General features: G+C 70.1%; 57 protein-coding genes and 1 tRNA gene (1 of these 58 running past the window's edge). 28 read left to right on the forward strand and 30 right to left on the reverse strand.

Features of this window, described 5'->3' with window-relative positions:
- On the forward strand, positions 1-613 hold the 3' portion of the coding sequence (locus J2847_RS15025; protein WP_209779748.1) for an amino acid ABC transporter substrate-binding protein. Its footprint begins 422 nt before the window's first position; the window shows 613 of its 1,035 coding nt (coding positions 423-1,035); the start codon falls outside the window, past its left edge; it ends in the stop codon at positions 611-613.
- 34 nt (positions 614-647) lie between these two features.
- Here the strand turns inward: J2847_RS15025 and dut are convergent, their stop codons facing one another.
- Together dut and coaBC are read right to left on the reverse strand one after the other, a co-directional pair.
- Positions 648-1,109: a dUTP diphosphatase gene (gene dut / locus J2847_RS15030; protein WP_209779749.1), complete on the reverse strand. Its 462-nt coding sequence runs from the start codon at positions 1,107-1,109 to the stop codon at positions 648-650.
- Between the two features lie 56 nt (positions 1,110-1,165).
- The gene (gene coaBC, locus J2847_RS15035; RefSeq protein WP_209779750.1) at positions 1,166-2,443 is read right to left on the reverse strand and encodes a bifunctional phosphopantothenoylcysteine decarboxylase/phosphopantothenate--cysteine ligase CoaBC; all 1,278 of its coding nucleotides are present in this window, start codon (positions 2,441-2,443) and stop codon (positions 1,166-1,168) included.
- Positions 2,444-2,675: 232 nt separating this feature from the next.
- Between coaBC and J2847_RS15040 the strand changes: the two genes are divergently transcribed.
- Both J2847_RS15040 and J2847_RS15045 read left to right on the forward strand, forming a co-directional pair.
- Positions 2,676-4,106 (forward strand): sigma-54-dependent transcriptional regulator, encoded by a 1,431-nt coding sequence (locus tag J2847_RS15040; protein ID WP_209779751.1) that lies wholly within the window; start codon positions 2,676-2,678, stop codon positions 4,104-4,106.
- A 240-nt stretch (positions 4,107-4,346) separates the two neighbouring features.
- Positions 4,347-4,556: a cold-shock protein gene (locus J2847_RS15045; protein WP_085555459.1), complete on the forward strand. Its 210-nt coding sequence runs from the start codon at positions 4,347-4,349 to the stop codon at positions 4,554-4,556.
- A gap of 15 nt (positions 4,557-4,571) precedes the next feature.
- On the opposite strand, the gene J2847_RS15050 is transcribed toward J2847_RS15045, so the two are convergent.
- A complete protein-coding gene (locus J2847_RS15050; protein WP_209779752.1) occupies positions 4,572-5,369 on the reverse strand; it encodes a response regulator in 798 nt (265 codons plus the stop codon).
- 272 nt (positions 5,370-5,641) lie between these two features.
- Between J2847_RS15050 and trpB the strand changes: the two genes are divergently transcribed.
- The 4 genes from trpB to J2847_RS15070 all read left to right on the forward strand — a co-directional run bounded on the left by trpB (position 5,642) and on the right by J2847_RS15070 (position 10,257).
- The gene (gene trpB / locus J2847_RS15055; protein WP_209779753.1) at positions 5,642-6,859 is read left to right on the forward strand and encodes a tryptophan synthase subunit beta; all 1,218 of its coding nucleotides are present in this window, start codon (positions 5,642-5,644) and stop codon (positions 6,857-6,859) included.
- Complete coding sequence (gene trpA / locus J2847_RS15060) at positions 6,856-7,713, forward strand: tryptophan synthase subunit alpha (protein WP_209779754.1); 858 nt, start codon at positions 6,856-6,858, stop codon at positions 7,711-7,713. Before trpB ends, trpA begins: the two co-directional genes overlap by 4 nt.
- A gap of 193 nt (positions 7,714-7,906) precedes the next feature.
- Positions 7,907-8,857: an acetyl-CoA carboxylase, carboxyltransferase subunit beta gene (gene accD / locus J2847_RS15065; protein ID WP_209779755.1), complete on the forward strand. Its 951-nt coding sequence runs from the start codon at positions 7,907-7,909 to the stop codon at positions 8,855-8,857.
- A 32-nt stretch (positions 8,858-8,889) separates the two neighbouring features.
- A complete protein-coding gene (locus tag J2847_RS15070; protein WP_209779756.1) occupies positions 8,890-10,257 on the forward strand; it encodes a bifunctional folylpolyglutamate synthase/dihydrofolate synthase in 1,368 nt (455 codons plus the stop codon).
- A 9-nt stretch (positions 10,258-10,266) separates the two neighbouring features.
- Here J2847_RS15070 and J2847_RS15075 read toward each other — a convergent pair whose 3' ends face one another.
- A complete protein-coding gene (locus J2847_RS15075) occupies positions 10,267-11,955 on the reverse strand; it encodes a hypothetical protein (protein WP_209779757.1) in 1,689 nt (562 codons plus the stop codon).
- Positions 11,956-12,094: 139 nt separating this feature from the next.
- On the opposite strand from J2847_RS15075, the gene J2847_RS15080 reads away from it, so the two are divergent.
- A complete protein-coding gene (locus J2847_RS15080) occupies positions 12,095-12,316 on the forward strand; it encodes a DUF1289 domain-containing protein (protein WP_209779758.1) in 222 nt (73 codons plus the stop codon).
- Here J2847_RS15080 and J2847_RS15085 read toward each other — a convergent pair.
- From J2847_RS15085 to J2847_RS15100, 4 genes are all read right to left on the reverse strand, one after another.
- Positions 12,300-12,509 (reverse strand): hypothetical protein, encoded by a 210-nt coding sequence (locus tag J2847_RS15085; RefSeq protein ID WP_209779759.1) that lies wholly within the window; start codon positions 12,507-12,509, stop codon positions 12,300-12,302. The two genes, J2847_RS15080 and J2847_RS15085, sit on opposite strands and share 17 nt — an antisense overlap.
- A gap of 84 nt (positions 12,510-12,593) precedes the next feature.
- A complete protein-coding gene (locus tag J2847_RS15090; protein WP_209779760.1) occupies positions 12,594-13,037 on the reverse strand; it encodes a PA2169 family four-helix-bundle protein in 444 nt (147 codons plus the stop codon).
- Positions 13,038-13,150: 113 nt separating this feature from the next.
- Positions 13,151-13,741, reverse strand: a complete 591-nt coding sequence (locus tag J2847_RS15095) for a YgjV family protein (RefSeq protein ID WP_209779761.1) — start codon at positions 13,739-13,741, stop codon at positions 13,151-13,153.
- A gap of 701 nt (positions 13,742-14,442) precedes the next feature.
- Complete coding sequence (locus tag J2847_RS15100) at positions 14,443-14,760, reverse strand: hypothetical protein (RefSeq protein WP_209779762.1); 318 nt, start codon at positions 14,758-14,760, stop codon at positions 14,443-14,445.
- A gap of 180 nt (positions 14,761-14,940) precedes the next feature.
- Between J2847_RS15100 and J2847_RS15105 the strand changes: the two genes are divergently transcribed.
- A complete protein-coding gene (locus J2847_RS15105; protein ID WP_209779763.1) occupies positions 14,941-15,129 on the forward strand; it encodes a hypothetical protein in 189 nt (62 codons plus the stop codon).
- A 110-nt stretch (positions 15,130-15,239) separates the two neighbouring features.
- Positions 15,240-15,803 carry a glutathione peroxidase gene (locus J2847_RS15110; protein WP_209779764.1) on the forward strand — a complete coding sequence of 188 codons (564 nt, stop codon included), beginning with the start codon at positions 15,240-15,242 and terminating at the stop codon, positions 15,801-15,803.
- Positions 15,804-15,824: 21 nt separating this feature from the next.
- On the opposite strand, the gene ccmB is transcribed toward J2847_RS15110, so the two are convergent.
- A complete protein-coding gene (gene ccmB / locus J2847_RS15115; protein WP_085555473.1) occupies positions 15,825-16,490 on the reverse strand; it encodes a heme exporter protein CcmB in 666 nt (221 codons plus the stop codon).
- Positions 16,487-17,185, reverse strand: coding sequence for a heme ABC exporter ATP-binding protein CcmA (ccmA, locus tag J2847_RS15120; RefSeq protein WP_209779765.1), 699 nt, complete (start codon positions 17,183-17,185; stop codon positions 16,487-16,489). The genes ccmB and ccmA overlap by 4 nt, the downstream gene beginning before the upstream one ends.
- A gap of 440 nt (positions 17,186-17,625) precedes the next feature.
- Between ccmA and J2847_RS15125 the strand changes: the two genes are divergently transcribed.
- The 13 genes from J2847_RS15125 to J2847_RS15185 all read left to right on the forward strand — a co-directional run bounded on the left by J2847_RS15125 (position 17,626) and on the right by J2847_RS15185 (position 29,835).
- The gene (locus J2847_RS15125) at positions 17,626-19,308 is read left to right on the forward strand and encodes a putative transporter (RefSeq protein ID WP_209779766.1); all 1,683 of its coding nucleotides are present in this window, start codon (positions 17,626-17,628) and stop codon (positions 19,306-19,308) included.
- A 94-nt stretch (positions 19,309-19,402) separates the two neighbouring features.
- A complete protein-coding gene (locus tag J2847_RS15130; protein ID WP_209779767.1) occupies positions 19,403-20,212 on the forward strand; it encodes an ABC transporter ATP-binding protein in 810 nt (269 codons plus the stop codon).
- Between the two features lie 119 nt (positions 20,213-20,331).
- Entirely contained in the window at positions 20,332-21,174 is an 843-nt protein-coding gene (locus tag J2847_RS15135; protein WP_209779768.1) for a lysine/arginine/ornithine ABC transporter substrate-binding protein, read from the forward strand.
- 177 nt (positions 21,175-21,351) lie between these two features.
- The gene (locus J2847_RS15140) at positions 21,352-22,056 is read left to right on the forward strand and encodes an ABC transporter permease (RefSeq protein ID WP_209779769.1); all 705 of its coding nucleotides are present in this window, start codon (positions 21,352-21,354) and stop codon (positions 22,054-22,056) included.
- Positions 22,057-22,059: 3 nt separating this feature from the next.
- Positions 22,060-22,749: an ABC transporter permease gene (locus J2847_RS15145; protein ID WP_209779770.1), complete on the forward strand. Its 690-nt coding sequence runs from the start codon at positions 22,060-22,062 to the stop codon at positions 22,747-22,749.
- A gap of 246 nt (positions 22,750-22,995) precedes the next feature.
- Positions 22,996-23,727 carry a heme ABC transporter permease gene (locus tag J2847_RS15150; protein ID WP_209779771.1) on the forward strand — a complete coding sequence of 244 codons (732 nt, stop codon included), beginning with the start codon at positions 22,996-22,998 and terminating at the stop codon, positions 23,725-23,727.
- A gap of 4 nt (positions 23,728-23,731) precedes the next feature.
- Positions 23,732-23,965, forward strand: a complete 234-nt coding sequence (gene ccmD / locus J2847_RS15155) for a heme exporter protein CcmD (RefSeq protein WP_085555480.1) — start codon at positions 23,732-23,734, stop codon at positions 23,963-23,965.
- The gene (gene ccmE, locus J2847_RS15160; RefSeq protein WP_209779772.1) at positions 23,962-24,459 is read left to right on the forward strand and encodes a cytochrome c maturation protein CcmE; all 498 of its coding nucleotides are present in this window, start codon (positions 23,962-23,964) and stop codon (positions 24,457-24,459) included. Before ccmD ends, ccmE begins: the two co-directional genes overlap by 4 nt.
- Positions 24,460-24,516: 57 nt before the next feature.
- Positions 24,517-26,508, forward strand: coding sequence for a heme lyase CcmF/NrfE family subunit (locus J2847_RS15165; protein ID WP_209779773.1), 1,992 nt, complete (start codon positions 24,517-24,519; stop codon positions 26,506-26,508).
- Between the two features lie 25 nt (positions 26,509-26,533).
- A complete protein-coding gene (locus J2847_RS15170) occupies positions 26,534-27,070 on the forward strand; it encodes a DsbE family thiol:disulfide interchange protein (RefSeq protein WP_085555483.1) in 537 nt (178 codons plus the stop codon).
- Positions 27,067-27,552: a cytochrome c-type biogenesis protein gene (locus J2847_RS15175; protein ID WP_209779774.1), complete on the forward strand. Its 486-nt coding sequence runs from the start codon at positions 27,067-27,069 to the stop codon at positions 27,550-27,552. The genes J2847_RS15170 and J2847_RS15175 overlap by 4 nt, the downstream gene beginning before the upstream one ends.
- Positions 27,552-28,949, forward strand: coding sequence for a c-type cytochrome biogenesis protein CcmI (ccmI, locus tag J2847_RS15180; protein WP_209779775.1), 1,398 nt, complete (start codon positions 27,552-27,554; stop codon positions 28,947-28,949). Before J2847_RS15175 ends, ccmI begins: the two co-directional genes overlap by 1 nt.
- Before the next feature lie 70 nt (positions 28,950-29,019).
- Entirely contained in the window at positions 29,020-29,835 is an 816-nt protein-coding gene (locus J2847_RS15185) for an SAM hydrolase/SAM-dependent halogenase family protein (RefSeq protein WP_209779776.1), read from the forward strand.
- Here J2847_RS15185 and J2847_RS34150 read toward each other — a convergent pair.
- The gene (locus tag J2847_RS34150) at positions 29,789-31,027 is read right to left on the reverse strand and encodes an adenylate/guanylate cyclase domain-containing protein (RefSeq protein WP_325169418.1); all 1,239 of its coding nucleotides are present in this window, start codon (positions 31,025-31,027) and stop codon (positions 29,789-29,791) included. The two genes, J2847_RS15185 and J2847_RS34150, sit on opposite strands and share 47 nt — an antisense overlap.
- 116 nt (positions 31,028-31,143) lie before the next feature.
- On the opposite strand from J2847_RS34150, the gene J2847_RS15195 reads away from it, so the two are divergent.
- On the forward strand, positions 31,144-31,698 hold the full coding sequence (locus tag J2847_RS15195) for a NifU family protein (RefSeq protein ID WP_209779777.1): 555 nt from the start codon (positions 31,144-31,146) through the stop codon (positions 31,696-31,698).
- A gap of 152 nt (positions 31,699-31,850) precedes the next feature.
- Here J2847_RS15195 and pnp read toward each other — a convergent pair whose 3' ends face one another.
- From pnp to rimP, 8 genes are all read right to left on the reverse strand, one after another.
- Complete coding sequence (gene pnp / locus J2847_RS15200; protein WP_209779778.1) at positions 31,851-33,962, reverse strand: polyribonucleotide nucleotidyltransferase; 2,112 nt, start codon at positions 33,960-33,962, stop codon at positions 31,851-31,853.
- Between the two features lie 319 nt (positions 33,963-34,281).
- Positions 34,282-34,551, reverse strand: a complete 270-nt coding sequence (gene rpsO, locus J2847_RS15205) for a 30S ribosomal protein S15 (protein ID WP_085555489.1) — start codon at positions 34,549-34,551, stop codon at positions 34,282-34,284.
- Between the two features lie 17 nt (positions 34,552-34,568).
- Positions 34,569-35,507 (reverse strand): tRNA pseudouridine(55) synthase TruB, encoded by a 939-nt coding sequence (gene truB, locus J2847_RS15210; RefSeq protein ID WP_209779779.1) that lies wholly within the window; start codon positions 35,505-35,507, stop codon positions 34,569-34,571.
- The gene (rbfA, locus tag J2847_RS15215; RefSeq protein ID WP_209779780.1) at positions 35,497-36,048 is read right to left on the reverse strand and encodes a 30S ribosome-binding factor RbfA; all 552 of its coding nucleotides are present in this window, start codon (positions 36,046-36,048) and stop codon (positions 35,497-35,499) included. The genes truB and rbfA overlap by 11 nt, the downstream gene beginning before the upstream one ends.
- Positions 36,049-36,326: 278 nt before the next feature.
- Entirely contained in the window at positions 36,327-39,134 is a 2,808-nt protein-coding gene (gene infB / locus J2847_RS15220) for a translation initiation factor IF-2 (protein WP_209779781.1), read from the reverse strand.
- A gap of 21 nt (positions 39,135-39,155) precedes the next feature.
- Entirely contained in the window at positions 39,156-39,956 is an 801-nt protein-coding gene (locus tag J2847_RS15225) for an RNA-binding protein (protein ID WP_209779782.1), read from the reverse strand.
- A gap of 58 nt (positions 39,957-40,014) precedes the next feature.
- Complete coding sequence (nusA, locus tag J2847_RS15230) at positions 40,015-41,553, reverse strand: transcription termination factor NusA (protein WP_209779783.1); 1,539 nt, start codon at positions 41,551-41,553, stop codon at positions 40,015-40,017.
- A gap of 50 nt (positions 41,554-41,603) precedes the next feature.
- The gene (gene rimP, locus J2847_RS15235) at positions 41,604-42,095 is read right to left on the reverse strand and encodes a ribosome maturation factor RimP (RefSeq protein WP_085555495.1); all 492 of its coding nucleotides are present in this window, start codon (positions 42,093-42,095) and stop codon (positions 41,604-41,606) included.
- Positions 42,096-42,345: 250 nt separating this feature from the next.
- Here rimP and J2847_RS15240 point away from each other — a divergent pair, with 250 nt between their 5' ends.
- Complete coding sequence (locus J2847_RS15240) at positions 42,346-42,663, forward strand: antibiotic biosynthesis monooxygenase family protein (RefSeq protein WP_209779784.1); 318 nt, start codon at positions 42,346-42,348, stop codon at positions 42,661-42,663.
- 106 nt (positions 42,664-42,769) lie between these two features.
- Here J2847_RS15240 and trmB read toward each other — a convergent pair whose 3' ends face one another.
- From trmB to J2847_RS15285, 9 genes are all read right to left on the reverse strand, one after another.
- Positions 42,770-43,501 carry a tRNA (guanine(46)-N(7))-methyltransferase TrmB gene (gene trmB / locus J2847_RS15245; protein WP_209779785.1) on the reverse strand — a complete coding sequence of 244 codons (732 nt, stop codon included), beginning with the start codon at positions 43,499-43,501 and terminating at the stop codon, positions 42,770-42,772.
- Between the two features lie 121 nt (positions 43,502-43,622).
- The gene (gene metK / locus J2847_RS15250; protein ID WP_209779786.1) at positions 43,623-44,792 is read right to left on the reverse strand and encodes a methionine adenosyltransferase; all 1,170 of its coding nucleotides are present in this window, start codon (positions 44,790-44,792) and stop codon (positions 43,623-43,625) included.
- 235 nt (positions 44,793-45,027) lie between these two features.
- Positions 45,028-45,522: a helix-turn-helix domain-containing protein gene (locus tag J2847_RS15255; protein ID WP_085555499.1), complete on the reverse strand. Its 495-nt coding sequence runs from the start codon at positions 45,520-45,522 to the stop codon at positions 45,028-45,030.
- Between the two features lie 124 nt (positions 45,523-45,646).
- Complete coding sequence (gene lnt, locus J2847_RS15260) at positions 45,647-47,230, reverse strand: apolipoprotein N-acyltransferase (protein WP_325169423.1); 1,584 nt, start codon at positions 47,228-47,230, stop codon at positions 45,647-45,649.
- Positions 47,231-47,408: 178 nt separating this feature from the next.
- Positions 47,409-48,344, reverse strand: a complete 936-nt coding sequence (locus tag J2847_RS15265) for a hemolysin family protein (RefSeq protein ID WP_209779788.1) — start codon at positions 48,342-48,344, stop codon at positions 47,409-47,411.
- Positions 48,341-48,883, reverse strand: coding sequence for an rRNA maturation RNase YbeY (gene ybeY / locus J2847_RS15270; protein WP_209779789.1), 543 nt, complete (start codon positions 48,881-48,883; stop codon positions 48,341-48,343). The genes J2847_RS15265 and ybeY overlap by 4 nt, the downstream gene beginning before the upstream one ends.
- Entirely contained in the window at positions 48,883-49,872 is a 990-nt protein-coding gene (locus J2847_RS15275) for a PhoH family protein (protein WP_411800588.1), read from the reverse strand. The genes ybeY and J2847_RS15275 overlap by 1 nt, the downstream gene beginning before the upstream one ends.
- 56 nt (positions 49,873-49,928) lie before the next feature.
- Entirely contained in the window at positions 49,929-51,344 is a 1,416-nt protein-coding gene (gene miaB / locus J2847_RS15280; RefSeq protein WP_209779791.1) for a tRNA (N6-isopentenyl adenosine(37)-C2)-methylthiotransferase MiaB, read from the reverse strand.
- 177 nt (positions 51,345-51,521) lie between these two features.
- Positions 51,522-52,136: a GNAT family N-acetyltransferase gene (locus J2847_RS15285; RefSeq protein ID WP_209779792.1), complete on the reverse strand. Its 615-nt coding sequence runs from the start codon at positions 52,134-52,136 to the stop codon at positions 51,522-51,524.
- Positions 52,137-52,564: 428 nt separating this feature from the next.
- Between J2847_RS15285 and apaG the strand changes: the two genes are divergently transcribed.
- The 3 genes from apaG (at position 52,565) to ybaK (ending at position 54,392) form a co-directional block, all read left to right on the forward strand.
- Positions 52,565-52,957, forward strand: coding sequence for a Co2+/Mg2+ efflux protein ApaG (gene apaG, locus J2847_RS15290; RefSeq protein WP_209779793.1), 393 nt, complete (start codon positions 52,565-52,567; stop codon positions 52,955-52,957).
- 238 nt (positions 52,958-53,195) lie between these two features.
- Positions 53,196-53,828 (forward strand): GTP cyclohydrolase I FolE, encoded by a 633-nt coding sequence (gene folE, locus J2847_RS15295; RefSeq protein ID WP_085557246.1) that lies wholly within the window; start codon positions 53,196-53,198, stop codon positions 53,826-53,828.
- An 81-nt stretch (positions 53,829-53,909) separates the two neighbouring features.
- On the forward strand, positions 53,910-54,392 hold the full coding sequence (gene ybaK / locus J2847_RS15300) for a Cys-tRNA(Pro) deacylase (RefSeq protein WP_209779794.1): 483 nt from the start codon (positions 53,910-53,912) through the stop codon (positions 54,390-54,392).
- A 42-nt stretch (positions 54,393-54,434) separates the two neighbouring features.
- Here ybaK and J2847_RS15305 read toward each other — a convergent pair.
- Positions 54,435-54,511 (reverse strand) — tRNA-Arg (locus tag J2847_RS15305).
- Positions 54,512-54,579: 68 nt separating this feature from the next.
- Entirely contained in the window at positions 54,580-55,296 is a 717-nt protein-coding gene (locus tag J2847_RS15310) for a sulfite oxidase-like oxidoreductase (RefSeq protein ID WP_209779795.1), read from the reverse strand.
- Positions 55,297-55,384: the final 88 nt, after the last annotated feature.

Raw genomic sequence — 55,384 nt, forward strand, 5'->3', positions numbered from 1 at the left:
GACGCTGGCGGAGGCCGGGACCGCCAGCGTCTGCGTCGTCGACGGCACCACCACCGTCCGCAACCTGGAGAACTGGATCGCCCGCCAGGGGGCAAGGCTGACCATCCGGCGGATGCGGTCGGCGGACGGCGCGATCACCGCCTTCTTCAACCACCATTGCGACCTCTACACCGGCGACCGGGTGGCGCTGCACGGCCAGCGGGCGCAGAACGCGCCCGCCCGCGACGACTACCGCATCCTGCCGGACATCATCGCCAAGGAGCCGTTGTCCCCGGTGGTGCGCAACGACGATCCCAACTGGCGGGACGTGGTGCGCTGGGTCGTGCTGGCCCTGCTGACGGCGGAGGAGAAGGGCGTCACCGCCGCCAACGCCGCCGCCCGCAAGACCACCGGCGACGCCGAGACCCGCCGCCTGCTCGGCGCCTTGCCCGGCCTGGGGCAGGGGCTGGGGCTCGACGACGACTGGGGGCTGCGGGTGGTCATGCAGCTTGGGAACTACGGCGAGATCTACGACCGCACGCTCGGCCGGCTGTCGCCGCTCGCCATCGAGCGCGGGATGAACGCGCTGTGGACCGACGGCGGGCTGCTCTACGCCCCGCCGCTGGGCGGGTGACCGCCCATTTGCATATGGTGGCGGTGAGGGCGCCTTACGCCACCCCGGTGGAGCCGAAGCCGCCGCTGCCGCGCGCCGTCTCGTCGAGATCCGCCGCCTCGACCAGCGCCGCCTGCGGCGCGCGGGCGATCACCGCCTGGGCGATGCGGTCGCCGCGCGCGATGGTGAAGGGCTCCTCGCCGAGGTTGATCAGGCAGACGGCGACCGGGCCGCGATAGTCGCAATCGACCGTGCCCGGCGTGTTCAGCACCGTCACCCCGTTCTTCACCGCCAGCCCGGAGCGCGGGCGGATCTGCATCTCCCAGCCGACGGGCAGGCCGACCGCGAAGCCGGTCGGCACCAGCAGGCGCCGGCCGGGCGCCAGCGTCACCGTTTCCCCGGCCGGGACGGCGGCGCGCAAATCGAAGCCGGCGGCTCCGGCGGTGGCGTAGGACGGCAGCGGCAGGTCGTCGTTGCCGGCGAGCCGCAGGAACTTCACGACGGGGGCGTCGGTCATGGGGAAGCTTTCTGTGAGGTTTGGACGCGTCGGGGGCGGGAGCGAATGCAGGCCCCTCACTCCCGGAAACGCTCCGCGATGGCGTCGGCCAGCCGGGCGGCGACGGCATCCTTGCCCATGGTCGGCCAGGATTCCACCCCGCCCTCGCGGATCAGGTGCACGGTGTTGTCGGCCCCGCCGAAGGTCGTGGTGCCGAGCGACACGTCGTTGGCGACGATCCAGTCGCAGCCCTTGCGGGCGCGCTTGGCGGTGGCGTAGGCGATCACGTCGCCGGTCTCGGCGGCGAAGCCGACGACCAGCGCCGGACGCCGTTCCCCCGCCTGCGACAGGGTCGCCAGGATGTCGGGATTCTCGGTCAGCGCCAGGGTCGGCGGGCCGCCGCCGTCCTTCTTCAGCTTGCGGTCGGACAGGCCGGCGACGCGCCAGTCGGCGACCGCCGCCGCGCACACCGCGATGTCGGCGGGGAGCGCCGCCTCGCAGGCCGCCAGCATCTCGCGCGCCGTCTCGATCGCGACCACCGTGCAGCCGGGCGGGTCGGCCAGCCGGGTCGGGCCGCTGACCAGCGTCACCGCCGCGCCCAGCTGGGCGAGCGCCTTGGCGATGGCGTGGCCCTGCTTGCCGGACGAGCGGTTGGCGATGTAGCGCACCGGGTCGATCGGCTCGTGGGTCGGGCCGCTGGTGACGATCGCGCGCTTGCCGGCCAGCGGCTTCGGCGCCGCGTCCGCTGTGGCGGGCGCGGCGCTTTTGTCGGCCGCGAAATGCGCGGTGCTTTTGTCGGCCGCGAAATGCGCGGCGATGGCGTCGATGATCTCCATCGGCTCGGCCATGCGGCCGGGGCCGAACTCGTTGCAGGCCATCACCCCGTCGTTGGGGCCGACCCGCAGCACGCCGCGCCGCTCCAGCAGCTCCATGTTCGCCTGCGTCGCCGGGTGCAGCCACATCCGCACGTTCATCGCGGGCGCCACCAGCACCGGCTTGTCGGTCGCCAGCAGCACCGTCGCCGCCAGATCGTCGGCCATGCCCGCCGCCATCCGCGCCAGCAGGTCCGCGGTGGCCGGCGCCACGACGACGAGGTCGGCGGCGCGCGAGAGCTGGATGTGGCCCATCTCCGACTCGTCGGTCAGCGACCACAGATCCTGGTAGACGGTGTTCTCGGTCAGCGCCTGCACCGACAGCGGCGTGACGAAGCGCGCCCCCGCCGCGGTCAGCACGGCGCGCACCGACACCCCGCGCTCACGCAGGCGGCGGATCAGATCCAGGCACTTGTAGGCGGCGATGCCCCCCGCGATCACCAGCAGCACGCGCTTGCCGGACAGAATGGCGTGATCGGCCAAGGCCGCCTCCGTTGCCGGGTTGGATCGGGGGGGCCCTCCCCCCACCGGCTGCTGATAGTCCATCGCGCCGGCCGCGACAAGCGCCGTCCCGGCGCGCAATTTTGCTACGCGGGAAGTTTTTGTTCGTTTCTCGCGGCATCGGTGTTTGCACGGGCTGAGATTTCGGGAAAGATCTGCTAGAGAGGAAGACACCGAGCTTCCCGCTCATCCATTCACAGCGTGCCGCTCCCGCATGCCCGTCGGTTCCATTCCCGTCCTTCTGATCGAAGACACCCCGTCGCTGGCCCGCGTCTACGCGGAGTTCCTGAAGAAGGAATCGCACACCGTCATCGCGGTGGAGACCGGGGCCGACGCGCTGGCGCAGCTGGAGGACGGCGCGCCGAAGGTGGTGCTGCTCGACCTCCAGCTTCCCGACATGAACGGGATGGAGGTGCTGAAGCGCATCAACGCCCAGGCACTGCCCTGCGCCGTCATCGTCATCACCGCCCACGGGTCGGTGAAGGCGGCGGTCGAGGCGATGCGCTACGGCGCCTACGATTTCCTGGTCAAGCCCTTCTCCGCCGACCGGCTGGTCGTCACCGTGCGCAACGCGGTGGAGCGGCTGCGGCTGGCCCAGATCGTCGACAGCTTCGAGAAGGATCTCGGGCGCGCCCGCTACCACGGCTTCATCGGCTCCTCGCTGGCGATGCAGGCGGTCTACCGCATCGTCGACAGCGCGGCCTCGTCGCGCGCCACCGTCTTCATCACCGGCGAATCCGGCACCGGCAAGGAGGTCTGCGCCGAGGCGATCCACCGGCAGAGCCAGCGCGCCTCGCGGCCCTTCATCGCCATCAACTGCGGCGCCATCCCGAAGGATCTCATGGAAAGCGAGATCTTCGGCCACGTGAAGGGCTCCTTCACCGGCGCCGTCGCCGACCGCGAGGGGGCGGCCGCCCGCGCCGACGGCGGCACCCTGTTCCTCGACGAGATCTGCGAGCTCGCCCCCGACCTCCAGACCAAGCTGCTGCGCTTCATCCAGACCGGCACCTTCACGCCGGTCGGCGGCTCGAAGCTGGAGAAGGTCGATCTGCGCATCGTCTGCGCCACCAACCGCGACCCCCTGCGCGAGGTCGAGGAGGGGCGCTTCCGCGAGGACCTCTATTACCGCCTGCACGTCATCCCCATCCACCTGCCGCCGCTGCGCGAGCGCGAGGACGACGTGCTGGAGATCGCCCGCCATTACCTGGCGGACTTCGCGGCCGAGGAGAAGAAGGGCTTCCTCCAGTTCTCCCCCGAGGCCGAGCAGGCGCTGCGCCATTACCACTGGCCGGGCAACGTCCGCCAGTTGCAGAACGTCGTGCGCATCGTCGCGGTCCTGCACGACGGCGACACGGTACGGCTGGACATGCTGCCGGCGCCGCTGGGAAGCCTGGCGCCGGCCCCGGGATCTCCAGGAACGCCGGCCGCCACCCCGGCTCCCGGCCCGGCGGCCCCGGCCGCGCGTCCCCCCGCCCCGCTGACCCCCGACGCGATCAAGCCGCTGTGGGAGGTCGAGAAGGACGCCATCGAGGACGCCATCGCCGCGTGCGACGGCAACATCCCGCGCGCCGCCGCCCTGTTGCAGATCAGCGCCTCGACCATCTACCGCAAGCGCCTGGCCTGGCAAGCGGAAGGCAAGCTCTGACCGCCCTTTTCTGGCGGTGCAGCACAATAGTGGAAAGACCACCAACAGCACCGATGGGTCGAGCCGGGTCGCAATCGGCTTATTTCCCGTGCGCCGTCCACCGTCGATAGGCCTATGTCGTGAGACGGAATTGCCCGCAACCGCAGCCTGCGGCTAGCTTCCCCGCACATTGTCTTGGTTTCGCTTGTCCGACGCGTGCTTTGCCGGCGGTCAGCGACCGATCATCCAGGGAGAAGCCCAATGACCACCGGCACCGTGAAATGGTTCAACACCACCAAGGGTTATGGATTCATCGCCCCGGAGGCCGGGGCCAAGGACGTGTTCGTCCACATCACCGCCGTCCAGCGGTCCGGCCTGCACGCGCTGTCGGAAGGCCAGCGGGTGCAGTTCGAGGTGTCGCGCGGCAACAACGGCAAGGATTCCGCCGTCAACATCAGCGTCGTCGAGTGAGCGGCGGCTGACGCCTCAATCGAGATAGCCGGCGGCGCGGTAGGCGGCGATGGCCTCGCCGGCAAGGTGGGGAATGTCGCCGCGCAGCGCCTCCGCCGGGGCCGCGGCGCCGTCGCGGCAGGCCATCTCCAGGGCGCGGGCGGCGGCGCAGAGGGAGCGGGCCCCGAAGGTCCCCGCCGTGCTTTTCAGGGTGTGCGCCTCGCGCGTCAGCAGGGCGAGGTCGGACAGGCCGGCGATGCGCTCCACCCGTTCCCGCGTCTCGGCGACGAACTGCCGCAGCACCTCCCCCAGCAGCTCCGCCCCCAGATCCTGGGCGAGTTGCGTCAACACCTCCGGATCGAGCACCCCGCCGTCCTCGTCCGCCGCCGCCGCCGCGCAGGGCGCCGGGATCTCCCGCTCGGCCGCCGGCCTCAGCCAGCGCGCCACGGTGTCGAGAAGCTGCGCGCGGTCGATCGGCTTGCCGACATGGTCGTTCATCCCGGCCTCGCGGCAGCGGGCGCGGTCGCCGTCGCCGACATCGGCGGTCATGGCGACCACCGGCACCCTCCCCGCCGCCCCCGGCAGGCCGCGCAGCAGGCGGGTGGCGGTCAGCCCGTCCATCTCCGGCATCGACACGTCCATCAGGATCAGGTCGAAGCCGCCGTCCTGCGCCGCCATCACCGCCTCCAGCCCGTTGCCGGCCGTCTCGATCCGGTAGCCGGCGGGGGCCAGGATGGCGGTGACCAGCGTCTGGTTCAGCGGGCTGTCCTCGACGACCAGGATGCGGCGCGGCGCGGCCGGCTCCGGTTCCGTGGGGAGAAGCGGCGAAGGCATGGAACGGGCTTTCCGGAAAGGCGGACGGACGGATTCACTGTAGGATCGCCGGAGCGGCGCGTCCACGCCGCTCCGGCCGGGATCCGCCCTCCCGCACCGGATTTCCGATCGTCATCGCCGCCGAACGGGGTAGCGGGTGGCGAATTCCCGCGCCGCATGGCCCCGATGCCATGGGCGGACGCTTCAAATCGGCGCGCCGCGCCGGTATGGTGGCGCCCTTGGCGGCGTGCGCCCCTCGCTCCAGCCCTTCGCTTCAGGCGGTTTCGCAGACGATGACCATACCCAACAGCTACCGTTCCGGTCCCGACGAACGCGGGCATTTCGGCGTCTATGGCGGCCGCTTCGTCGCCGAGACGCTGATGCCGCTGATCCTCGACGTGGAGAAGGCCTACCGCGAGGCCCGCGCCGACCCCGCCTTCGAAGGCGAGATGCGCCAGCAGCTCAAGCAGTATGTCGGCCGCCCCAACCCGCTCTATTACGCGGAGCGCCTGACGCAGCATCTCGGCGGCGCCAAGATCTACTTCAAGCGCGAGGAGCTGAACCACACCGGCGCGCACAAGATCAACAACTGCATCGGCCAGATCCTGCTGGCCCGGCGCATGGGCAAGACCCGCATCATCGCCGAGACGGGCGCCGGCCAGCACGGCGTGGCGACCGCGACGGTCTGCGCGCTCTACGACATGCCCTGCGTCATCTACATGGGCGAGACCGACATCGCCCGCCAGGCGCCCAACGTCTTCCGCATGAAGCTGCTGGGGGCCGAGGTGCGCGCCGTCACCTCCGGCGCCAAGACGCTGAAGGACGCGATGAACGAGGCGCTGCGCGACTGGGTCACCAACGTCGCCGACACCTTCTACATCATCGGCACCGCCGCCGGCCCGCACCCCTACCCGACCATCGTCCGCGACTTCCAGTCGATCATCGGCGACGAGGTGCGCAGCCAGATGCAGGAGCTGGAGGGCCGGCTGCCCGACTCGCTGATCGCCTGCGTCGGCGGCGGCTCGAACGCCATCGGCCTGTTCCACCCCTTCCTCGACGAGCCGACGGTCAAGATGGTCGGCGTCGAGGCCGCCGGGCGCGGCATCGACAAGGGGCCGCTCGACCACGCCGCCTCGATCAACGGCGGCCGGCCGGGCGTGCTGCACGGCAACCGCACCTACCTGCTCCAGGACGAGGACGGCCAGATCCTGGAGGGCCACTCCATCTCCGCCGGCCTCGACTATCCCGGCGTCGGGCCGGAGCACAGCTGGCTGCACGATTCCGGCCGGGTCGAGTATTCGGCCGCCACCGACGCCGAGGCGCTGGAGGCCTTCCAGCTCTGCGCGCGCACCGAGGGCATCATCCCGGCGCTGGAATCCGCCCACGGCCTCGCCGAGGTCATCAAGCGCGCGCCGACCCTGCCGAAGGACCATCTGATGGTGCTGTGCCTGTCCGGCCGCGGCGACAAGGACATCTTCTCCGTGGCCCAGCATCTGGGAGTCTCCCTGTGAGCGCCGATTTGAGTGCCGATCCGATCTCCGATGGCCGCATCGCCCGCCGCTTCGCCTCGCTGAAGGCGGAGGGGCGCGCCGGCCTGATCACCTTCATCACCGCCGGGGATCCCGACGCCGCCACCGGACAGGCCCTGCTCGACGGGCTGCCGGCGGCCGGCGCCGACCTGATCGAACTGGGCATGCCCTTCACCGACCCGATGGCGGACGGCCCGGCGATCCAGGCCTCCTCTCTGCGGGCGCTGGCCGGCGGCATGTCGGTGCGCCGGACGCTGGAGCTGGTGCGCGGCTTCCGAACCAAGGACGCCGACACCCCGATCATCCTGATGGGCTATTACAACCCCATCGACTCCTACGGGGTCGACCGTTTCCTGGCCGACGCCAAGGCGGCCGGGGTCGACGGTCTGATCGTCGTCGACCTGCCCCCCGAGGAGGACGACGAGCTGTGCATCCCGGCGCTGAAGGCCGGGGTCAGCTTCGTCCGGCTGACGACGCCGACCACCGACGACCAGCGGCTGCCGGCGGTGCTGACCAACAATTCCGGCTTCATCTACTATGTGTCGATCGCCGGCATCACCGGGACGGCCAGCGCCGCCAACACCGCCGTCGACGCGGCGGTGGCGCGGCTGAAGCGCCACACCGCCCTGCCGGTCGCCGTCGGCTTCGGCATCAAGACGCCGGCGCAGGCGGCGGAGGTCGCCCGCGTCGCCGACGCGGCGGTGGTCGGCTCGGCCATCGTCACCCGTCTGGCCGATGGGCTGGATGCCGGCGGCAAGGTCCGGCCGGGCACGGTCGAGGACGTGCTGGGCTTCGTCCGCGAACTGGCCGGCGGCGTGCGCGGGGCGCGCGGCTGAGGAAAGCCGCGCCGGGCCGTTCCGCCCCTTGACTCGGGCGGGACGGTGCGGCGGAACGGTTTACAAGCGCCGGAAAGAGCATTACGACACCGGCAACACGATCGCTCACGGCGACCGTCCGGCCGACTCGCCCGACGCGGCGACCATCGCCGGGGGGGATTGGGTGCATCGCCGTGCCGTTGAAAGGCGTTCCATGAACTGGCTCACCAACTACGTCCGTCCCAAGATCCGCGCCCTCTACGCCCGCAAGGAGGTTCCCGACAACCTCTGGCACAAGTGCCCGAGCTGCGAGGCGATGCTGTTCCACCGCGAGCTGGAAGAGAACCTGCACGTCTGCCAGCATTGCGGCTTCCACATGCGGCTCGACCCGATCAAGCGGCTGGAATCGATCTTCGACGACGGCGCCTATGAGGGCGTGGAGCTGCCCAAGTCGGTCGCCGACCCGCTGAAGTTCCGCGACCAGAAGCGCTACACCGACCGCCTGAAGGAAGCCCAGACCAAGACCGGCCGCACCGACGCCATCGTCGTCGGCGACGGGCGGATCGGCGGCCAGCCGGCCGTGGTCGCCGCCTTCGACTTCGGCTTCATGGGCGGCTCGATGGGCATCGCCGTCGGCGAGGGGCTGCTGACCGCCGCCAAGCTGGCGGTGGCGAAGAACGCGCCGCTGGTCGTCGTCCCGGCGTCGGGCGGGGCGCGCATGCAGGAAGGCATCCTGTCGCTGATGCAGATGCCGCGCACCACCATCGCGGTGGAGATGGTCAAGGAAGCCGGCCTGCCCTACATCGTCGTGCTGACCGACCCGACGACCGGCGGCGTCACCGCCTCCTTCGCCATGCTGGGCGACATCCACATCGCCGAGAAGGGCGCGCAGATCGGCTTCGCCGGCGCCCGCGTGATCGAGAGCACGATCCGCGAGACCCTGCCGGAAGGCTTCCAGCGCTCCGAATACCTGCTGGAGCACGGCATGGTCGACATGGTCGTCCACCGCCGCGACCTGCGCGGCACGCTGGCCCGCGTCATCGACCTGCTGACCCGCCGCAAGCGGTCCGAGCCGGACGACACCGACTTCGTCGCCGCCCAGGCGGTGGAGGCCGAGATCATCCCGCCCGCGCACCCCGCCGCGATCCAGGCCGGCGACGACTGATCCCGACACGCCTTCCAGCCCCGGCGACCGCCATGACCGATCCGACCAAGGCTCCGACCAAGGCTCCAACCACGGGCCCGACCCGTTCCGACCCCGTGCTGGAGCGCCTGAAGGGGTTGCACCCCAAGGTCATCGACCTGTCGCTGGACCGCGTGCACCGGCTGCTGGCGGCGCTCGGCCATCCCGAACGGCGGCTGCCGCCGGTGGTCCATGTCGCCGGCACCAACGGCAAGGGCTCGACCATCGCCTTTCTGCGCGCGATGCTGGAGGCGGCGGGCCACCGGGTCCATGTCTACACCTCGCCGCATCTGGTGCGCTTCCACGAGCGCATCCGGCTGGCCGGCGCCCTGATCGACGACGACCATCTGGCGGCCCTGCTGGAGGAGTGCGAGCGGGCCAACGCCGGCGGCCCGATCACCTTCTTCGAGGTGACGACGGTCGCCGCCTTCCTCGCCTTCTCCCGCGTGCCGGCCGACGTCGTGCTGCTGGAGACCGGGCTGGGCGGGCGGCTCGACGCCACCAACGTCGTCGACCGGCCGGCGGTGACGGCGATCACCCGCATCTCCTACGATCACCGCCAGTTCCTCGGCAACTCGCTGATGGAGATCGCCGGCGAGAAGGCCGGCATCTTCAAGCCCAGCGTCCCGGTGGTGCTGGCCGAGCAGCCGGCCGCCGACGCGCTGAGGACGCTGAGCCTGCGGGCCGGCGCCATCGGCGCGCCGATCCAGGGCTGGAGCGCCACGCCGCAACCCGGCGGCTTCCGTTTCGAGAGCGCGAAGCGCCGCGTCGACCTGCCGATGCCCGGCCTGCCCGGCGCGCACCAGATCGGCAACGCCGGGCTGGCGCTGGCCTGCCTCGACCATCTGCCGCTGGCGGTGGACGACGCGGCGGTCGTCACGGGGCTGGCCGCCGTGGAATGGCCGGCGCGGCTGCAACGTCTGCGGCGCGGTCCGCTGGCCGAGGCCCTGCCGCCGGGCTGGGAGCTGTGGCTGGACGGCGGCCACAACGATTCGGCCGGCGAGGTTCTGGCCCGGCAGGCGGTCGATTGGGCGGCCGGCGCGGACGCTTCCGGAGACTCTTCCGGGGCGGCCGGCGAAGCGCCCCGCCCGCTGCTGCTGATCTACGGCATGCTGGCGAGCAAGGATCCTTACGAGTTCCTCGCCCCGCTGGCCCCCTTCGCCCACGCCATGCGCACCGTCGCGATTCCCGGCGAGGAAGCCTCGCTGACCGCCGAGGAGTCGGCCGAGGCCGGACGGACCTGCGGCATCCAGGACACCGCCGCCGCCGCCGGCGTCGCCGAAGCGCTGGCCAGCCTGACGGAGGGGCGCGACGGCCCGGCCCGCGTGCTGATCTGCGGATCCCTCTATCTCGCCGGGGCGGTTCTGGCGGAGAACGGCTGAGGCCGCCGCTCAGCGCTTGCGGCGCCCGTCCAGCTCCAGCATGCCCCGCAGGGCCGCGATGGTCTTGCTGAGCGGGCTGGAGTCGCCGTCCGCCTCCGCGCGCTTCTTCCCGGCGGGCGGCGCGGGTTTCTCGGGCGAAAGCTCCATCGGAGCCTCCTCCGCGGAGTCTGCGGCCGGAAACTCCTCCGCGCGGCCGAAGGACGGCCGGACGACGACCGCCGGCTTGGCGGGAAGCGGCTTGACGGGAAGCGGTTTGGAGAGGGGCGGGTCGTCGTCCTCGACCAGATCGCGCAAGGCCCTCATCGCCTCCTCGATCTCCCGCTCCTGGGCCGAGCGCTTGGGGCTTCCCCCCGCCTTCGCCGCCCGGCCCGCCTTGCCCGGAGCCTTGACGGCGGGCGGCTCGTCCGGAACGGCGACGTCGGGACCGTCGGATTCGGCGCCGGCATGGCCGGGATCCTTCGGTTCGTCCGGCGGCGCGGGGGGTTCGGCGGACGGACGGGTCTTGCGGCGGATGGGCACCGGCGCCGGCTCGACCGCCGCGTCCTCGATCATCGAGCGCAGCGCCGCCAGGGTCCTGTCGAATCCGTCGCCGTCGTTGGCCGGCACCGGCTTCGCCGCGCGCTCGGCCTTGGGAGGCGCCGCCGGCCGTTCGGGATCGCGGATGGCGAAGGCGACGATGTCCTCGTCGGCGGGCTCCTCCTCGCCGGTTTCCGCGCCGGCCTCGTCCGCCCCCCATCCGGCCTCGTCACCGGACACATCGACCTCGTCCCACTCCTCGTCGGAATCGTCGAAGTCGGTGCGCGCGAACACCTTGTGCGAAAAGACCGGCGGCAAAGCGGAATCGTCGTCCCCGTCCTTGTCGTCATCCACCGGGGCGGGTTTCAGCGCGGCCGGCCGGCCGGTCTCCTCCTCCGGATCGGCATCGGCCAGATCGGCATCGGCGAAGAAACGGCGCATGGCGGCCAGGGTTTCGTCGAGCGGCCCCTCGTCCGCCCCGGCGGCCGCCGCATCCCGCCCGGCGGGGTCGACGTCGGCCTCGCCGGCCGGCTCCCCCCGATGGCTGTCCAGGCGGGCGGCCATGTCGGCCAGCGACACCGGTTCCCACAGCGGTCGCGCGTCCGCGTCGGCGGGGCCGTCGGCCGCAAGCTCCTCAAGGTCCCGCGTGGCCTTGCCGAAGGCGGGAGACCGGACAGGGGGCGGTTCGTCCCAATCGGTTTCGCCCCAATCGGTTTCGGCCACATCGTTCGCGGCCAGCTCGACCGCGGCCGGCCCCGTCGCGGCCACCAGCGGTTTCGGCGCCACGAACGGCTTGAAGGCCGGCAGGGAATCCTCGGGATCCTCCAGCCCGCTCCAGGGTGGCGGGGAAGCGGGCGGCGGGGAAGCGGCGGCCCTGGCGGCGGCCGGCTTCTCCGAACCGCGGACCGAGGCCAGCAAGCCCTGGAGGGCGGCCAAGGGAGCGTCGAAGGAGACATCGTCCGAGGGAGGCGCCGCGTCCCCGGCGAAACGGTCCGGCACCGCCGGCCGGCTTTCGGTGTCTCGGGCCTCGCAGCGCGAGCAGCGGTAGTGCGGCGCGATGGACAGCACGGGATAGTTCGGGCCGAAACGCCGTTCCAGGATGGAACGCGGCAGGATGCCGCCATGCCCGCAGGCACGGCAGCGCAACTGCACGTCGACGTCGATGTCGCGGAGGAACAGCATGCGGGCCATGGCCGCAGTATAGCCAAGCGGCCAAGCCTTTCCCAAGGGTTTCGGGCGCTTGGAGGGGCGGCGCTTGTGACCTCGGGCGGCGGCTGGCATGGTGGCCGGCGGAGCGGAGGCGACGCGCGAAGGAACCGGCATGGCCGTGGACGAGAATCATGTCCCGTCGCCCTGCGTGCGGCTGTGCACGCTGGACGGGGCCGACATCTGCCTGGGCTGCTTCCGCAGCATCGGGGAGATCAAGGCGTGGGGCGGGCTGGACGCCGACGGACGGCGTGCCGTCCTCGCCGGGGCGGAGCGGCGCCGCGCGCGGGCGGCGCCATCCCCTTGGAAGCTGGCGGCCGTCAGGCCGCGCGGGTGACCGTCAGGCCGAGGCCGGCGAGGCTGGCGCTGAAATCCTGGAACTTGCGCAGGTAGCGCGGCTTGTAGGCGTCGAAGTCGGCGGCGATGGCCGCGTCGGCGTCGGCGGCCTTGGCGAACTCCGCGACGCGGTGCGGGTTTTCCGCCCGGTACAGCGCGAAGGCGCCCTGGGTGACCAGATCGTCGGCAATCATGGATGCGTCCTCGAAGGAGACGGTGGAACGTGAGGCGACCAGCCTACGCCCGCCCATCCCCCTCGGCAATGCTGCGTCGCAGCATCACACCACGACGCCACGCAACGCCGCCATGCGGTCACGGTCGACCCGGATGCGGTCGAGATGCTGGGCGACCACCGCCGTGATCGGCAGCGGCAGATCCTTGGCCAGCGCCACGTCGTAGAGGCGGATGCACTCGTCCTCGCCGCGCTCCACCTCGCTGATGATGGCGGCGCGGTCGTGTCCCATCACGGCGGCCTTCAGCTCCAGGAAGAAGCGGTGGGCGCCGCCCAGCATGGTGCCGCCCATGTCCGGGGCCCCGCCCTGCTCGGCGACGAGGCGCTGAAGCTCGCGGACGATGGCGCCGCGCTGGGCCGCCAGATCGTTGAACAGGGCCTTGAGGTCGTCGGCGTCGGCGCTTTCGGCGGCCTGCCGGTAGCCCTCGTGGCTGTCCTCGACGATGCGGATGAGGTCGTTGAGCGTGTCGACGATCTCGTTCTTTTCCATGACGGCTGCCCTCCCATGCGCGCTGCCCCACCGCAGCACAACCTCCGGCCCCGCCAAAGGTTCCCGGACCGGCCGGGGTCGCCCATCGGACTCCCCCGCCGCGCTCCGGACCGTCAGGCCGCGGCCAGCGAGGCCGGCGGGGAGACGGCCGCCACGGGCCGCCGGGCACGGGCGGCGCGCCACAGGCTCCAGCCATGGCCGGCCAGCGCCATGGCGTCCGATCCCAGGCCGAAGACCGAGCCGGCCAGGGCGTTGTGCCCCGCCCCGACCAGCGTCGCCGACAAGAAGAACAGGCGCATCGCCGCCACCTCGGTCTGCCAGCGCCCCAGCGTCGCCAGGATGAAGCCGCCGGCCGACAGCGCCGACATCGGCCCCTGCCACGTCAGGGCGGCCACCGCCAGCGCCGCCGGCAGGGTCGCGGCGAACAGCGCGTTCAGCCGCCAGGACCGCCGACGCGGGTAGGAGGCGGCCATCTGGACCAGACCGAGCACGCACATCAGCGTGCCGGTGCGGGCGCCCAGACACAGGAAATGGATGACGAACAGGAAGGAGGCCGCCGCCTGCGCCGCCAGGATCGCCCGGCGGTCGGTCATCAGGGTCGACAGAGTGCCGAGCGCCAGCCCGGCGAAACCCGTCACCGTCACCAGGGACAGCGCCTGGATCAGATCGGACAGGGACGGCAGGTGATGAAGCAGGAACACCATGATCGGGTCGCTTTCGCCTTGTGGTCATGCCGCGTTGCAGCAAAGGCGTCGGACCCTAGGCGCCGGTGGTTAACCGGATCTGAAACGGGGCGTGATCAAGTCCGGGCGGAAATGCGCCGCCCTTGTGACACACCTCCGGCCCTACCCTCCGATGGGAGAGGCGTGAGCGCGGCCGCATCGCCGCCTGTTGCCGGACCGTCACGCCGCGCATGGCCACGGGCGCCCCGCCGCGTGGCGGTTTCCCTCCGCTCGCGGGCCATTCGGGGCGGGACGGAGCGGCGGCGGGACCGGCGCTGTGTTCCTCCCGCCACAGGGGAGGACGGACTTTCGGCGGGCCGTCCGGTTATCGGAGGCGACACTGGTGAAAAGCTTCGGTTTTCCCCGAGGAGGCACCTCTCACGGCATACCCCCAGGGGTCAGGAGACGGGTTTTCCTATCCCTTCGTGACGTTGGTTTTGCCGCACCGCACCGTCATTCTCCGCCCCGTCATCGCCGGGGGACGGCGGCACAAGGGGAATTCGACATGACGCTCACCACGCACCGGCCACCGCTCACGCGATCCGAAGACAGAAGCGCGGGCAGCGGCGGCGACACGCCGGTCTGCTGCTCCTGCGGGCAACCGATCCGCAGCGGGGAACCGCACTGGGCCGGCGACGCCCAGAACCGCGCCTGGCATTACGGCTGCGCCGAACGGGCGGGCGTCACGCTGACGTGGAGCCGGATTCGCCAGCGGATGGCCGCGGGAGCGTCGCGGTGAGGGGCAGGCCGTCCTCCCGCTGACCCTCCCGCGACGCGGCGGCGGTCTGGCCGAGGGCAGTCTGGCCGAGGGCAGTCTGGCCGAGGGCAGTCTGGCCGAGGACCGAATCGCGGCCACGCTGGAAGGCGGTCCGCTCGGCGGCGAGGATGGCGTCGGTCAGGTGGCGTTCGAAATCCCGCTCGACCAGCGTCGAGAACAGGTCGATGCGGAAGCGCGCCTGAAGGGCGCGGCTCAGCCGTCGGGCGCGTTCGGTGGGCGGCATGGCGGCGTCTCCCCTGGCGATGGACAACGGAAGCGTCAGGGTACGGCCCGGCGCGGTCCGGGCAACGGCGCAACGGAGAATTTCGCGGGTGCGAAAGATGTGGACCGTTCGGCGCGTCCGTCTGTTGGACAGGCAGTCCGAATGTCCAGCCCCGACGCCAGCCCCAACGGAGGACCCACGATGAAAGGCAGCCCGCGCAGCCTCTGGCTGTCCATGACCAACCGGATGGCCAATCAGGCGATCGGCTATTGGAGCGGCCTGTTCGCCAGCGCGGCGAAGCGCAACCAGTCCGCCTTCCTGAAAAGCCTGACGGTCCCGCCGAAACCGCCGTCCAAACCGAAGAGGGCCGGTAAGGCGAGGCACGGCTGAACGGGGGCGGCTGAACGGCGCGCGCATCGCTCCGCGCGAGGCGCCGTGATCCGGCAGGGCGGCCCCGCCGTAGAAGGGACATGTCCCTCCCCACCAACGGACCGCCCGCGATGAGTTCCCGCTCTTCCTTCCGCGCCGCCGCGCTCGCGGCGGTGCTCGTCCTGGCGGGGCCGGTCGCCGCCCTGGCCGCCAGCGCCCACGACTTCGCCTTCAAGGGCATCGACGGCCAGCCGCTGCCGCTGGCGCAATTCGCCGGCAAGGCCGTCCTGGTGGTGAACACCGCCTCGCAATGCGGCTTCACCCCGCAATACAAGGGTCTGGAGGCGCTGTGGCAGCGCTACCGCGACCGTGGGCTGGTGGTGGTCGGCGTGCCGTCCGACGATTTCGGCGGGCAGGAGCCGGGCAACGCCGCGACCATCAAGGATTTCTGCGAGGTCAACTACAGCATCGACTTCCCACTGGCCGACAAGACGGTGGTGTCGGGCGACGGCGCCCACCCCTTCTATCGCTGGGCCGGCGACGAGCTGGGCTTCCTCGCCAAGCCGCGCTGGAACTTCCACAAATATCTGGTCGGGCCGGACGGCCGGCTGGTGTCCTGGTTCTCCACCGTCACCGACCCCGAGTCCGACCGCGTGCGCGAGGCGATCGAGGCGCTGCTGCCGCCGAAATCCTGACCCGCCGGCTCCGGACCGCCCCTATTCCACCGCCTGCCGCAGCGCCGCCGCCCCCGCCCAGGGGGCGAGCGGCAGCGCCGCCGCCAGGATGCCGGCGAGCAGCAGCAGATGCGGGCGCGGCGTCAGGCTGTTGATGGCGGCGTCGATGGCGCCGGCCCCGAAGATCAGCACCGGGATGTAGAGCGGCAGGATCAGCAGCGACAGCAGCACCCCGCCGCGCCGGGCGCCCAGCGTCAGCGCGGCGCCGATCGCCCCGATCAGGCTGAGGATCGGCGTGCCGATCAGCAGAGTCAGCACCAGCGCCCCGAAACCGGCCGCGTCCATGTTCAGCAGCACCGCCAGCAGCGGGGCGGCGACGATCAGCGGCACGCCGGTCACCAGCCAGTGCGCCAGCGTCTTGGCGACCACCACCGCTTCCAGCGGCAGCGACGACAGCGACAGCAGCTCCAGCGAGCCGTCCTCGTAGTCGGTCAGGAACAGCCGTTCCAGCGACAAGAGCGAGGCGAGCAGCGCCGCCACCCAGATGACGCCGGCCGCGATGCGGGCGAGGATGTTCGGCTCCGGCCCGACGCCGAAGGGGAACAGCACCACGCACAGCACGAAGAACATCACGGCGATGGTGGCGTCCGACCCCTGGCGCAGCGCCAGCCTCAGGTCGCGCCCGACCAGTCGCAGAAAGCGGTTCACGCCGCGTCCTCCCTTTCCTCGTCCCCATCGACGCCATCGCCATCGTCGCCGTCATCATCGTCGTCCGCGTAGGGCGCGAAATCGTCCAGATGCAGCTCCTCGCCGCCGGGGGTCGCGATGTCGGTGTGGGTCGACAGCACGACCATGCCGCCGCCGGCGCGATGCTCGGCGATCAGCCCCTCGAACAGCGCGATGGCGGCGCGGTCGAGCGCCACGGTCGGCTCGTCGAGCAGCCACAGCGGCTTGGGCGCCGCCAGCAGGCGGGCCAGATTGAGCCGCCGCTTCTGCCCGGCCGACAGGTAGCGCCCCGGCACGGCGGCGATGTGCGGCACGCCCAGCCGTTCCAGCGCTTCCCTCGCGTTGGCGTCGGGATCGGCGGCGCCGCCCAGCGCGGCCCAGAAGGCGAGATTCTCGGCCGCCGTCAGCACCGGCTTCACCGCGTCGAGATGCCCGACATACTGGATCTTCGCGCGGTGCTGCTCGGGCTCGTCGGCGACGGCGACCCCGTCCCAGCTCAAGCGCCCGCGGATCGGCTTCAGCAGGCCGGCCATCACCCGCAGCAGGCTGGACTTGCCGCTGCCGTTGGGGCCGAGCAGCACCAGGGCGCCGCCGGGGGCGAGGCTGAACTCCAGCCCGGTGAAGACCAGCCGGTCGCCGCGCAGGCAGCTCAGCTCGGATCCGGCGAAAACAGGCATGGCGGCTATCGGGGGTCGCTGTGGCGGGGCGGAGGCGCTGCTATAGCACAGCCCGCCCGCGGGACCGGAGAAAGAAAGCCGCAAAAAAGAAACGGCCATCGCGAGGGGGTTCTCGCGATGGCCGCGCGTCCAGCCGGGGTCTGGCTGGGAACTGCTCGGCCGGCAACTCGCCGGTGCGGCGGCGTCAGGGGGAACGCCGGGTCGCGCTCCTGGCTTGCACCCTTGCGGGCTCATGCCTTGGCGGCTGCCGATTGGTTGCCCTTACGACTAATCCAAGAAAATGGCAAAATTTTGATCGATTGTGGCGGCTTGCCACGGCACGGTGACTTTTCTCGGGCTTCGCCCCAGGCTTTGTTCTGAATCAATGGCCTCGCCCCGTGGTTGCGCCATGGTTCCGCCAGCTTTCCAGCCAACCGTCTCAGCCGGCCCGGACCCGTCCCATGACCACGCTCGCCATATTGTTCAACGGCCTGCCCGACATCGCGCGGGTGATGCTGATTCTCAGCCTGATCGCCGCCGCCGGTCTGGCGCTGGGGCAGATCAAGGCGCGCGGCGTCGGGCTCGGCATCGGCGGCGTGCTGTTCGCCGGCATCGCCGGCGGCCATTTCGCCTCGGTCGCCGGGCTGAAAATCGACGCCCATGTCCTGCATTTCCTGCGCGAGTTCGGGCTGATCCTGTTCGTCTACACCATCGGCGTGCAGGTCGGGCCGGGCTTCTTCGCCGCGCTGAAGCGGTCGGGGCTGACGCTGAACCTGCTGGCGGCGACGCTGGTGCTGCTCGGCGTCGCGGTGACGGTGTGCATCCATCTGGTCGCCGGGGTGCCGCTGCCGGCGGTGCTCGGCCTGTTTTCCGGGGCGGTCACCAACACCCCGTCGCTGGGGGCCGCCCAGCAGATCCTGGCGGAGGTCGGGGCGCCGCTCGCCGACCAGGAGACGCCGAGCCTCGGCTACGCCGTCGCCTACCCGTTCGGCATCATCGGCATCCTGATCGCCATGCTGACGGTCCGCACCGTCTTCCGGCTCGACCCCGTCGCCGAGGCGAGGATCTTCGACGAGCGCCGGCGCGCCGAGGTCGAGAATCTGGAGACGCTGGACGTCGCGGTGCGCAACCCGTCGGTGTTCGGCACCGCCCTGCGCGACATCCACCTGTTCGGCGATTCCGGCCTCGTCGCCTCGCGGATGATGCGCGGCGGACGGCTGTGCGTGCCGCACCCCGGCACCATCGTGCAGCCGGGCGACGTCTTCCACCTCGTCGGCCCGCGCGCCAGGCTGGAGAGCGCCCGCGCCTTCCTCGGCGAGCTGTCGGAGGTGACGCTGACCACCAAGGGCACCGACGTGCGCTGGGACCGGCTGGTCGTCACCAGCAACCATGTGCTGGGCAAGACCATCGCCCAGCTCAACCTCGCCGACGCCTACGACGTGGTGGTCAGCCGGGTGAACCGGGCGGGGGTGGAGCTGGTGCCCTCCCCCGCCCTGCGCCTCCAGTTCGGCGACATCGTGACCGCCATCGGCAAGCCCGACGACCTCGCCCGCACCGCCGGGCTGGTCGGCAACGCGCCGCGCCGGCTCCAGCAGGTCGACTTCATCCCGGTCTTCATCGGCATCGCGCTCGGCGTGCTGCTGGGCTCGCTGCCGGTCTACATTCCGGGCATGCCGGCGCCGCTGAAGCTGGGGCTGGCCGGCGGGCCGCTGGTGGTGGCGATCCTGCTGGCGCGGCTCGGCCATCTCGGGCCGCTGGTGTGGTTCATGCCGCCGGCCGCCAACCTCGCGCTGCGCGAGATCGGCATCGTGCTGTTCCTGGCGGTGGTGGGGTTCCTGTCGGGCGACCGTTTCCTGGAGACGCTGCTGCACGGCGACGGGCTGGCCTGGATCGGCTACGGCGCCGCCATCACCCTGATCCCGCTGCTGATCGTCGGGCTGATCGCCCGCGCGGTGTTCAAGCTGAACTATCTGACCGTCTGCGGCCTGCTGTCCGGCAGCATGACCGACCCGCCGGCGCTGGCCTTCGCCAACGCCATGAGCCCGTCGGAGGCGCCGGCGCTGGCCTACGCCACCGTCTACCCGCTGGTGATGTTCCTGCGCATCCTGGCGCCCCAGCTCATCGTCCTGTTTCTGTGGATATGACCGTGAAGAGTGTGAAATCCGCGTTGCGGAACCCACACGCGGCGGTCTAGCCTGTGCCGCATTGGTAAGCCCACAACCACGACCGGTTTCCCGCATGCACCGACACCCGCCCGTCAGCGACACCGCCCCCGCCGCCGTCGTCGTGGAGGATCTTCACAAGCGGTTCGGCGAGCTGGAGGTGCTGAAGGGGGTGTCGCTGACCGCGCGGGAAGGCGACGTCATCACGCTGATCGGCTCGTCGGGATCGGGCAAGAGCACGCTTTTGCGCTGCATCAACATGCTGGAGATCCCCGACGACGGCCGCATCGTCATCGGCGGCGAAGCCATCGGCCTGAAGAAGATCCGCAACGGCCGCGTCACCGTCCCCGCCGACGCCCGGCAGGTGGAGCGGATGCGCACCCGGCTCGGCATGGTGTTCCAGAGCTTCAACCTGTGGACCCACATGACGATCCTCCAGAACGTCATCGAGGCGCCGGTCCATGTGCTGGGCGTGCCGAAGGCCGAGGCCGTCGACCGCGCCCGCAAGCTGCTCGACAAGGTCGGCATCCTGTCCAAGGCCGACTCCTACCCGATCCAGCTCTCCGGCGGGCAGCAGCAGCGCGCCGCCATCGCGCGGGCGCTGGCGATGCAGCCCAAGGTGATGCTGTTCGACGAGCCGACCTCGGCGCTCGACCCCGAGCTGGTCGGCGAGGTGCTGCGCGTCATCCGCCAGCTGGCGGACGAGGGCAGCACCATGATCCTGGTGACGCACGAGATGGGCTTCGCCCGCGAGGTGGCGTCCAAGGTCGTCTTCCTGCACCAGGGCCGCATCGAGGAGGAGGGGGCGCCGGACAAGGTGCTGACCAACCCCGATTCGGACCGCGTGCGGCAGTTCCTCTCCCGCCACCTGTCCGGGGCGGCGTGAGGCATCCTTTCGCTTGAAACTTTTCCAGGAAATCGTGACGCTCGAAGACGCGCACGAACCGAACGGCCCGTGTTGAAGCCCGTATCGAACAAGGGCAACCGAACAGAGGAGTATTTCCCGTGAAGAAGATCGTTGCGGCTTTGGCGCTCGGCGCCCTGATGGCGGTCACCGGCGGCGCCGCCGAGGCCAAGGACTGGAAGAAGGTCCGCATCGCCACCGAGGGCGCCTACGCCCCGTGGAACGCCACCGACCCGTCGGGCAAGCTGGTCGGCTTCGAGATCGACCTCGCCAAGGAACTCTGCAAGCGCATGGAGGCCGAGTGCGAGATCGTCGCCCAGGATTGGGACGGCATCATCCCGGCGCTCCAGCAGGGCAAGTACGACGGCATCATGGCCGCCATGTCGATCACCGACGAGCGCAAGAAGGTCATCGACTTCACCAACCCCTACGGCACCGAGCCGTCGATGTTCGGCATCCTGAAGACCTCGCCGCTGGCCGGGACCAAGTTCGACGTCGAGCGCTACGACCTGACCAAGGAGACGCCCGAGGGCAAGGCCGCCATCGCCAAGCTGGACGAGGTGCTGAAGGGCAAGACGGTCGGCGTCCAGACCTCCACCATCCAGGCCAACTTCATGGAGAAGCTGCTGCCGAAGGTGACGGTCCGCACCTACGACAAGCTGGACAACGCCGGCATCGACATGGCCGCCGGCCGCGTCGACGCGATCTTCGGCGACCGGTCGGCCGTCGCCGCCATCCTCGACGCCGACACGGCCAAGAACATGACCCTGTGGGCCCCGGCCTTCTCGCGCGGCGTGCTGGGCGAGGGTGTGGGCGTCGGCCTGCGCAAGGCCGACAAGGACCTCAAGGAGAAGCTCAACAAGGCGATCGCCGAGGCCAACAAGGACGGCACGATCACCAAGCTGAGCACCCAGCATTTCGGCTACGACATCGCGATCAAGTAAGGATACGAGCGAACACGGCCCCTCCATCCGCACCGTCCGTCATGACCGGGCCTGCCCCGGTCATCCACGCGGAACCTTGGGATTCGCCCGTGGATGCCCGTGCCGAGCACGGGCATGACGCGTCGGACGGAAGGCGGAGCGGCTGTCCACCCACCCCGATCCTTACCTGAGCGGCCCATGCTCGAACTTCTCTCCTTCGGACCGAACGGCTGGGGCGGACAGCTCCTGACCGGGCTGGCGATGACCATCGCCGTGTCGGTGTCGTCCTTCGCGCTGGGCATCCTGTTCGGATCGGCGGGCGCCGCCGCCAAGCTCAGCCACAGCCTGGTCCTCAACGGCATCGCCGAAATCTACACCACCGTCGTGCGCGGCGTGCCGGAGCTGCTGGTCATCTACCTGCTGTTCTTCGGCGGCAGCGGCATGATCATGGCGGTCGCCGGGGTGTTCGGCTACGAGGGCTACATCGAGATCAACGCCTTCAGCATCGGCGTCGCCGCCGTCGGGCTGATCTCCGGCGCCTATTCGACCGAGGTCATCCGCGGCGCGGTGCAGTCGGTGCCGGTCGGCCAGATCGAGGCGGCGCGCGCCTGCGGGATGAGCCGCTGGCTGATCCTGCGCCGCGTGCTGGTGCCGCAGACCCTGCGCTACGCCCTGCCCGGCCTCGGCAACGTCTGGCAGCTCACGCTGAAGGACACGGCGCTGATCTCGGTGACGGCGCTGGCCGAAATCATGCGCGTCGCCCATGTCGCCGCCGGCTCGACCCGGCAGCCGTTCCTGTTCTACACCACCGCGGCGGTGCTCTACCTGCTGCTCACCACCGTGTCGACCGCGCTGTTCGAGCGGGCGGAGCGGCACGCCAACCGCGGCGTCCGGAGGGCCTGAGCCATGGATTGGGAACTGATGTGGGACAGCCTGCCCAAGCTGCTCGCCGCCCTGCCGGTGACGCTGGAGCTGGTCGGCGGGTCGCTGCTGCTGGGCGCCGTGGTCGCCTTCGTCACGGCGCTGCTGCGCCTGTCGGGCAACCGCGTTGCGGAAATCCTCACCACGGCCTACGTCTTCGTGTTCCGAGGCACGCCGCTGCTGGTGCAGATCTTCCTGATCTACTACGGGCTCGGCCAGTTCGAGTTCGTGCGCGACAGCGTTCTGTGGCCCTTCCTGCGCGAGCCGATGTGGTGCGCGATCCTGGCGCTGACGCTGAACACCGGCGCCTACACCAGCGAGATCCTGCGCGGCGCCATCCTGTCGGTGCCGCTGGGGCAGGTCGAGGCGGCGCGCGCCTGCGGCATGTCGCGGGCGCTGGCCTTTCGTCGCATCGTGCTGCCGGTGGCGGTCCGCCAGATGCTGCCGGCCTACGGCAACGAGGTGATCCTGATGGTCAAGGCCAGTTCGCTGGCCAGCACCATCACCCTGCTGGAGGTCACCGGGCTGGCCCGCAAGATCATCTCGCAGAGCTTTGCGGTGTTCGAGATCTTCATCCTGGCCGGCGCCATCTACCTGCTGCTGAACTTCCTCGCCTCCCGCCTGATCAAATACGCGGAATGGCGGCTGACGCCCTACCTGCGGGCGCGGGCCTGACGGCGCCTTCCCGCAAGGGCGCCTCCTGCGACAAAACAGCACCGGCCGCGCAGCGCCGGCCCATCCCCGCCACCCGCGGAAAGGGCCGGAAGCGGGCCGCCGCGCCGTGTTGTGACAATCTCTCATACCATGGTCTGACGGCCCCAACTTCCTGACTAAGATCAAGGCGAAACCCCTCGCGCTCCGGCATACATGCGCCTATATCCTCGCCAAGCGCGACCGAAGGTCATGTCCTGGGGCCAGTCAATGCATCGTTTCGCCAACCCCGCCCGCTTCCTGCGCCTGTCGGCCGCATTGCTGCCGTGGAGCGCCGGTGCGGCCGTGATCCTGACGATCGTCGGGCTCTATCTCAGCCTGTTCGGCTCGCCGCCCGACTACCAGCAGGGCGAGACGGTGCGGATCATGTACATCCATGTGCCCGCCGCCTGGATGAGCCTGTTCGTCTACACCAACATGGCCGTCGCCGCCGGCGCCGGGCTGGTGTGGAAGCACCCGCTGGCCGACCTGTTCGCCAAGGCCGCGGCACCCATCGGCGCCGGCTTCACCTTCGTGTGCCTCGTCACCGGCTCGCTGTGGGGCGCGCCGATGTGGGGGACCTGGTGGGTGTGGGACGCCCGGCTGACCAGCGTGCTGATCCTCTTCTTCCTCTATCTCGGCTACATGGCCCTGGTGAACGCCTTCGACGATCCGCAGCGCGGGCTGCGGGCCGGCAACGTCCTGCTGCTGGTCGGCATCGTCAACGTGCCGATCATCAAGTTCTCGGTCGACTGGTGGAACACGCTGCACCAGCCGGCCAGCGTGGTGAAGATGGGCGGTCCCAGCATCGACCCCACCATGCTGCTGCCGCTGCTGGTGATGGCCGGGGCCTTCACCGCCTACTTCGTCGCGGTGGTCCTGCTGCGCCTGCGCGCCGAGATCACGCAACGCCGGATCCAGACGCTGCGCCTGAGCGCGGCCGGCGAGGGAGCGCAGGGATAACGCCATGACAGACTTTCTCTCGATGGGTGGTTACGCCGCCTTCGTCTGGCCCGCCTACGCCATCGCGGCGCTGGTGCTGCTGGGCCTGCTGCTGGCCACCTGGAAGGGGTTGCGCGACGCCGAGACGACGCTGAAGGCGCTGGAAAGCGCCCGTCCGGCGCGTCGCCGCACCCGCCCACGGGCCGATGGAAAGCCCGACACGGCCGCCGGAACGCCGGCGGGAGCGAGTGAAGGATGACCAGGAAAAAGCGCCGCCTCTACATGCTTGGCCTCGCCCTGCTCGGGCTGGGCAGCGCCACCGCCCTGACGCTGACCGCGTTCCAGGACAACATCGTCTTCTTCTACAGCCCGACCCAGTTGCAGACCCAGCAGGTCGGCGACCGCAGCTTCCGCCTCGGCGGGCTGGTCGAGGAGGGCAGCGTCCGCAAATCGACCGACGGGCTCGTCACCGAGTTCCGCGTGACCGACACCGCCCACACCATCGACGTGAGCTACCGCGGGCAGCTGCCCGACCTGTTCCGCGAGGGCCAGGGCGTCGTCGCGGAAGGCAAGCTGACCAAGGGCGTCTTCGTCGCCCGCGAGGTGCTGGCCAAGCACGACGAGAACTACATGCCGCCGGAGGTCTCGGAGGCGCTGAAGCAGGCCGGCGTCTACAAGGACGCCAACAGCGCCCATCCCGGCGCGGCCCCCTCCGGCGCGCCCGGCACGGCCCAGGCCGCCACGGCGAAATAGTCCGCGTCCGCCCGTCAGGGACGGTTTCGAGGTCGACATTCAAGGAGCAGCGGGACCGTGATCCCCGAACTTGGCCATTACGCGCTGGTGCTGGCGCTGTTCGTGGCGCTGGTGCAGGCCGGCCCGCCGCTGGTCGGCGCCGCCACCCGCAACAGCGCCTGGATGAACGTCGCCGGCCCCGCCGCCGTCGCCCAGATGCTGCTGGTGCTGGTCGCCTACGGCGCGCTGACCTGGGCCCATGTGGTGTCCGATTTCAGCGTGCAGAACGTGGTGCAGAACAGCCACTCGCTGAAGCCGATGCTCTACAAGGTGTCGGGCGTCTGGGGCAACCACGAGGGCTCGATGATCCTGTGGATCGTCATGCTCTCGGTCTTCGGCGCCGCCGTCGCGGTGTTCGGCCGCAACCTGCCGCCGACGCTCAAGGCGCGCGTGCTGGCGGTGCAGGGCCTGATCGGCATCGGCTTCCTGCTCTTCATCCTGGCGACCTCCAACCCCTTCATCCGGGTGATCCCGCCGCCGCTCGACGGCAACGACCTGAATCCGCTGTTGCAGGATCCCGGCCTCGCCTTCCACCCGCCCTTCCTCTACGCCGGCTATGTCGGCTTCTCGATGGCCTTCTCCTTCGCGGTCGCGGCCCTGATCGAGGGGCGGGTCGACCCCGCCTGGGCGCGCTGGGTGCGGCCCTGGACGCTGGCGGCCTGGTCCACCCTGACCATGGGCATCGCCATGGGCTCCTGGTGGGCCTATTACGAGCTGGGCTGGGGCGGCTGGTGGTACTGGGACCCGGTCGAGAACGCCTCCTTCATGCCGTGGCTGGCCGGCACCGCGCTGCTGCACTCCGCCATCGTCGTGGAGAAGCGCGACGCGCTGAAGAGCTGGACCATCCTGCTGGCCATCGTCACCTTCTCGCTGTCGCTGATGGGCACCTTCCTGGTGCGCTCGGGCATCCTGACCTCGGTCCACGCCTTCGCGGTGGACCCGGCGCGCGGCGTCTTCATCCTGGTGCTGCTGGCGATCGCCACCGGCGGTTCGCTGCTGCTCTACAGCCTGCGGGCGCCGACGCTGAAGGCCGGCGGCCTGTTCGCCCCGGTCAGCCGCGAGGGGGCGCTGGTGCTGAACAACCTGCTGCTGTCCACCGCGACGGCGACGGTGTTCATCGGCACCCTCTACCCACTGTTCCTCGACGTGCTGAATCTGGGCAAGGTCTCGGTCGGCCCGCCCTTCTTCAACGCGACCTTCCTGCCGGTGGCGATCCCGATGGTCGCCACCATGGTGGTCGGTCCCTTCCTGTCCTGGAAGCGGGCGGATCTGGGCGCGGCGCTGACCCGGCTGTGGGTGGCCGGCATCGCCGTGGTCGTCATGGTCGCCGTCGCCGCCTATCTGACGGCCGGCGGCGGGCCGCTGCTGGCGCTGGTCGGCATCGCGCTGGGGGCCTGGGCCTTCGTCGGCGCGCTGGTCGAGTTCGCCGAGCGCATCCGCCTGTTCCGCATCCCGGTGAGGGACAGCTGGAACCGCGCGGTGCATCTGCCGCGCAGCGCCTGGGGCATGACCATCGCGCACGCCTGCGTCGGGCTCGCCATCTTCGGAATGACCGGCACCTCGGCGTGGCAGACCGAGTCGATCTCGGCCATGAAGCCGGGCGACACCGCGCGTCTCGCCGGCTACGAGTTCCGCTTCGACAGCATCGGCACGGTGCCGGGGGCCAACTACCGCGCCGACCGCGCCGTCTTCACGGTCAGCAGGGACGGCGTTCCCTTCGCCACCCTGACGCCGGAGCGCCGCAGCTACCCGGTCACCCGGATGACGACCACCGAATCCGCCATCCACACGACGGTCTTCTCCGACCTCTACGTGGCGCTGGGCGACCCGACGCAGAACGGCACCGCCTGGATCGTCCGCATCTACCACCACCCGCTGGTGCCGTGGATCTGGATCGGCGGCGTGGGAATGATGCTGGGCGGCTTCGTCAGCCTGACCGACCGGCGGTTCCGCATCGGCGCGCCGGAGCGCCGCCGCGCGGCCAAGCCCGCCGTCCAGCCCGCCGAGTGACGCGGCCAAGTAAGGATACACCCCCATGCGCCGCCTGCTCTACCTGCTGCCCTTCCTGCTGTTCATCGGCGTGGGCGTGGCTTTTTACCTGGGATTTCAAAGGGATCCCCGCGACATCCCGTCGGCCCTGATCGACAAGCCGGTGCCGTCCTTCGAGCTGCCGCCCTTACCCGGCCGTCCCGAGGGGCTGTCGGCGGAGCGGCTGAAGGGCGACGTGACGCTGGTCAACGTCTTCGCCTCCTGGTGCATCCCCTGCAAGGCGGAGCACCCGATCATCACCCGGCTGGCCCGCGAGCAGGGCGTCACCGTCCGCGCCATCAACCACAAGGACAAGGCCGAGGACGCGCTGGCCTGGCTGGCCCGCAACGGCGATCCTTACGCCAGCATCGGCGCCGACCTCGACGGGCGGGTGTCGATCGACTGGGGAGTCTATGGCGTGCCGGAGACCTTCCTGGTCGACCGCCAGGGCCGCATCCGCTTCAAGCATGTCGGGCCGCTCACCCCGCAGGTGGTGGACGAGCAGATCCTCCCGATGGTCAAGCATCTGCGGGGGCAGGGATGAAACGGCTCCTTCTCGCCGCCGTCCTGGCGCTGTCGGCTCCCATCCCGGCCGCCGTCCCGGCGCTCGCGGTGCAGCCGGACGAGGTGCTGCCCGACCCGGCGCTGGAATCCCGCGCGCGGGAGATCAGCAAGGAGCTGCGCTGCCTCGTCTGCCAGAACCAGTCGATCGACGACAGCAACGCGCCGCTGGCCCGCGACCTGCGCGTGCTGGTGCGCGAGCGGCTGAAGGCGGGCGACAGCGACGCCGGCGTGCTGGGCTACGTCACCGACCGCTACGGCGATTACGTGCTGCTGCGCCCGCCCTTCAAGGCGACGACGCTGCTGCTGTGGGTGGGGCCTTTCGCGATCCTGCTGCTGGGCGGGGCGGCGACCGCGCTGTTCCTGCGCGGCCGGCGCGGGGTGGCCGCCGGGGCGGACACCGTGCCCCTGAGCGATGACGAACGGCGGCGGCTCGACGCGCTGCTGCGGAAAGACGACGCGTGATGCTGTTCTGGATTCTCGCCGCCGCGCTGACGGTGGCCGTTCTGCTGCTGATCCTCCCGCCGCTGCTGAAGCCGGCGGACGCGGCGCCCGCCCGCGACGACTACGACCGCGAGGTCTACCGCGACCAGCTCGACGAGCTGGAGCGCGACCTCGCCCGCGGCGTCATCAGCCCGGCCCAGGCCGAGGCGGCGAAGGCCGAGATCGGCCGCCGCATGCTGGCGACCGCCCAGCCCGCTCCGCAGCCGGCCGCCCGGCCCGCCCGCTCGGCGAAGGCGCTGGCGATGGTGCTGGCCCTGACGGTGCCGGTGGGGGCGCTGGCGGTCTACGGCGCGGTCGGACGTCCGGACCAGCCGGCCCGGCCGCTCGCCTCGCGCAACCTGGAGCAGGAACGCGGCGGCCCGCCGAAGAGCGTGCTCGCCGCCATCGACAAGCTGAAGCAGCAGTTGGCCGAAAGCCCGGACGACGCCCAGGGCTGGGCCATCCTGGGCCAGGCCTACGTCAAGATGAACCGTCCCGCCGAGGCGGCCGACGCCCTGCGCCGCGCGGTGGCGCTGAACAAGGACGACCTCGAGCTGCTCGGCCTGTTCGCCGAGACGCTGACCGAGGCCAACGACGGCACCGTCCCGGAAGAAGCGCGCGCCGCCTTCGACGGCGTGCTGGCCAGGGATCCGAAGGACGCCCGCGCCCGCTTCTTCGCGGCGCTGGCCCGCCATCAGGCCGGCGACCAGCGCGACGCGCTGGAACGCTGGCGCGCCCTGCTCGCGGAATCGCCGGCCAACGCGGCGTGGGTGCCCACCGTGCGGGCGCATATCCGCGAGGCGGCCATCGCCCTCAACCTCGACCCCGCCGCCGTGACGCCGAACCCGCTGCCCGCCCAGGAGGAGGCTCCGGCAACCGCGCAGGCGACGCAGGGACAGCCGCAGCAGCAGCCTTCCGCCGAGGAGCGCGAGCAGATGGTGCGCGGCATGGTCGACGGCCTCGCGGCGCGGCTGGCGGCCGACCCGTCGGACATCGACGGCTGGGTCCGGCTCGTCCGCTCCTACAACGTGCTGGGCGAGCCGGCCAAGGCCCTGGAAGCCGCCCGCAAGGCGCGGGAACAGGCGCCCGACCGGCCCGACGTGCTGGTCGTCTACGCCAGCTCCATCCTGCAGAACCAGCCGCGCAGCGACCCGCCCGCCCCGATGCCCGAGGAGGCGACCGCCGCCCTGCGCAAGGCGCTAGCCGGCGACGCCACCAACCGCGACGCGCTGTGGCTGCTCGGCCTCGACGCGATGACGGTGGGCCGCAAGGCGGAAGCCACCGACTACTGGACCCGGCTGATGGCCCAGTTCACGCCGAACGACCCGGAATACGCGCTGCTGAAGACGCGCCTGGAGTCGTTGAAGACGGGAAGCTGAGCGGCTTTCCCGCATCGGGTTCCTTCCGATCGGATTTCCAGCGGATCATGGCCGCGCTACACTGGCGGCCATGATCGTGCTCTTCACGGATTTCGGCCTGTCCGGCCCCTACACCGGGCAGGTCAAGGCGGTGCTGGCGCAGCAGGCGCCGGGCGTGCCGGTGATCGACCTGTTCGCCGACGCCCCCGTCTTCGACCCGCAGCTCTCCGCCTATCTGCTGGCCGCCTACGCCCCCGCCTTTCCGGCGGGCGGCGTCTTCGTGTGCGTCGTCGATCCCGGCGTCGGCACCGACCGCCGTCCGCTGGTCGTCGAAGCCGACGGTCGGTTCTTCGTCGGTCCCGACAACGGCCTGTTCGAGCTGGTCCGCCGCCGCGCCGCCAGCTTCCGCGCCTGGAGCATCGACTGGCAGCCGGAGCGGCTGTCCGCCAGCTTCCACGGCCGCGACCTGTTCGCCCCCGTCGCGGCGCGTCTGGCAACCGGCCGGGAGGTGGCGCGCACGGCCCTGCCGGACGCCGCCGTCGCCCGCCCGGACTGGCCGGACGAACTGCCGCGCATCGTCTATGTCGACGTCTACGGCAACGCCATGACCGGCCTGCGCGCCGCCACGCTGGCCGAGGATGCGGTCCTGACGGCCGGTGGGTGGGCGGTGCTCCGGGGCCGCACCTTCGCCGACGCCGCGCCGGGCGAGGCGCTGTGGTACGGGAACTCCAACGGGCTGGCCGAGATCGCCGTCAACCGTGGCCGCGCCGACGTCGGTCTTGGACTGCGGGTCGGTGCGGATGTGACGGTCACATCGCGCTCAATCCCCTCTCCCCGGGGGGGAGAGGGGGAAGGAAGCGTCACACCCTCAACTCATAGACCGCGACCGCATCCGCCAACCCCTTGACCGTGTGGTGCCCGATGGAATGGAGCTGGTGGCGCCCCTCCCCGTCCCCCTCGACCAGTGCCGCGAAGGCGGCCGAGGTCAGCACCGTGCGCTCCAGCCGGCCGCACAGCCCCTCGATCCGGCTGACCAGATTGACCGCCGGGCCGATCACCGTGAAGTCCAGCCGCTCGGTCGAGCCGATGTTGCCGTACATCACCTCGCCGACATGAAGCGCGATGCCGCAGCGCAGGGTCGGCTGGCCCCAGGCGGCGCGCTCGGCGTTCTGCGCCGCCATGGTGGCGAGCGCGTCGGCCGCCGCGTTCAGCGCCTTGACCGCGGCGGCGGTGTCGCCTCCGTCCTCATCGCCGGCCAGGGGAAAGATCGCCAGCATGGCGTCGCCGATGAATTTCAGGATCTCGCCGCCATGGCGCTCCACCGCGTCGCCCATCGATTCGAAATAGCCGTTCAGCAGCGCGATCAGCTCCTCGCGCGGCAGCCGGTCGGCCAGCGGGGTGAAGCCGCGCAGGTCGCAGTACCACAGCACGGCGCGGACATCGGCCCCGGTGCCGCGCCGGATGTCGCCGGACAGGATGCGGGCGCCGGTCTTGCGGCCGACATAGGTGTCCAGCACCGTCGCCGCCAGCCGCCGCAGCGCCAGCGTCTCCAGCACCGTGCCCAGCGCCGGCAGCAGGGCGTCGAGCAGCGCGAGGTCGGCCGTTGAGAAACCGCCCGGCCGGTCGGTGGCGAAGGTGACCGCGTTGCGCCGCCCGCCGGCGAACAGCACCGCCATCGCCGCGTAGTCGGTCAGGCCCGCCGCGCGCAGCTCCCCCAGCACCGGGTAGGGCCAGGGCGCCTCCATCCGCTCCAGCGGGTAGCGCATGCCGTCCGCCCCCTCGTCGATCAGGGCGGCGAAGGTGCTGGTCCGGTAGGGCTCCAGCAGCTCGGTGCCGTGCGCGGCGGTGACGACCTCGATCGCCGGATCGCCCCGGCGCCAGAAATAGACCATGGAGCGGATCTGCGGGTGCAGGAGCTGCAAGGCCAGCACGCAGCGCGCCAGCGGCACGCCGGCGGCGATCAGCCGGGCGCAGAAATCCTCCACCAGCGACTCGGCGTCGGGCGCGTGGCGGCCCTCCCGCAGCAGCCAGCCGACGACCGAGGCGGCGTCATGGGACGGCGCGGGCGGGGCGGCGTGGTCGGTCGGCGAAATCGTCACAACGAAATAGCCCCAAAGGAATAACCGGACCAATCCGGTGCTTGATCCGGCCGGCGATTCTGCCCAAATTTCAGGAGCGCCGCCAGCCCAGTTCGGCGCCGATGGAGGATAGCACCATGTTCATTCAGACCGAGCAGACGCCCAACCCGGCGACTCTCAAGTTCCTGCCGGGGCGTGACGTGCTCGGACGCGGCACCGCCGACTTCACCAGCCGCGAGGACGCCGCCCGCTCGCCGCTCGCCCAGCGCCTGTTCGAGATCGACGGCATCGCCGGGGTGTTCCTGGGCGCCGATTTCGTCACCATCACCAAGACCGACGCCAAGGACTGGTTCCTGCTGAAGCCGTCGATCCTCGGCGTCATCATGGAACATTTCACCGCCGACCGCCCGGTCCTGCTGAGCGACGCCGGCGACGGCCACGCGGCCGGCAGCGGCGACGACGACGAGATCGTCGAGCAGATCAAGGAGCTGCTGGACACCCGCGTCCGCCCGTCGGTGGCGCAGGACGGCGGCGACATCACCTTCCAGGGCTTCGACAAGGGCGTCGTCTATCTGGCGATGAAGGGAGCCTGCTCCGGCTGCCCCAGCTCGACCGCGACGCTGAAGCACGGCATCGAGAACATGCTGCGCCACTACATCCCGGAAGTGGTCGAGGTCCGCGCCGTCCAGTGACACTGGACAGCGTCATGACCAGGTAAGGATAGAACGGAAAAAGGGGCGCTCCCGCGTGGGAAGCGCCCCTTTTTCGTGGCCTTGAGCCCCGGCTTCCTTACCCGCCCCCGCCCCGCCAAGACGGGAAAGGAGCGGATGGGAAGCCGTCGCGGTCAGTCGGCCTTCTTGGTCAGGTCCTCGCCGGTGGCCTGGTCGACCTGCTTCATCGACAGCTTGACCTTGCCGCGATCGTCGAAGCCGATGACCTTCACCTTCACGGCGTCACCCTGCGACACCACGTCCGCCACCTTGCCGACGCGCTGCTGCGCCAGCTCGGAGATGTGGACGAGGCCGTCGCGCGAGCCCAGGAAGTTCACGAAGGCGCCGAAATCGACGACCTTCACGACCTTGCCGGTGTAGATCACGCCCATCTCCGGCTCGGCGACGATGCCCTTGATCCACTCGATGGCGGCGTCCGACTTCTTCTGGTCGACCGCCGAGACCTTGACGGTGCCGTCGTCGTCGATGTCGATCTTGGCGCCGGTCTGCTCGACGATCTCGCGGATCACCTTGCCGCCGGAGCCGATCACGTCGCGGATCTTCTCCTTCGGGATGTTGATCACGGTGATGCGCGGGGCGTTCTCGTTGACGCCGTCGCGGGCGCCGGTCAGCGCCTTCGACATCTCGCCGAGGATGTGCAGGCGGCCGTCCTTGGCCTGGGCCAGGGCGATCTTCATGATCTCCTCGGTGATCGAGGTGATCTTGATGTCCATCTGGAGGGCGGTGACGCCAACTTCCGTCCCGGCCACCTTGAAGTCCATGTCGCCGAGGTGATCCTCGTCGCCCAGGATGTCCGAGAGGACCGCGAAGCCGCTGTCCTCCTTGATCAGGCCCATGGCGATGCCGGCGACCGGACGCACCAGCGGCGCGCCGGCGTCCATCAGCGACAGCGAGGTGCCGCAGACGGTGGCCATCGAGGAGGAGCCGTTCGACTCGGTGACTTCCGACACCACGCGGAGCGTGTAGGGGAAGTCCTCCTTCTTCGGCAGCAGCGGGTGGATGGCGCGCCACGCCAGCTTGCCGTGGCCGATCTCGCGGCGGCCCGGCGAGCCCATGCGGCCGGCCTCACCCACCGAATACGGAGGGAAGTTGTAGTGCAGCATGAAGTGCTCGCGGTACTCGCCCTCGAGCGCGTCGATGATCTGCTCGTCCTGGCTGGTGCCGAGCGTGGTCACGACCAGCGCCTGGGTCTCGCCGCGGGTGAACAGCGCCGACCCGTGGGCGCGCGGCAGAACGCCGACCTCCGAGACGATCGGGCGGACGGTCTTGGTGTCGCGACCGTCGATGCGGCGGCCGGTCTTCAGCACCGCCCCGCGCAGGATGTCGGCCTCGAGCTCCTTGAACTCGGTGCCGATCTGCTGGGCCTCGTACTCGGCGGCCAGCGTCTCCAGGGCCTTGGCCTTGGCGGCGCCGACCTTCTCGTAGCGCGACTGCTTGACGGTCTCGGTGTAGGCGGCCTCGACGTCGGCGCCGACGGTCTCGCGCAGGCGGGCCTTCAGGGCCTTGCGATCGTAGGCCGGCTCCGGCAGATCCCACGGCTCCTTGGCGGCCAGCTCGGCGAGGTCGATGATCGCCTCGATGACCGGCTGGAAGCCGCTGTGGCCGAACATCACGGCGCCGAGCATGACCTCTTCGGTCAGCTCCTTGGCCTCCGACTCGACCATCAGCACGCCTTCGGTGGTGCCGGCGACGACGAGGTTGAGATCGGTGTCCTCGACCTGGTCGGCGGTCGGGTTCAGGATGTACTGACCGTTCTTGTAGCCGACGCGGGCGGCGCCGATCGGACCGAGGAACGGAATGCCCGAGATCGTCAGCGCGGCGGACGCGCCGACCATCGCGACGATGTCGGGATCATTCTCGAGGTCGTGGCTGAGGACGGTGCAGACGACCTGGGTTTCGTTGCGGAAACCCTCGGCGAACAGCGGGCGGATGGGACGGTCGATCAGGCGGCTGACCAGCGTCTCCTTCTCCGTCGGGCGGCCTTCACGCTTGAAGAAGCCACCGGGGATCTTGCCGGCCGCGAAGGCCTTTTCCTGGTAATTGACCGTCAGCGGGAAGAAATCGACGCCCGGCTTCGGCGCCTTGGCGGCGACGGCGGTGCAGAGGACGGTGGTGTCGCCGTAGGTGACGAGGACGGCGCCATTGGCCTGACGGGCGATCTTGCCGGTCTCCAGGACCAGCTTGCGCCCACCCCATTCGATTTCTTTACGATGCACAGTGAACATGATTTTTTCCTTCCATCCGACGCCCAGGACGGCCGGATTGCCGCCCGAGACCGGGGCCGCCAGTCGTAAGGCCCCGCAGAGATTAAAAGCGTTGGAAACGACAACAGAGATTGATGCGAAAAAGGCCGGTCCCCCGATCAAGGATCGGGGCCGGCCTGTCCATCACAAAGCTCTAAAGATCAATCGCGTCGCAACAGGAAGAGGTGCTGAAAAACGCGACGCCCCAACCGGCGCGCCGCACCCGCCGGAACCCGAGGGTGCGGCGAGGCGGCGGCTGGCTGGGGCGTCGTATCCGGTCACGGTCTGGACGGCGCGCCGATCAGCGACGCAGGCCCAGGCGCTCGATGAGCGTGGCGTAACGGGAATTGTCCTTCTTCTTGAGATAGTCAAGAAGACGACGGCGCTGACCGACCATCACCAGCAGACCACGGCGGGAGTGGAAGTCCTTCTTGTGGCTCTTCAGGTGTTCGGTCAGGTTGCTGATCCGCTCGGTCAGGATCGAAACCTGGACTTCGGGCGAGCCAGTGTCAGCCTGGCCGCGCGAATATTCCTTGATCAGCTCCTGCTTGCGCTCGGGCGTAATCGACATCGGGGTCTCCTAAATCGTCAAAGGTTGAGGACGCGCACCGGACGGACTTCCGCCCCCTCGACACGGGCCAGCGCCACCGGCTTTCCGCCGAAAAGCGCAATGACGGTGCCATCCCCAGCGGCAGCCCCGCGAAGCGCTTCAAGGCGTTCGCGATCCTGCCGGGTGAGGAGAGCCACCGTCTGGCCATGTCTCAGTCGGTGCGCTTCCGCTTCGGTCAGGGCCAGCGCCGGGATGTCGTCCAGCGCGGTCTCGATCGGCAGCAGAAGTCGTTCGACGGCGGCACCTTGCTCCAAGGTTGCCAGTTCGTCCAGGGAAATCGCGCCGTCCAGCGTGAAAGGACCGACGCGCAAACGGCGTAGCAGATGGACGTGACCGACCGTTCCCAACGCCACGGCGAGGTCGCGGGCCAGCGAGCGGACGTAGGTGCCCTTGCCGCAATCGACCTCGAAGACGGCGTGGTCGTCGTCCGGCCGCTCGACTAGGTCGAAGCGGTCGATGCGGACGCGGCGGGTGGCCAACTCGACGGTGCCGCCCTCGCGGGCGATGTCGTAGGCGCGCTCGCCGTCGATCTTGATGGCGGAGAATTGCGGCGGCATCTGGTCGATCTCGCCGAGGAAGGCCGGCAGCGCCGCCCGGATCGCCTCGTCCGAGGGGCGGATTTCGGAACGCTCGACCACCGGGCCCTCGCGGTCGTCGGTGGTGGTCCGCTCGCCCCAGCGGACGCCGAAGCGGTAGGTCTTGGCACCGTCCATGGCGTAGGAGACGGTCTTGGTCGCCTCGCCCAGCGCGATCGGCAGGATGCCGCTGGCCAGCGGGTCGAGCGTGCCGCCATGGCCACCCTTGTCGGCGTTCAGCAGGCGCCGCACCTTGGACAGCGCCTGCGTCGAGCCCATGCCTTCGGGCTTGTCGAGGACGATCCAGCCATGGATCGGCTCGCCCTTGCGCTTACGAGCCACGACGCCCGCCCTTGCCGGCCTCGTCCGCGTCGCTCTCGCTGGAGTCGTCCTCGTCGTCGAGGTCGTCACCCTCGTCGCCCTCCTCCTCGTCCCAGGAATCGTCCTCGTCATCCTCGTCGTGGTCGTCGTCGCCGTTGACGCGGCCGAGGTCGCGGGCGACCGCCGGGCTGTGCAGGATGGTGTCGATGTGCTGGGCGTAGTCGAAGGAGGTGTCGCCCTCGAAGGTCAGGGTCGGGGCGTGGCGCAGGTTGACCATGCGGGCGACCTGCCCGCGCAGGAAGGCGGCGGCGCGGCGCAGCGCCGTGTGCGCCTCGTCCATCCGGCCGCCGCCCAGCGTGGTGAAGAACACCGTCGCGTTGCTGAGGTCGGGGCTGATCCGCACCTCGGTCACGGTGATGTTCAGCCCGGAAAGCTCCGGATCGTGGAAATCGCCGCGGCGGAACAGATCGGCCAATGCGTGGCGCAGTTCCTCGCCGACGCGCAGTTGCCGCTGGGACGGGGGTTTGCCGGCGTTGATCGCGCCGCGATTCTTGCTCGCCATGGTCGCTGTCTTTCGTGAATGTCTTGCCCGCCGGATGGCCCGGAACCGGGATTTCTGGCCGGAAGGCCCTGGAATTCTAGAGGTCGGTCGGCGGCGACCGTGGTCAAGCCGCCCGGACGGTTTCCCAAGCCGGGACGGCTGTCCGGACCCGCGTCCGACGGAAGACGGAAACGCGTCCCCCGCGTCCGAGGGGGAGAAGCGGAAAGCCCGCCCATCCCCGGCAGGACACCGGGAATGGACGGGCGATCCGAACAACCACCGCTCGCTTGGAAGACGCCTTACAGCTCGCGGGCGATTTCCTCGATCTCGAAGGCTTCGATCTGATCGCCCGGCAGGATGTTGTCGTAATTCTCGAAGGCCATGCCGCACTCGTAACCCTCGCGGACCTCCTTGACCTCGTCCTTGAAGCGCTTGAGCGTCTTGAGCGTGCCTTCGTGGATGACGACGTTATCGCGCAGCAGGCGCACGCCGGCGCCGCGCTTGACGGTGCCCTGGGTGACCATGCAGCCGGCGACCTTGCCGACCTTCGTGATGTTGAACACCTCGCGGATGGTCGCGTAGCCGATGAAGCGCTCGCGCAGCGTCGGGGACAGCAGACCGGTCAGCGCCGCCTTCACGTCGTCGATCACGTTGTAGATGATCGAGTAGTAGCGGATCTCGACGCCGTCGCGCTTGGCCAGATCGCGGGCCTGCGGGTTGGCGCGGACGTTGAAGCCGATGATCATCGCGTTCGACGCGTTGGCGAGCGTGATGTCGGATTCGTTGATCGCACCGACCGAGTTGTGCAGGACGCGGACCTTGACCTCGGTGTTGGTGGCCGTGAGCTTCTCCAGCGAGCTGGCGATGGCCTCGATCGAGCCCTGCACGTCGCCCTTGATGACGACCGGCAGTTCCTTGGCCTCGCCGGCCTGGATGCGGCTGAACATGTCCTGGAGCGAACCGCGCGCCGTGGCCGCGTTGCTCGCCTCGCGCTTCTTGCGCTGACGGAACTCGGCGATCTCGCGGGCACGGGCTTCCGATTCCACCACGGTGAAGTCGTCGCCGGCCAGCGGGGTGCCGTTCAGGCCCAGCACCTCGACGGGGACGGCGGGGCCGGCCTCGTTGACGTTCTGGCCACGGTCGTTGATGAGCGCGCGGACACGGCCCCACTCGGCGCCGGTCACGAACACGTCGCCGACCTTCAGCGTGCCGCGCTGGACCAGCACGGTGGCGACCGAACCACGGCCGCGCTCCAGCTTCGCCTCGATGACGACGCCTTCGGCGGTGCGGTTGGCGTTGGCGCGCAGCTCCAGGATTTCGGCCTGGAGGAGGATCGCCTCCTCCAGCTTGTTCAGGTTGCGCTTGGCCTTGGCCGACACCTCGACGTCGAGCACGTCGCCGCCCATCTCCTCGACCACCAGCTCGTGCTGGAGCAGCTCCTGGCGGACGCGCTCCGGCTTGGCGTCCGGCAGGTCGCACTTGTTGATGGCGACGATGATCGGAACCTTGGCGGCCTTGGCGTGACGGATCGCCTCGATGGTCTGCGGCATGACGCCGTCGTTGGCGGCGACCACCAGCACGACCACGTCCGTGACGTTGGCGCCGCGGGCGCGCATCTCGGTGAAGGCCGCGTGGCCCGGCGTGTCGATGAAGGTGATCTTCGCGCCCGACTCCAGCTGCACCTGATAGGCGCCGATGTGCTGGGTGATGCCGCCGGCCTCGCCCGACACCACGTCGGTCTGGCGCAGCGCGTCGAGCAGCGAGGTCTTGCCGTGGTCGACGTGGCCCATGATGGTGACCACCGGCGGACGCGACACCAGGACGGCGCCCTCCTCCTCGGTCGCCCGCAGGCCGATCTCGACGTCCGACTCGGACACGCGGCGCACGCGGTGGCCGAACTCGGTGATCAGCAGCTCGGCGGTGTCGGCGTCGATCGTCTGGTTGATCGTCGCCATGACGCCCATGCGCATCAGCGCCTTGATGACGTCCGCGCCGCGCTCGGCCATGCGGTTGGCGAGTTCCTGGACCGTGATGACTTCCGGCAGCACGACGTCGCGGGTGACCTTGGCGGTCTCCTGGCGGCTCATCAGGCGCAGACGCTCGCGTTCGCGGGCACGGCGGACGGCGGCCAGCGACCGGGTGCGGTCGCCGCCATCGTCGCTGAGCGCCTGCGACACGGTCATCTTGGCGCCCTTGCGGCGGTCGGCGCCGACGGGAGCCTTGGCGGCGGGACGCGCCGGCGCGGCCTTGGCCGGGCCGGGGCCGCCACGGCCGCCCTTGCGGCGGTTGTCGTCCTCCTCCTCGGCGCGGGCCGGAGCCGCGGCGCCGGGCAGGCTGCGGCCGGGAGCGGCGTCCGAACCCGGACGGGCCGGAGCCGCCGACGAGCCGGGGCGCGACTCGCCCGAGCGGGACGGGCCGGCACCGGCGGTGCGGGGACCCGCGCCGTCGCGGGCGCCGTCACGGCGCGGAGCGGCGGCCTCGGCCTCGCGACGCTTGGCCTCCTCGGCCTCCTTGCGCCGGGCTTCCTCTTCCTTGCGGCGGGCCTCGGCCGCCTCGGCGACCTTGCGCTCCTCCTCCTGGATGGCGCGCATCTCGGCCATCTCGCGCTCGCGGAGGGTCTCGGCGTCCAGGATGACGGGCGGGGCTTCCTCGACCGGGGCCGGCGGCGGGGCGAGCGCGGCGGCGGCGGCCGCCTCGGCGGCGGCGGCCTCGGCGCGGGCGGCCTCCTCCTCGGCGTCGATGCGGCGCTGCTCGTCGGCCTGCGCGGCGCCCTGTAGGGCGCGCATGCGGGACGCCAGCTCCTCGCTGGTCAGCTTGCGGCCGGCGGTCGGTGCGCCCCCACGGGGGCGCTGTCCGGCTCCGCCGCGGATGGGGAGACCCTGGGCGGCCTGGCGCGCGGCGGCACCGCCGTCGGCGATGCCGGGCACGGCGCCCTTTTCAACATGACGCTTGCGCTTGACCTCGACGGTCACCGGTTTGGACCGGCCATGGGAGAAGCTCTGCCGGACCTGGGTCTCGACCGGCTTCTTCGACTCCAGCTTCCCTTTGCCGGCGCCGGAGTTGAGGTGCAAGACTTTCTTCTGGTCCTGGTCGTTGCTGTCGGTCATCGGTTCCCGAATGGTCAGACGTTACATCGCAGGCCGGCCGGCGCCATCGCCGACTCCCAAGCCCTTATCAGACATCCCCTGCTCACGGTGTTCGCAAGGGCCCTTCAGTCCTCTGAGGCGCGCCGCGTCACGAGCCAGCCCCTTGGCCAGCCTGCCCCGCGCCACCACCGCGTGCACCGCGTGATCGCGCCCCAGCGCGGCGGCCAGATCGGCCGACGCGAAGAGATCGATCACCGGCAGCGACGGCGCGAGCGCCGTCACCTTGCCGCGCTGGTCGAGCGAGCCGTCGGCGGCCTCGACCAGAAGGGCTGGCGGGGGACCCGCGCGACCGACCTGGTTGACCTTCAACGCCTCGCGCACCTTCTCGTACCCGGCGAGAACGTGGCCTGCACGGCGGGCAAGGCCCAGACCGTTCAGACACCGCCGTTCCAGCAGCCGTTCCAGCCTCTCGGCCAGATCCGGCGGCACCTTCACCGCCCGGCGGGCGGCCTTGGCGAAGACGGACTTCCCCATGGCCTTCGCCAGAACCGCCCGATCCGCCGTGACCCACAGGCCCCGGCCGGGCAGCGATTCCTCAAGATCGGGGACCACCTCGCCGTCCGGCGCGATCACGAAGCGGATCATGCCGTCCTTGGGCTGCACGGCGTGGCTGACGATGCAGCGGCGCAAAGGCCCCTTCTCGTCATCGGCCGGCAGGTGTTCCCCCGTTGCTTCCTCAACGAACCCGTCTCCGAGCCCGTCCATCGTCTCCGGCACCGCGCCCTCCCCCGTCTCCGGGGTGTCGGCGGCGTCCGGTGCCTGTGCGTCGTTCCGCGCGGTCATCCGTTCGTCATCCGCCTTTCGCGGTCCCAAACCGATCAATCCTTGCACGCCAGACCAATCAGGCCTGGGCGCCCTGCCCGTCCGTCGCGGACGCGCCGCCGGCCGGAGCCTCGCCGCCCTCGCCATCGAACCAGTGGGCGCGCGCGGCCATGATGATCTCGTTGGCCTCTTCCTCGGTCGGGCCGTCCTTGCCGAGAATCTCGACCAGCTCGTCGCCCGCCAGATCGGCCAGATCGTCCAGCGTCTTCACGCCGGCCTCGCCCAGCTTCACGAGCTGCGACGCGGAGCAGCCGGTCAGCTCGGCCACCACGTCCTCGACGCCCAGCTCCAGCCGGCGGTCGTTGGCCTCGCTCTCGCGCACGTCCAGGAAGGCGAGCGCGCGCTGCTTCAGCTCGTCGGCGACCGACTCGTCGAAGCCCTCGATCTCGGCCAGCTCCTCGGTCTCGACGTAGGCGATCTCCTCGACCGAGGTGAAGCCTTCGGCGACCAGCAGATGCGCGATCACGTCGTCGACGTCCAGCGCCTGCATGAACAGGCCGGAGCGGTTGTGGATCTCCTCGGAGCGGCGCTCCGATTCCTCGTTCTCCGTCAGGATGTCGATGTCCCAGCCGGTCAGCATCGAGGCGAGGCGGACATTCTGGCCGCGGCGGCCGATGGCCAGCGACAGCTGGTCGTCGGGCACCACCACCTCGATGCGGCGGTTCTCGTCGTCGAGCACGACCTTGGCGACCTCGGCCGGGGCCAGCGCGTTGACGACGAAGGTCGCGGCCTCGCTCGCCCACGGGATGATGTCGATCTTCTCGCCCTGCAACTCGCCGACGACCGCCTGGACGCGGCTGCCGCGCATGCCGACGCAGGCGCCGACCGGATCGATCGAGCTGTCGTGGCTCAGCACCGCGATCTTGGCGCGCGAGCCCGGGTCGCGGGCGACCGCCTTGATCTCGATGATGCCGTCGTAGATCTCCGGCACTTCCTGGGCGAACAGCTTCGCCATGAACATGGGATGCGTGCGCGACAGGAAGATCTGCGGGCCGCGGGCTTCCTCGCGGACGTCGTAGATGTAGGCGCGCACACGGTCGCCGTTCTTGAAATGCTCGCGCGGCAGCAGCTCGTCGCGGCGCAGGATCGCCTCGGCGCGGCCGAGGTCGACCGTGACGTTGCCGTACTCGACGCGCTTGACCAGACCGTTGACGATCTCGCCGTTGCGGTCCTTGTACTCGTTGAACTGGCGCTTGCGCTCGGCGTCGCGCACCTTCTGCACGATGACCTGCTTGGCGGTCTGCGCGGCGATGCGGCCGAAATCGATGGGCGGCAGCGGATCGACCAGGAAGTCGCCGACCTTGGCCCCGGCCTTGCGGCGCTGGGCGTAGGGCAGGGTGACCTGCGTCGCCTCGTTCTCCACCGTCTCGACCACCTCCAGGTGGCGGGTCAGGTGGATGTCGCCGGTCTTGCGGTCGATGCGGGCGCGGATGTCGTGCTCATGGCCGTACTTGGAGCGACCGGCCTTCTGAATCGCCTGTTCCATCGCCTCCAGGACTTCGTCCCGGTCGATGTTCTTTTCGCGGGCGACCGCGTCAGCGACTTGCAGCAGTTCCATCCGTTACACTTCCTGGCGGCGTGTGGTCTTGCGAAATGCCGGGCTGGGGATCAACCCTGCGCGTCCTGGCTGGCGCGGATCAGATCGTCCGTCAGAACCAGCTTGGCGCGCAGAATGTTGTCGAACTCCAGCCGGGCGGCTCCCTGTTCGGTTTCGATGCACACGAGGCCGTCCTCGACGCCCTTCAGCATGCCCCGGAAGCGCTTGCGCCCGTCCGACGACGCCAGCCGGGTGTCCAGCTTGGCCTCGAACCCCGCGAAGCGCTCGAAATCCTTCAGACGGGTCAGCGGCCGGTCGATGCCGGGCGAGCTGACCTCAAGCGTGTAGGCGTCGCGAATGGGATCTTCCACGTCCAGCAGGGCCGAAACGGAGCGGCTGATGTCGGCGCAATCCTCGACCGTCATGGCCGCGCCGTCGGCGCGCTCCGCCATGATCTGGAGGACCGCCCGCTGGCCGCCGGAGATCTGGACACGCACGACCTCGTAGCCCATGGCCTCGACCGACGGCGTGATGATCTGTTCGATGCGACCTGTTGCGTCCATTCCACCTGACCCAAGCCTGCGGCCGGGATTGAACCGGACGAGGTTTCCATAGGCTGATAAAAAAATAAGTGGGCCGAAGCCCACCCGCAATGCGTCCCGCCGGCCCAGTTTCCCGGGCCGTCGATCCGTATGAGGTTCCGTGAGGGGTGAATATAGTCATTCCACCCGATCCCGCAAGCCTTTTCCCTGGCGTTGCCCGGACGGGCAAGCGAGGCTGGCGTCGCGGGCAAGTTCTTCGGGGGGAAAAAGGATGATCCTGGAAGCGGCGCTGCTGACGATCCGGAAGGAACGGCAGGAGGAATTCGAACGGGCGATGGCCGATGCACGGCCCTTGATCGCCGCCACCCCCGGCTTTCGCGGCATGGAGCTGCGGCCTTGTCTGGAGGACGCCGGCCGTTACCTGCTGCTCGTCCGGTGGGACCGGCTGGAGGACCACACGGAGGGCTTCCGCGGCTCGGACCGCTACGCGGGATGGAAGCAGCGGCTCCACCACTTCTACGACCCGTTCCCGGTCGTCGAGCATTTCGCCGAGCCGGTGGTCGCGGCGCCGGACCCGGCCAGCTCGTAATCTCCACGGCAGGTCATGCCCGTGCCAGGCACGGGCATCCGAGGGCATCCACGGGCTCCCGCACGGACGACCGGGACGCAGCCCGGCCATGACGGAAGGCGGAGCCTCAGCCCCGCGGCTTGCGGACGAAGCGCAGGAACACCGGCTTGCGGCCGGCGGCGATGGCCTTCTCCTCGTAGCGGGTCGCCGGCCAGTCGGCCGGGCGGACGCGCCAGTCGGACGGGACCCGCGCGGTCCATTCGAAATCCGGGTGCTTGACCGTGTGCTCCAGCATCCAGCGGACCAGCCCCATGTCGTCGCTGGCCAGCCGCAGCTCGGCTCCGTCCTTCAGGACGCGGGCGAGACGGGGCAGATTCTCCGGCCCGATGAAGCGGCGGTCGGCGTGGCGCTTCTTCGGCCAGGGATCGGCGAACAGGACGAAGGCCCGGCCAATCGAGGCGTCGGGCAGGGCGTCGAGCAGCGGGCGGGCATCGTCGGGCAGCACCCGCACGTTCCCCAGCTTGTCGTCGTCCAGCAGACCGAGCAGGGCGGCGACTCCGTTGACGAAGGGCTCGGCGCCGATCAGCCCGATCTCCGGGTTGTGGCGCGCCTGCCAGGCGAGGTGATGGCCGCTGCCGAAGCCGACCTCCAGCCAGACGTCCTGCGCCGGTTCGGACTGTCCCGGCCGGGTGAACAGGGACTGCGGGTCGACGCGCTCGCCGGGCTTCGGCACCGGAATCTCCAGCGTCGGCAGCAGCGTGTCGAGCAGTTCGGTGCGGCGCTTGCGGAGCGGGCGCCCCTTGCGGCGGCCGAAAAGACGGTTGGACGAATCGGCGGAATCGAAGGGTTGGTCGGTCATGACGTCGCGGCGCGCTTTTCGATGAACGGAGGATGTCGGGGGCAGGGGAAGGCAGGGCCCTCAAAACAAAGCAGGGGCCGTCGCCGGCCCCTGCTGTCGTCTCGTCGGGTGAGGACCCGGCTCAGCGGAAGGCGCTGCGCAGGTCGGCCACCAGATCGGTCTTCTCCCACGAGAAGCCGCCGTCCACATCCGGCTCGCGGCCGAAATGGCCGTAGGCGGCGGTGCGGGCGTAGATCGGCTTGTTCAGGCCCAGATGCGTGCGGATGCCGCGCGGGCTGAGGTCGACCAGCTGCTGAAGGATCTCCGACAGGCGGTCCTCGTCGACGGTGCCGGTGCCGTGGGTGTCGACATAGACCGACAGCGGCTTCGACACGCCGATGGCGTAGGAGACCTGGATGGTGCACTTCTCGGCCAGTTCCGCCGCGACGACGTTCTTGGCGAGGTAGCGGGCGGCGTAGGCGGCCGAACGGTCGACCTTCGTCGGATCCTTGCCGGAGAAGGCGCCGCCGCCGTGCGGGGCGGCCCCGCCGTAGGTGTCGACGATGATCTTGCGGCCGGTCAGGCCGGCGTCGCCGTCCGGACCGCCGATGACGAAGCGGCCGGTCGGGTTGACGTACAGGTTCGCCTCGTCGCACATCCAGCCCTGCGGCAGGCAGTTGACGATGTGCGGACGGACGATCTCGCGCACGGCGTCCTGGTCCAGACCCTCGGCGTGCTGGGTCGACAGCACGATGGCGGTGGCGCCGACCGGCTTGCCGTCGACATAGCGCAGCGTGACCTGGCTCTTGGCGTCGGGCCCGAGCTGGGGGGCGGCGCCGGAGTGGCGGGCCTCGGCCAGCGACTTCAGGATGGCGTGGGAATAATAGATCGGGGCGGGCATCAGCGCCGGGGTCTCGCGGCAGGCGTAGCCGAACATGATGCCCTGGTCGCCGGCGCCTTCATCCTTGTTGCCGGCGGCGTCGACGCCGACCGCGATGTCGGCGGACTGGGAATGGACGAGGCACTTGACGTCCATCTTCTCCCAATGGAAGCCGTCCTGCTCGTAGCCGATGTCCTTCACCGCGGCGCGGGCGACCTCGACCAGCTGGTCGGCCTTGATGCTGTCGGGACCGCGGACTTCGCCCGCCAGCACGACCTGGTTGGTGGTGGCGAGCGTCTCCACCGCGACGCGGGCCTGCGGGTCGTGCGACAGATAGAGATCGACGATGGCGTCGGAGATGCGGTCGCAGACCTTGTCGGGATGGCCTTCCGACACGGATTCGCTGGTGAAGACGTAGTTAAGCTTGGCCACGGGGAACCTCGGCTTTTCGCGGTGCGCTATTTCACAAGTCGAAACGACAGATCGGTACAGCGCCCGCAGGACACCGACCCAACCCGGTATTTGACAAGGATTCCCGCCGCGGTCAAGCAAACTCCCGACTGCCCGTGTCCTTGACCTGGCACGATCACGGACGTCCACCAAGACAACGAATGGGGAATGCGGCCGAGCTTCGCATTCCCCCTTCGGTGGGGCTCATGGCGCGCCGTTATTCCGCCGCTTCGGCGACGGCCGCGTTGGCGACGGCCTTGGTCAACTCGAACAGGCGCTTGCGCACCGACGGGTCGTTGATCTTGTAGTAGGCGCGGACCAGCTCCAGCGTCTCGCGCTTGGCCATCGGGTCCGGCTCGTAGCCGCCGGTCGGCCGCTCTTCCGAACCCGCCGCGTCATCCTCGTCGTCCACGCGGGCGGCGGCAGCCTCGGCCGGCATGTCGTCGAAGAAGAAGGACACCGGAACGTCCAGGACACGGCTGAGGTCGAACAGACGCGACGCGCCGATGCGGTTGGCGCCGCGCTCGTACTTCTGCACCTGCTGGAAGGTCAGGCCGATGGCCTCGCCCAGCTTCTCCTGGCTCATACCCAGCAGCGTCCGACGCAGACGGACGCGCGATCCGACATGCACGTCGATCGGGTTCGGCTTTCCGGTCTTCGGACGGCCGGCGCCCGCACGGCGCCCGCGCGGCGCCCCAGTAGCTGCTTGCATCTCGTTTATCCCTGTAACAGTTGTGCAACTTTGATACGACATATCCACGTATGCAGTCAAGCCCGCGTCCCCGCTTCCCTGGCGCGTGGCCACGGCCACGCCCGGGTTGCGCCAGCGGCATCGGTCAACGGTGATATCGAGAGAGCATCGCTCCGAGAAAACAACCCAGAAGCATTAGGCCGAAAATCCTGTCCCCGACACGTCCATAGAGCGTGGTCCCAGGCGGTGCTTTCGGCAATGTGGTGTCGATGATCCCGCGTTCACCCAGACCAAGCGACTTTGTCACACGCCCGTAGGCGTCCACCAGCCCGGAAATACCCGTATTGGCAACTCGGACAAGCGGCAGACCTTCCTCCACCGCGCGAACCTGGTTGATCGCGAAATGCTGGTGCGGTCCCGCGGTGCGGCCGTACCACGCGTCGTTGGTCAGGTTGAGCAGCCACTGCGGCCGGTTGTGGGGATCGGTCACGGCGCCGGGGAAGATGCCCTCGTAGCAGATCAGCGGGCTGACCGGCGGAATGCCGTTCAGGCGCAGCGTCGTCGGGCCGGGACCGGGGGAGAACTCGGCCCCGTTGCCGGCGATGGCGCCGACCGGCAGCCAGCGGCGCAGCGGCATGTATTCGCCGAAGGGCACCAGATGGAACTTGTCGAAGGAGCCGGCCACGGCGCCGCTGCCGTCGAGCGCCACGAGGCTGTTGTAGTAGCGCCGCTCGCCCTCCGCGTCGACCGCGCTGCGCGGGGCGCCGGTGATCAGCAGGCCGCCGGAGGGGACGACCGACCCCAGCACCTGCCGCACCCGCGCGTCGCCGTCCAGGAAGAAGGGAACCGCGGTTTCCGGCCAGATGACGTGGGTGACCGGCTCGGCCGAGGGGGTGGCGGAGAGGTCGAGGTGGAGCTGGACGTTCTTCTCGCGCTCGCCGGGGGCCCATTTCAGGCGCTGGTCGATGGCCGCCTGGACCAGCCGCAGCCGCACGCCCGGAACCGTCTCGTCCGACGCGGTGGCGAGCCGCCACGCCCCCCAGCCGGCCAGCGCCGCGAACAGCGCCAGCCCGGCGGCCAGCGCCGTGCCGGCGCGGCGCGGCCGGATGCCCGGATCGGGCAGGGCGGCGGGTAGGGACGCGACCAGCACGGTCAGCAGGGTCAGGCCGTAGATGCCGACCAGCGACACGCTTTGCAGGACCGGCAGCACCCCGACCCAGCCATAGCCGAGCAGGTTCCAGGGAAAGCCGGTGAAGACGTGCCCGCGCAGCCACTCGAACAGCGCCCAGCAGGCGGCGAACAGCAGCGGTCCCGCCAACCCGGCGCCGAGACCCCGCGCGCGCAGGGCATGGAACAGCCAGGCCGCGCCGCCGGTGAACATCGCCATCAGGATCGGCAGGCCGGCGGCCGACAGCGGCAGCGCCCACCAGAAGCGCCCGATGTCGGTGAACAGGGCGGCGCTGACCCAGTAGAGCCCGAGCAGATGATGGCCGAAGCCGAAGAACCAGCCGATGGCGAAGGCCCGCCGCCCGGTCGCGGCGCCGCCCAGCAGCCAGATCAGCCCCGGAAAGGCGACCAGCAGCAGGGGCAGGGCGTAGGCGGGGGGCAGGGCGAGGGTGGCGAGCCCGCCCAGCGCCGCCGCCATGGCCAGCCGCCGCCAGCCGGTGAGCGACGCGAGACGCGCGGACACACGGCCCAGCCGGGCCGGAACGGGCAGCGTGTCGGTCACGGTCAAAAGGGAAAACTCCGGCAGCGGCAGAGGCAACGCTGCCCATAAGTGGTGCCGCGCGGAGAGGGTGCAAGCCCGATCAAGGACTTGCCCCCGCTCCGGCCCACCCCGGCGGCGCAGGGGAGGGTCGAAGCGGGGGCATGGCTCGCAGCGTTGCGTGGAACGTCCGGATGGACGGTCAGGCCGTCTCGGCGAGATCGGAGCTGTTCGCCGGCGCGTTGCGCACGCGCAGGCGTTTCAGACGGCGGGAATCCGCCTCGACGATCTCGAATTCGAGGCCCGACGGGTGGATCAGCATCTCGCCGCGCGCCGGCACCCGGCCGGCGAGCGAGACGACCAGACCGCCCAGCGTCTCGATGTCCTCGCGCTCCTCCTCGGTCAGCACCGGGCCGACGCGCTCCTCGAAATCCTCGATGGGCAGGCGGGCGTCGGCGATCAGGCTGCCGTCGGGGCGTTCGACCAGACGCGGCGCGGATTCCTCGTCGTGCTCATCCTCGATCTCGCCGACGATCTCCTCGACCAGATCCTCGATGGTGACGAGGCCGTCGATGCCGCCGAACTCGTCCACCACCAGCGCCAGATGGCGGCGGCTCTGCCGCATCTGCACCAGCAGGTCGAGCACCGGCATGGAGGGGGCGACGATCTTGACGTCGCGGACGATGCCCTTCAGGTCCGCCTCGGCGGCGTTGCCCTGGGCCTGCCGGGCCATCACCGACAGCACATCCTTGATGTGGATGACACCGACGACGTCGTCGAGCGTCTCGCGGTACACCGGCAGGCGGGAATGCCCCTCCTCGGCGACCTTCTGGACCAGCGCGGGGAGCGGCGTGTCGATGTCCACCGCGATGATGTCGGCGCGCGGCACCATGACGTCGGCCACGGTCGTCTCGCGCAGCTTCAGGATGTTGGTGAGCAGCGCGCGTTCGCCGGCCCCCACCGAACCCTCCTCCTCGTCCAGGTCCCCGATCAATTCCTCGATCGTGGCGCGGAGCGTGGAGTCGCCGCGCCCGCCCCAGACGGTGCGGAGCCACCCCTTGACGAGGTGCCCCAGGGAATTCTGCTCTTCTTCGGCCCCGTTCTCACGGGGCGTCCGACTGTCGGAAATTTCGCTCATCGGTCCGGCGGTTCATGGTTGGTCGGGTCCGCTCCGTCCGGGCTGTCCGGCAGAAGGCGGTTGGCGGCGTACGGATCGGCGATGCCGAGATCGGCGAGCAGCCGGGTTTCCAGCGCCTCCATCTCCTCGGCCTCGTCGTCCGTCTCGTGATCATACCCCAGCAGATGCAGAACACCATGCACCACAAGGTGGGTCATGTGGTCCGCCGGGGCCTTGTTCTGTTCGGCGGCCTCGCGCCGGACCGTCTCGAAGGCGAGGATGACGTCGCCCAACAGGACGGGCGCGCCCTCCTCCGGTTCCGGCTCGTCGGCCTCGGTCAGGGCGAAGGACAGCACGTTGGTCGGCTTGTCCTTGCCGCGGTAGTCGCGGTTCAGCTGGTGGACCAGCGCGTCGTCGGCCAGCACGACCGACATCTCGGCCGGGCCGTCCTCCTCGTCGTAGATGGCGGCGAGCGCGGCGAGCGCGGCCTTCTCGGCCAGCCATTCGGCGTTCTCGGCCCAGTCGCCGGCCTCGCGGGATACGGTGACGTCCACGGCCATCACGGCGGTCCCTCCCCGTTGGCGGTTGGTTTCGGCGCCGGCCGCGCGTTTTCCAGCTTCTGGGCGTCGGCGCGGTCGTAGGCGCGGATGATGCGGGCGACCATCGGGTGGCGCACCACGTCGGCGTCGGTGAAATGGACGAAGCGCACGCCCTCCACCCCGTTCAGGATGTCGAGCGCGTCGCGCAGGCCCGACCGGGTGCCCGACGGCAGGTCGATCTGCGAGATGTCGCCGGTCACCGCCATGCGTCCGCCCTCGCCCAGCCGGGTGAGGAACATCTTCATCTGCATCGGCGTGGTGTTCTGCGCCTCGTCGAGGATGACGAAGGCGTTGCCGAGCGTCCGGCCGCGCATGAAGGCGAGCGGCGCGATCTCGATCTCGCCCGACTCCAGCCGCTTCTTCACCTGCTCGGCCGGCAGCATGTCGTGCAGCGCGTCGTAGAGCGGGCGCAGGTAAGGATCGACCTTCTCCTTGAGGTCGCCGGGCAGGAAGCCCAGCCGCTCCCCCGCCTCGACCGCCGGGCGCGACAGCACGATGCGGTCGACCTGCCCCGTGGTCAGCAGCGCCACCGCCTGGGCCACCGCCAGATAGGTCTTGCCGGTGCCGGCCGGCCCCAGCCCGAACACCAGCTCGCTTTCCGCCAGCGCCTGGAGATAGGCCGCCTGCATCGGCGAGCGCGGAGTGATGGCGCCGCGCTTGCGGGTGCGCAGCGTGATCTCCGCCCGCGTGATCCCGGTGCCGGCCCCGCCAGCCGCCCGCGCCTCCTCGGCGCCGGGCGAGGTCGCCATGCGGACGGCGCCGTCGACCTCGCCGGGACCGACCGCCATGCCGCGCGTCAGACGCTCGTACAGCGAGTCCAGCGCGGCCCGCGCCGCCTCGGCGGCGTCGGGCGGGCCGGAGACGGTCAGCGTGTTGCCGCGCGAGATCAACGACACGCCCAGCAGGGTTTCGATGCGGGCAAGGTGGCGGTCATGCTCCCCGTACAGCATCGGCAGCAGCCGGTTGTCCTCGAACTGGACGTCGATCCGCCGGTCGGGCTGGCCGTTCAAGCGCTTGCCTCCAGGGAATGGGCGGGCTGGGAATGGGCCGTCGTGCGGTGCTCGCCGGTGACGACGACGCCGGTCAGGCTGCTGGGCCGCGCCTCGACGATGCGGACCTCGACGATGCGGCCGAGCAGCCGCTCGTTCGCCTCGGCGTGGACCGACTGCATCCATGGGCTGCGGCCGAGCAGCTGCCCGTCGCGCCGTCCGACGCGGTCGAACAGCACTTTCATCGTGCGTCCGACGAAGCCGTGGTTGAAGGCGACCTGCTGCGCGCCGATGAGCTGCTGGAGCGCGGCGAGGCGCTCCTCCTTCACGGGCTCCGGCACCTGCCGGTCCTCCAGCGCCGCCGGGGTGCCGGGGCGCGGGCTGTACTTGAAGCAGTAGGCCTGGGCGTAGCCGACGTCCGAGACCAGCTTCAGCGTCGCCGCGAAGTCGGCGTCGCTCTCGCCGGGGAAGCCGACGATGAAGTCGCCGGACAGCGCCAGATCCGGGTTGACCGACTTCAGGCGGTCGACGAGGCGGCGGTAGTCGTCGGCGCTGTGCTTGCGGTTCATCGCCGCGAGGATGCGGTCCGACCCGGACTGCACCGGCAGATGCAGGTAGGGCATCAGCTGCGGCACCTCGGCGTGGGCGCGGATCAGCTCCTCGTCCATGTCGCGCGGGTGCGAGGTGGTGTAGCGGATGCGCTCCACCCCATCGATCTCCGCCAGCTCGCGGATCAGCCGGCCCAGCCCCCAGGTCGAGCCGTCGGGGCCGTCGCCGTGCCAGGCGTTGACGTTCTGGCCGAGCAGGCTGATCTCGCGCGTGCCGCCGGCCGCCAGCCGTTTCGCTTCCAGAAGGATCTGCGCGGCCGGCCGCGAGAATTCGGCGCCGCGGGTGTAGGGGACGACGCAGAAGGTGCAGAACTTGTCGCAGCCCTCCTGCACGGCGAGGAAGGCGGCGGCACCCTGGCTGACCGCCTCCTCGGGCAGGAAGTCGAACTTGGATTCGGCCGGGAAATCGGTGTTCAGCACGCTGCCGGCGGCGCGGGTCGCCTTGGCGACCATCTCCGGCAGGGTGTGGTAGGTCTGCGGGCCGAAGACCATGTCGACGAAGGGGGCGCGGGCGACGATCTCCTCGCCCTCGGCCTGGGCGACGCAGCCGGCGACGGCGAGGATCATCCGGCCATCGTCGGACGGCTTCCTGGCGGCGGCGGCGGCGGCCTTCTCGTCCTTCAGGATGCGCAGGCGGCCAAGCTCCGAGAAGACCTTCTCGGCGGCCTTCTCTCGGATGTGGCAGGTGTTGAGGATCACCATGTCGGCGCCGTCGGGTTCATCGACCGGACGGTAACCCAGCGGTGCCAGGACGTCCGCCATGCGGGCGGAGTCGTAGACGTTCATCTGGCAGCCCCAGGTCTTGATGAACAGCTTCTTGCTCAACCCGCTCCCTTCCGCACAAAAACGAATAGCGCGCTCACACCGGACAGTGTGGCGCGCGCGGCGCCGGTCCGCCGGAGCCGCTCATCGCGTGATGGTAGCACAGGCGGGGCGAATCGAGTCAATGCTCGTCCGTCCCGCCGATCATTCCACCGGCCGTGCCGGATCGGCCGTCCGCCGTCACGCGGCGCCGACCGCCATGTCGGCCCACATCCGGTCGCGCCAGGTCCGGGAGAAGAGAAAAGACAAGGGGGCCGCCGCCTCCGTCGCCGCCGGCAGCGCCGGAACCGCCGTTTCCGCCCGCCCGATCATGCCGGACGCGCCGTCCAGCGCGCCCTCGACCAGCTCCAGCCCGAGCAGCCGGTCCATGTCCACCGGACCCGGCATCTGCATGCCGAGCGTCAGGTTCCGCGTGAAGCCGAACCGCTCGTAGTAGGGAGCGTCGCCGACCAGGATGACGGACGTGTAGCCGAGCGCGATGGCCTTGTTCAGGCTCATCCGGATCAGCTTGCTGCCCAGCCCGCCGCCCTGGAGATGCCCCGCCACCGCGATGGGGCCGAGCAGCAGGGTCGGGGTGACGCCGCCGACCAGGACCGGCCAGTAGCGGATGGTGCCCTCCAGGATCTCGTTGCCGTGCTCGTCGTGGTCGATGGCGACGAGGTTCAGCTCGGGGATCGAGTCGACGCCGTCCCGCAGCCGGTAGGCGGTCTTCTGGAGCCGGTCGGGGCCGAAGGACGCGTCGAGCAGGGCTTCGATGACGGGCGCGTGCCTGGGCTGTTCGGTGGTGATGATCATATGCGATGGCTCCCGGTCGGAAGAGGGTCTTCTCAGAGCGGGTCGCGCCGTCGCCGGAGGCCGGGGATCAGGTCCCTTCGATGCCTTTGGCGTTCGCACGCGACCCAAGGACGGCCGCACCCGCGTTTCGCGGTGCGAGGCTCCGTCGTCGGATGCGAAGGGCGTGCGAACGAGACATATGGAAGGCTCATCGGCCGTTGCTGGGACTTGCGCATATATCATCGGTACCCCCCCGTCGCAAGACCGTGTCGACCCTTACGGACCGCATGACTGCATCAATCTGCGTGCGTGCTTTTTCCGGCACGTTCCGCGGGGCGCCCTTCCGGCTCCCGGATGCCGGCCCCCTCATTCTGGACAGGGGCCGACTCCCGCCCTTATGCTGGTCGTCCTCCGCGATTCGCCATGCCAGCAAAGCTCCAGGCCGCGCCATGTACACCGCCGTCACCCGCGCCATCCGCGTCACCGTCCAGCCCGTGTTCCTGGAGGACCAGTCGGCCCCCGCCGAGGGGCGCTACGTCTGGGCCTACCATGTCCGCATCGAGAACGAGGGCAGGGAGACGGTGCGGCTCCGCACCCGCCACTGGCGCATCACCGACGCCATGGGCCGCGTGCAGGAGGTGCGCGGGCCGGGCGTGGTCGGCGAACAGCCGGTTTTGGAACCGGGCGGTCATTTCGAATACACCAGCGGCACGCCGCTCGGCACGCCGTCGGGCATCATGGCCGGCAGCTACGGCATGGAATCGTCGGATGGGCGGCCGTTCGACGTGACGATCCCGGCCTTCTCGCTCGACAGCCCGCACCAGCCGATGCGGCTGAATTGATGTTTTTCCCGCCGCCGTGATCGTCCCAGGGTTGAAAGCGGCGAAACCAATGCCATGTCGATTTCGCCGAAAGGCGGATGACGGGGCGGCTTTCCGTTGAACGGCCTATGATCCGCGCGAGGCCCGGTATCGTATCGATGCGCAATCCGGATCACTCCCAACCGAATCCGGACATCGAGAACCAGCCACCGAAAGGTTTTTCCCCGTGACGGCTCCCAAGATTCCGCTCGTTGAGAACGTGCTTCGCGGCCCCGGCGGACTCCCGCGCTCCGGCGCGTCCGAGACCACGCGCCCGTCCCGCGCCGAGGCGGAGGAGGCCGTCCGCACCCTGCTGCGCTGGGCCGGCGACGACCCGGCGCGCGAGGGGCTGCTCGGCACGCCCGACCGCGTCGTCCGTTCCTACGAGGAGTTCTTCGCCGGCTACGGCACCGACCCGGTCGAGCTGCTCCAGCGCACCTTCGAGGAAACCGACGGCTACGACGAGATGGTCGTGCTGCGCGACATCCGGGTGGAGTCCTACTGCGAGCACCACATGGTGCCGATCATCGGCAAGGCGCACGTCGCCTACCTGCCCAAGCACCGGGTGGTCGGCATCTCCAAACTTGCCCGGCTCGTCGAGGCCTACGCCAAGCGCCTGCAAATCCAGGAGAAGATGACGGCGCAGATCGCCAACACCCTCGACCAGGTGCTCCAGCCGGAGGGTGTCGCGGTGGTGATCGAGGCGCAGCACCAGTGCATGACGACGCGCGGCGTCCACAAGACCGGCGTCACCATGGTGACCAGCCGCATGCTCGGTGCCTTCCGCACCGACCCGTCGACCCGGCGGGAGTTCCTGACCATGATCGGCAACCCGTCCTCGCGCGGCGAATAAGGGCGGCGCTCGCGGTTGACGCAACCGGCGCCCTCTCTGCTAAGCTCGCGCCTTCGACAGTGCGGAAAGCGGCAGGGGGCGATGGCGGCGAAGGTGACACCGGCGGTCAACGCGGCGAAGGCGGCGGGGGTGGGCTACCGGCTGCTCGAATATGTCTACGATCCCGCCGCCGACGCCATCGGCCTGCACGCCGCGTCGGCCCTCGGGCTGGATCCAGCCATCGTCTACAAGACGCTGATCGTCCAGCTCGAACCCAAGGGGCTGGCCTGCGCGGTCATCCCGGTGGCGGCGAAGCTGGATTTGAAGGCCATCGCGGCGGCGGCCAAGGCGAAGAAGGCCGACCTGGCCGACCCGGCGCTCGCCGAGAAGACGACCGGCTACATGGTCGGCGGCATCAGCCCGCTCGGCCAGAAGAAGGCGCTGCCGACCTTCGTCGACGCCAGCGCCGAGGGGCTGCCCGAGATGGTGGTGAACGGCGGCCGGCGCGGCTTGCAGATCGTCATGGCGCCGGCCGATCTGGCCAAGGCGACCAGGGCGGTGGTCTGCCCGATCACGGCGCATTGAGCCGTGCGTCGAGCGCCAAAAGACTTGAGCGTTGAAAGGGAATGGCGACCCCGGCAGGACTCGAACCTGCTGCCCCAAGTTTAGGAAACTTGTGCTCTATCCAGATGAGCTACGGGGCCGCTGCGCACGACCATAGCGGCTTTGGCGCGGGATGCCAACCGTGCAGACGAGGCTGCGCGCGGCCGCCTCAGTCCGAATAGCGCTCCTCCGTCCAGGGGTCGGCGTGGTTGTGGTAGCCGCGCACCTCCCAATAGCCCGGACGGTCCTCCGCCAGCAGCTCGATCCGCTTCACCCACTTGGCGCTCTTCCAGAAATAGAGCTTCGGCAGGACGATGCGCACCGGGCCGCCATGGTCGCGGCCGATCGGCTCCCCCTCCCATTTGGTCGCCAGCAGGACACCGTCCGCGTCGAAATCCGCCAGCGCCACGTTGGTCGTGTAGCCGTCCGAGGAATGGAAGACGACGAAGCGCGCCTCCGGCCTGGGCCGGGCCAGCGCCAGCAGGCGGCGGGCGCTCACCCCCTCCCACCGGTTGTCGTAGCGCGACCAGGTGGTGACGCAGTGGATGTCCGACAGGAATTGCTCCTGCGGCTGCGCCTGGAGATCGTCCCAGCGCCAGGACAGCGGGCTCTCCACCAGACCGTCCACGGTCAGTCTCCAGCTCCCCTCGGTCACGCTGGGCGTGATGCCGAGGTCGAGCACCGGCCAGTCCTCGACCAGCCGCTGGCCGGGTGGCAGGCGGTCGCGGGCCGGGTCGGCGGGCTGCCCGGTCAGCGCGCGGCCGTCGCGCGCCCATTGCTCCTTGGCGGCGACCAGCCTGGGGCGGACGGCGCCCTCGCTGCCGGGATCGGCGGGTTCCGCCGGGGCCGGAGACGCGCCGGGAGTCTTCGGGGGAATCTCGGCCATGGCCGGTCCTCGCGCAGTGAAACGTGATAGGAAACGGAGCGCAGCCCGCACCCGTGACTTAAAAAAGGTCCCGCCGGTCGGGTTGGCA

Source organism: Azospirillum agricola, from assembly GCF_017876095.1.
Taxonomy (GTDB): Bacteria; Pseudomonadota; Alphaproteobacteria; order Azospirillales; family Azospirillaceae; genus Azospirillum; species Azospirillum agricola.

What these genes read in the sequence shown, in the direction of transcription:
- dut (WP_209779749.1), bottom strand. Translation starts at nt 1,109, where the DNA reads ATGACCGACGCCCCCGTCGTGAAGTTCCTGCGGCTCGCCGGCAACGAC.
- J2847_RS15040 (WP_209779751.1), top strand. Translation starts at nt 2,676, where the DNA reads ATGCCCGTCGGTTCCATTCCCGTCCTTCTGATCGAAGACACCCCGTCG.
- J2847_RS15045 (WP_085555459.1), top strand. Translation starts at nt 4,347, where the DNA reads ATGACCACCGGCACCGTGAAATGGTTCAACACCACCAAGGGTTATGGA.
- J2847_RS15050 (WP_209779752.1), bottom strand. Translation starts at nt 5,369, where the DNA reads ATGCCTTCGCCGCTTCTCCCCACGGAACCGGAGCCGGCCGCGCCGCGC.
- trpB (WP_209779753.1), top strand. Translation starts at nt 5,642, where the DNA reads ATGACCATACCCAACAGCTACCGTTCCGGTCCCGACGAACGCGGGCAT.
- accD (WP_209779755.1), top strand. Translation starts at nt 7,907, where the DNA reads ATGAACTGGCTCACCAACTACGTCCGTCCCAAGATCCGCGCCCTCTAC.
- J2847_RS15070 (WP_209779756.1), top strand. Translation starts at nt 8,890, where the DNA reads ATGACCGATCCGACCAAGGCTCCGACCAAGGCTCCAACCACGGGCCCG.
- J2847_RS15075 (WP_209779757.1), bottom strand. Translation starts at nt 11,955, where the DNA reads ATGCTGTTCCTCCGCGACATCGACGTCGACGTGCAGTTGCGCTGCCGT.
- J2847_RS15080 (WP_209779758.1), top strand. Translation starts at nt 12,095, where the DNA reads ATGGCCGTGGACGAGAATCATGTCCCGTCGCCCTGCGTGCGGCTGTGC.
- J2847_RS15085 (WP_209779759.1), bottom strand. Translation starts at nt 12,509, where the DNA reads ATGATTGCCGACGATCTGGTCACCCAGGGCGCCTTCGCGCTGTACCGG.
- J2847_RS15090 (WP_209779760.1), bottom strand. Translation starts at nt 13,037, where the DNA reads ATGGAAAAGAACGAGATCGTCGACACGCTCAACGACCTCATCCGCATC.
- J2847_RS15095 (WP_209779761.1), bottom strand. Translation starts at nt 13,741, where the DNA reads ATGGTGTTCCTGCTTCATCACCTGCCGTCCCTGTCCGATCTGATCCAG.
- J2847_RS15100 (WP_209779762.1), bottom strand. Translation starts at nt 14,760, where the DNA reads ATGCCGCCCACCGAACGCGCCCGACGGCTGAGCCGCGCCCTTCAGGCG.
- J2847_RS15105 (WP_209779763.1), top strand. Translation starts at nt 14,941, where the DNA reads ATGAAAGGCAGCCCGCGCAGCCTCTGGCTGTCCATGACCAACCGGATG.
- J2847_RS15110 (WP_209779764.1), top strand. Translation starts at nt 15,240, where the DNA reads ATGAGTTCCCGCTCTTCCTTCCGCGCCGCCGCGCTCGCGGCGGTGCTC.
- ccmA (WP_209779765.1), bottom strand. Translation starts at nt 17,185, where the DNA reads ATGCCTGTTTTCGCCGGATCCGAGCTGAGCTGCCTGCGCGGCGACCGG.
- J2847_RS15125 (WP_209779766.1), top strand. Translation starts at nt 17,626, where the DNA reads ATGACCACGCTCGCCATATTGTTCAACGGCCTGCCCGACATCGCGCGG.
- J2847_RS15130 (WP_209779767.1), top strand. Translation starts at nt 19,403, where the DNA reads ATGCACCGACACCCGCCCGTCAGCGACACCGCCCCCGCCGCCGTCGTC.
- J2847_RS15140 (WP_209779769.1), top strand. Translation starts at nt 21,352, where the DNA reads ATGCTCGAACTTCTCTCCTTCGGACCGAACGGCTGGGGCGGACAGCTC.
- J2847_RS15145 (WP_209779770.1), top strand. Translation starts at nt 22,060, where the DNA reads ATGGATTGGGAACTGATGTGGGACAGCCTGCCCAAGCTGCTCGCCGCC.
- J2847_RS15150 (WP_209779771.1), top strand. Translation starts at nt 22,996, where the DNA reads ATGCATCGTTTCGCCAACCCCGCCCGCTTCCTGCGCCTGTCGGCCGCA.
- ccmD (WP_085555480.1), top strand. Translation starts at nt 23,732, where the DNA reads ATGACAGACTTTCTCTCGATGGGTGGTTACGCCGCCTTCGTCTGGCCC.
- ccmE (WP_209779772.1), top strand. Translation starts at nt 23,962, where the DNA reads ATGACCAGGAAAAAGCGCCGCCTCTACATGCTTGGCCTCGCCCTGCTC.
- J2847_RS15170 (WP_085555483.1), top strand. Translation starts at nt 26,534, where the DNA reads ATGCGCCGCCTGCTCTACCTGCTGCCCTTCCTGCTGTTCATCGGCGTG.
- J2847_RS15175 (WP_209779774.1), top strand. Translation starts at nt 27,067, where the DNA reads ATGAAACGGCTCCTTCTCGCCGCCGTCCTGGCGCTGTCGGCTCCCATC.
- ccmI (WP_209779775.1), top strand. Translation starts at nt 27,552, where the DNA reads ATGCTGTTCTGGATTCTCGCCGCCGCGCTGACGGTGGCCGTTCTGCTG.
- J2847_RS15185 (WP_209779776.1), top strand. Translation starts at nt 29,020, where the DNA reads ATGATCGTGCTCTTCACGGATTTCGGCCTGTCCGGCCCCTACACCGGG.
- J2847_RS15195 (WP_209779777.1), top strand. Translation starts at nt 31,144, where the DNA reads ATGTTCATTCAGACCGAGCAGACGCCCAACCCGGCGACTCTCAAGTTC.
- pnp (WP_209779778.1), bottom strand. Translation starts at nt 33,962, where the DNA reads ATGTTCACTGTGCATCGTAAAGAAATCGAATGGGGTGGGCGCAAGCTG.
- rpsO (WP_085555489.1), bottom strand. Translation starts at nt 34,551, where the DNA reads ATGTCGATTACGCCCGAGCGCAAGCAGGAGCTGATCAAGGAATATTCG.
- rbfA (WP_209779780.1), bottom strand. Translation starts at nt 36,048, where the DNA reads ATGGCGAGCAAGAATCGCGGCGCGATCAACGCCGGCAAACCCCCGTCC.
- infB (WP_209779781.1), bottom strand. Translation starts at nt 39,134, where the DNA reads ATGACCGACAGCAACGACCAGGACCAGAAGAAAGTCTTGCACCTCAAC.
- J2847_RS15225 (WP_209779782.1), bottom strand. Translation starts at nt 39,956, where the DNA reads ATGACCGCGCGGAACGACGCACAGGCACCGGACGCCGCCGACACCCCG.
- nusA (WP_209779783.1), bottom strand. Translation starts at nt 41,553, where the DNA reads ATGGAACTGCTGCAAGTCGCTGACGCGGTCGCCCGCGAAAAGAACATC.
- rimP (WP_085555495.1), bottom strand. Translation starts at nt 42,095, where the DNA reads ATGGACGCAACAGGTCGCATCGAACAGATCATCACGCCGTCGGTCGAG.
- J2847_RS15240 (WP_209779784.1), top strand. Translation starts at nt 42,346, where the DNA reads ATGATCCTGGAAGCGGCGCTGCTGACGATCCGGAAGGAACGGCAGGAG.
- trmB (WP_209779785.1), bottom strand. Translation starts at nt 43,501, where the DNA reads ATGACCGACCAACCCTTCGATTCCGCCGATTCGTCCAACCGTCTTTTC.
- J2847_RS15255 (WP_085555499.1), bottom strand. Translation starts at nt 45,522, where the DNA reads ATGCAAGCAGCTACTGGGGCGCCGCGCGGGCGCCGTGCGGGCGCCGGC.
- J2847_RS15265 (WP_209779788.1), bottom strand. Translation starts at nt 48,344, where the DNA reads ATGAGCGAAATTTCCGACAGTCGGACGCCCCGTGAGAACGGGGCCGAA.
- ybeY (WP_209779789.1), bottom strand. Translation starts at nt 48,883, where the DNA reads ATGGCCGTGGACGTCACCGTATCCCGCGAGGCCGGCGACTGGGCCGAG.
- J2847_RS15275 (WP_411800588.1), bottom strand. Translation starts at nt 49,872, where the DNA reads ATGCTGTACGGGGAGCATGACCGCCACCTTGCCCGCATCGAAACCCTG.
- J2847_RS15285 (WP_209779792.1), bottom strand. Translation starts at nt 52,136, where the DNA reads ATGATCATCACCACCGAACAGCCCAGGCACGCGCCCGTCATCGAAGCC.
- apaG (WP_209779793.1), top strand. Translation starts at nt 52,565, where the DNA reads ATGTACACCGCCGTCACCCGCGCCATCCGCGTCACCGTCCAGCCCGTG.
- ybaK (WP_209779794.1), top strand. Translation starts at nt 53,910, where the DNA reads ATGGCGGCGAAGGTGACACCGGCGGTCAACGCGGCGAAGGCGGCGGGG.
- J2847_RS15310 (WP_209779795.1), bottom strand. Translation starts at nt 55,296, where the DNA reads ATGGCCGAGATTCCCCCGAAGACTCCCGGCGCGTCTCCGGCCCCGGCG.